The sequence below is a fragment of the Paenibacillus phocaeensis genome, from assembly GCF_900021165.1.
Classification (GTDB): Bacteria; Bacillota; Bacilli; order Paenibacillales; family Paenibacillaceae; genus Fontibacillus; species Fontibacillus phocaensis.
Map to the genome: position 1 here is coordinate 230,687 of NZ_FCOQ01000018.1, position 57,671 is coordinate 288,357.

Below are 57,671 nucleotides of genomic sequence, written 5' to 3' on the forward strand. Positions count from 1 at the left end.
CGTCAAGCGATGGAGGAATAATCGATGACTCTTCAGCAAGGTAGCCGGGAGCGGCACGCGTTGGCCTTGGCCAAAGCCGAAGCGGCGATCGCCGCGATCCGGGAGGAAGCGGCGCGGGAACCTTCGCGGCACAAATATCATTTTATGGCGCCCGCTCGCTGGGTGAACGATCCGAACGGTCTGATCCAGTTTAAAGGGGAGTATCATCTGTTTTACCAATATTACCCTTACGGAGATCGCTGGGGCGCGATGCACTGGGGGCATGCCCAATCGAAGGACCTGGTGCATTGGGAGCATCTGCCGATCGCGCTGGCGCCAAGCGAACCTTACGATCTGGATGAGAGAGGCGGTTGCTTCTCCGGGTCGGCCGTGGACGATAACGGAGTGCTGTCGCTGTTATACACCGGTACGGTCATCCGGGATGGACAAGCGATCCAAACCCAGTGTCTGGCCACCAGTTCGGACGGCATTCATTTCGAGAAATACGAGGGTAATCCCGTGATTGCCCTCCCTCCCGAGGAGGGTTCGGCCGACTTCCGCGATCCGAAAGTGTGGAAGCACGACGACACTTGGTATATGGTCGTTGGCACGGGCAAGGACGGGCGGGGCAAGGCGCTGTTGTATCGTTCGCCCGATCTGCGGAAGTGGGATTACGTCGGCGTCCTGGCCGAAAGCGACGGCAGCCTCGGCACCATGTGGGAATGCCCGGACTTCTTTCCGCTTGGCGATAAGCATGTGCTGCTATTTTCGCCGATGGGCATGGGGAATACGAAAACCGTCTATCTGGTCGGGGATATGGATTACGAACGCGGTATCTTCACCTGGGACGTGCAGGGCGAGGTTGATTTCGGCTTCGACTATTACGCGCCGCAATCATTGCTGGACGATCAGGGCAGAAGGATCATCATCGCCTGGCTCAACTCCTGGGACTGGATGCCCTGGTTCAAGGATTTTGCGCCGCCTTCGCAACAGAAATGGTGCGGGTCCATGTCGATTCCGCGCACGGTGGAGTTGGACGCAGACGGGAAGCTGAAATTCCTGCCGGTGGCCGAGCTTGCATCGCTGCGGGAAGAAGGCCAGGTCAGCGGCGAACAGCGGATCGCGGCGGACACGGAGAAGGTCTTGGCCAGACCGGAGGGCAACGCCTGGGAGATGATTGCCGAATTTGATCTGGCGAGCTGCGAGGCTGAGGAGTTCGGGCTCAAACTGCGGGTATCCGCGGACGGGACGAAGGAAACGGTGCTCTCCTACACGCCGGCGACGGGAATGCTGCGGTTCGATCGCAGCCGCTCCGACGGCTGGAGCGAAGGCAGTTGCGAATGCCAACTGGAGGCGTTCGGCCAAACCACGCTGAAGCTGCGAATTCTGATGGATACCAGCGTAGTGGAAATTTTCGCCGATAACGGCCGGACGGTCATGACCTACAACCTGTTTCCGCATGCGGACAGCGTTGGTACGCGGTTGTTCAGTCGAGGCGGGTCGGTAAACTTGGTCTCGCTTCAATGCTGGACACTCCGCCCCGTATGGTGAAGAGAGAGGGAGGCGCAAGCGGATGTTTGACGCGGTGACGATGGGCGAGCTGCTCATCGATTTTACGCCGGCCGGGAGCTCCGAGCAGGGGCAGGCGTTGTTCGAATGCAATCCCGGCGGGGCGCCGGCCAATGTGGCCGTCCTGCTGGCGAAGCTCGGCATGAAGACGGCGTTCCTCGGCAAAGTGGGAACGGACCGCTTCGGCGAATTGCTGCGGGATACGCTGCAGCACTATGGCGTGGATACGGCGGGACTCCGGTTCTCCAAGGAAATTCATACGACCCTGGCGTTTGTCCACCTGGCCGAGAACGGGGAACGTTCCTTCAGCTTTTGTCGCAATCCGGGGGCGGACCTGACCTTGGGCGAGGATGAAGTCCATTACGGCCTCATCGAGCAGTCCCGGGTGTTTCATTTCGGTTCGCTGTCCATGACGGCCGAGCCGGCGAGAACCGCCACCCGCAAAGCTCTGAAGCACGCCAAGAGCAATGGGCTGCTGATCACGTTCGATCCCAACCTTCGCGAATCGCTGTGGACTTCCTTGGCCGCCGCCAAGGAGGCGATCGAAGAAGGGCTGGCCTATACGGATATTCTGAAGGTTTCCCAGGAGGAGTTGACTTTTCTTACGGGACAAGAGGATCCCACCGAAGGCACTCTGCAATTGATGCGGGCGTACAACATCCCCCTGATCTTCGTAACGCGAGGCGAATACGGGTGCTTCTACCGCTATTTGCATGCGGTGGGCACCGCGCCGGCCTACCCTGTAAACATGGTGGATTCGACAGGGGCGGGGGATGCTTTTTTCGGGGCGGCCATCGGCAAAATCCTCGAGATCCCCGGCGGGTTTTACCGGATGACCGTCGATGACGTGGCTGAATGCGCCCGGTTCGCCAACGCGGCGGGAGCCTTGACTACAACGAAAAAAGGCGGGATTCCGGCGCTGCCGGATAAAACGGCGATCGATCGCTTTTTCCGGGAATTAAAATAACTTCCGATGAGGACAATGCAATAAACCTGTCGAGTTTGGCGCTTGACCGGTAGAATCCGCAGCAAAGTGGGGATGAGCGCTTATCCCGGAAGAGCAACGGGAACGTTTCATCCTCTAACGCTGGCCACAGAGCTTATATTAGCCAAAATCATCGTTTTTCGATTTTAACGCTTGCCACAGAGCTTATTTCTATTTTTTTGCTACCAAACCATGGTTTTTTGCTGCAATAGAGTGTCTCAGCGTCGTTAGAATTTCGATAACGTCAAATTTGCCATCATAGCGTTTCTCATCAGCGTTAGAGGTCATTCCCGTATCGACGGCAAGAAAAGAGGCCGGAGCGTCATATGCTCCGGCCTTGTTGTTGGAATTTACGGCACGACGTTCCTATTCGGTTAAGGGTTAGGATTTCGCCGTATATTTTCGGATCGCCGGCAAAATTTCCGTGCCGATCAGTTCGATATTCCGCTGCAGCCGGTCAAACGGCATGCCGCCGAAATCGATTTGGGCGATATATCGCTGATGCCGGAACATTTCATGCTGGTATAAAATCTTTTCGATAATTTGCTGCGGGCTGCCGACATTTATGATATGGTGCGGATCTCCGCCCTGCATAAAAAGCGGCTTGTAAAAACCTTGACCGTTTGTTTTTTTCATGCCCTCGTTAATGTAAGGATACAGTTCCTCCAGCGCTTGCTGCGAGGTTTCGGCAGCATTGAAAAAACCAGCGGTCGCGATAGGCAGCTCGGCCGGATTATGGCCCGCCTCGCTTGCGGCCTGCCGATAGGCGTCAACCGTCGGTTTGAAGGCCGAGGCCGGACCGCCTAAATGCGCCATGAACATGGGAACGCCGGCGGATCCGGCTTTGATCGCGCTGGCCGGCCCTCCGCCGACCGCCCGCCAAATCGGCATGGAGCCGGTTTGCGGCCGGGGAAGGACCTTGGCATGATGCAGCGGGGCGCGGTATTCGCCTTCCCAGTTGACGACTTCCTGCCTGTTGATTTGCTGCAAAAGCTCAAATTTCTCTTCGAATAACTCCTCGTAATCGCGAACATCGTAACCGAGCAAACGGAACAGACCGACCCGGGAGGCGCGGCCCGCCACGATTTCCGCCCGGCCGTTCGAAATCAAATCGATCGTCGCAAAATCCTCGTACACGCGCACCGGGTCCGATGTACTGATAATCGTCGAGGAGCTGCCCAGCTTGATGTTGCTCGTGGCTTGGGCGATCGCAGCCAGCACCACGGTATGCGCTTGCGTTGCAAAATAGTCCTGATGGCTTTCCCCGACACTAAAAAAATCAAGGCCCGCCTGTTCGGCGAGCTTGGCGTATTCGATGATTTGCCGGACCCGCTCCTGCGCCGAAATCTGCTGCCCCGTATGGGGATCGGGCAAATGGTCGCCCAACGTGTATATCCCAAACTCCAATCCTTTGCCAGGATCGATGCGGTATTTTTCCATAGGTTCCTTCACCTCTGTTGTTTGATGGTGATTCGTATTCTCGTCTTTATTATATTACAGTTACACACTTTTAGTAAGTGTGATTCCTTATGAGAGGTGATGCCAATGCTGTCAAGCGGGTTACCCGGATTTCTTTACGTGCCTCCGATGAGAATGAAAAGCACGTGCTGACTTGCGATATCCATTCCTTGACTTTTACGACGGATCATCCCGATCTGCATCTGTGTATTTACACCCCGGTGCCGGAATAACGACATACGGGGAGGGCCTCTAGGGTGTGCTGCCCTAGCTCAGCCCTGAGCGTTAGTTCGCCCCGAGCCTGTTAATGCCGTTACTAGCATAAGCGTACTGTGGCTGCTCCCGGAGCCGTGTTTTAGAATAAGATTGTACTTAAGCGATGAAGCGATCCATATTCAAATCTGTGGAAAAGAGGGGACGATCATGGGAAATATGATCACGAAAAGGAAACTCGGGAGTCTCGGGCTTGAAGTGTCGGCCCTTGGCCTTGGCACGATGATGATGCCGGACAACGAAGAATCGGTGCACACGATTCAAGGCGCGCTGGATCTGGGCGTGACGATGTTCGATACGGCGGACATTTACGGCGGGCAACTTACGGAAAGAAATTTCGGCGGCAATGAGCGGCTGGTCGGTCGGGCTTTAAAAGGACGCCGGGACCAAGCCGTGATTGCGACGAAATTCGGCATCGTCTCGCTGGACTTGAAAGCGCATGGACATCCCGCTTACGTCAAAAAATCGGTGGATGCCAGCCTTCTGGCGCTTGGCACCGATTATATCGACCTGTATTATCAGCACCGCATCGATCCGAATACGCCGATTGAGGAGACGGTCGGCGCCATGGCCGAGCTTGTTCAAGCCGGGAAAATACGCTACATCGGCCTGTCGGAAGCGACGCCCGAGCAGATTCGCCGCGCCCATGCGGTACACCCGCTCACTGCGGTGGAAACGGAATATTCGCTGTGGAGCCGCGAAGTGGAGGACGAGGTGCTGCCCGTTTTGCGCGAACTCGGCATCGGGTTTGTTCCGTACAGCCCGCTTGGCCGCGGCTTCCTGACCGGGCAAATCCGCAGTTTCGACGATCTCCCGGAAAACGATTATCGCCGTTTTTACCCCCGTTTTCAGGGCGAAAATTTCGCCAAAAATCTGGAGCTCGTCACTCTGATCGAAACGTTCGCCGCACGCAAAGGCTGCAAACCGTCTCAACTGGCGTTAGCTTGGCTGCTTGCCCAGGGCGAGCAAATCGTTCCGATTCCCGGGACGAAACATCTTGACCGCGTGCGGGAAAATCTCGGCGCACTGGAAGTGACGCTTTCCGCGGAGGAACTGGCGGAGATCGAACGCATATCGCCGAAAGGGGCCGCAGCGGGAGCGCGCTACCCATCCTTCGCGCAGGCTTGACGCCGCCGGGATTTGCGATGAACTGAACCCGGAAGGACGACCGGTAGGATCCACAGCAAAGTGGGGATGGGTGCTTATCCCGGAAGAGCAACGGGAACGTTTCATCCTCTAACGCTGGCCACAGAGCTTATATTAGCCGAAATCATCGTTTTTCGATTTTAACGCTTGCCACAGAGCTTATTTCTACTTTTTTGCTACCAAACCACGGTTTTTTGCTGCAATAGAGTGTCTCAGCGTCGTTAGAATTTCGATAACGTCAAATTCGCCATCATAGCGTTTCTCATCAGCGTTAGAGGTCATTCTCGTATCAACGGCAAGAAAAGAGGCCGGAGCGTCATATGCTCCGGCCTTGTCGTTGGAATTTATGCTAACCGATAAAGGCGAACTCCGTGCGGCGGTACGGTGGAACGAAGCCCGCCTTCCGTGGTAAGTTCGGCGGGGGTTCCGCTCCATAACTCGGTGCCTTCGGACACGCCCGGAAGTCCGAGTTGCTCCAGGCAGAGATCCAGGGGCAGGGGGTGCTCGCCGAGGTTGAATAGTGCAGCATAACGTGAACCTTCCGGATGTTCGGCCGTCCACACGATGAGATCCCCTTGCCGAATAACTTCCCTCGCTCCGCAGCTCTCCCTGTGCATGCGCAGCACCTCCTGGTTGGTCAGCAGCGAGAGGGTCCATTCGTCGCAATCCCGCAGTTCCCCGCCAAAGATAAGCGGGGAGCGGAAGATGCTCCAGAGCGACATCATCGTCAATTGTTCCTCTCGCGTGAACCGGGTCCAGCGATCCGCCCCGCCGCCATCCACTGAGCGTATCCCAATGTGACCCAGCGGCAGCATGTCGCAGTCCGGCCACGAACCGGCTTGCGGTATGCCCTGCCAGGTGCGGCAGCGATCGAACATGTCCCGCAGAAGCGGCCACTGGTCCCAGAAATCGTCCGTCATCCGCCACATGTTGGCATGCTCGGCGAAGAAAGCCGAGGATTCCACTGGAGCGGGTCCGGGAGATAAGCTTAGGACCATAGGCCGCCCGCAGCGTTGAATGGCAGTGGAGATCATCGCGATTTCCGGGTGGTGGGTGCCGTATAGCTTGGAAGCCGCGATATCGTCCACTTTTACCAGGTCAACCCCCCACGAGGCATACAAGGCAAAGAGCGAATCATAATAGGCTTGCGCCCCCTCTTTTGAAGCATCCACGCCGTACATATCTGTATTCCAGGGGCAAATCGAGTTCGTATGCGCAATGTCACGCGCTGTCGCGGTTGTGCCCTTAATCGGCGTTGCGGCATGAACGGCCTGCCGCGGGATTCCGCGCATGATATGAATGCCAAATTGCAAGCCGAGGCGATGTACATCGTCCGCCAAGGGCTTGAATCCTTGCCCGCCAGCCGCGGAGGGGAAGCGATTCACCGCCGGCATAAGCCGGGAGTAGCCGTCCATCTCGAGCGGAACAAACGGCCGATATTGCGAGGAATGGGCCCCCGGTTCATACCATTGAATATCGACGGTGATATAACTCCAGCCAAAAGCTTTGAGATGCTTCGCCATGTACTCTGCGTTGCCCCGAACCTCTTCTTCCGTGACGGCGGCACCGTAGCAGTCCCAGCTGTTCCAGCCCAGCGGCGGAGTAGGTGCAACAAGCTGATGGTTCATGTCATTAGCTCCTTTACGAATGATTAATATAACGGTTCATGTTCATCATAATGATAAGGCCCGGCTATTTCCAGTGAAATTGGACCCGATCGTCGGAATCATCATTGGCATCATTTGTGAGTTGTAAAAAGACACCGAATCGATCTTTTTGCAATGAAACAGGTTCGACGATGTCACATGGGCATTCAGCTGAATCTGTTCAAGTCCTCCCAATGCGTGTGTGAAAAAAAAGAGCGCCAACCGACTTCAACAACCGGTTGGCGCTCTCTTGTTGCTACTATTTGTACGGATCTATCGTCTGGATCGTGCCGTCCGGGTTGTAATGCAGCTCGGTGTATTTCACGCTGCGCTTGTGGTTTACGCCTCCGGATAACGAGCTGTCATGATAGAACAGGTACCATTTGTCCTGGAATTGCACGATGGAATGGTGCGTGGTCCAGCCGATGACCGGCGTCAGGATCTTCCCTTTAAAGACATAAGGACCTTGCGGATTCTTACTGATTGCATAAACAAGCGTATGGGTGGTTCCCGTTGAGTAGGACAGGTAGTAATAACCCTTGTATTTATGCACCCAAGGTCCCTCGAAATACCGGCGGTCCTCGTCCCCGGCCAACAATGGATTTCCGTCTTCATCCACGATGGAGATCTCCTGCGGTGCCGATTTGAAGCTGAGCATGTCGTCGCTCAATTCGGCAAACTGCGGCCCAAGCGCCGGCGCATCCGGTGCCGGTCCTTCGGCATCGGGCTTAAAGGTACCGGTTTGCCATTTCTCCAACTGACCGCCCCAAAGTCCGCCGAAATACATATAAGCGCGGTTATCGTCATCGACGAGGACGGCCGGATCGATGCTGAAGCTGCCGGGAATGTAGCTTTCTTGCGGCGTGAACGGACCCGCAGGCGAAGAGCTGGTAGCTACGCCGATGCGGAAGATGCCCTCTTTGTCCCGTGCAGGGAAATAGAGGTAATACGTATTGTTCTTATATGCCGCGTCCGGGGCCCACAGCTGCTGGCTGGCCCACGGAATATCCCGCAAATGCAGAACTTCGCCATGGTCGACGCATGGGGAGTTGAAATCGTCCAGCGAGAGAACGTGGTAATCTTCCATCGCGTATTGGTCTCCGTTATCGTTATCGGGACCGTTGTGATCGAGGTCATGGGAAGGATAAATATAGATCTTGCCGTCGTACACATGAGCGGATGGGTCTGCCGTAAAAATATGCGTAACCAGCGGTTCATTCGGACGTACAGGTTTTTCCACAAGGATTCCCCTTTACCTAGTTAGTTTGTTTACTGAACTTACTAACTTTAATTATACAGAAGCTTAGGCAACTATCAAGCACTTCCCTCTATTTTCTTCGAAATCGTTGGATTTTATGGGAAAACGGACGGGTTTGCCGGAACATATTTCGGCTGTTTGAGGAATAGGATCACTGTATCATTATAATATGGAAAAAATTAACATAAGCATGTCCAGAAGGAGGAGTGATTGTTAATGACGGATCATTTGGATCCATCCGCTTCCAGACAACCGGAAAATCAAGCCGCCGGGGCGTTAACCGTGCCGGAACCGATTCGCGACGACGGCAGCGGGGCAACCGATACGGGGCCAAGAGACGTAATGCGGGATCGCGAGAATCCCGATATGCTGGTTCCCCCGGTCACCGATAACGGGTTGATTCCGAATCTGAAGTTTTCTTTTTCGGATACGCATATGCAGTTGAATCACGGAGGATGGTCGCGGGAAGTTACGATTCGGGAGCTGCCGATCGCGACAACGCTGGCGGGAGTGAACATGCGTTTGACACCGGGGGGAGTGCGGGAGCTGCATTGGCATCAGCAGGCGGAGTGGTCGTTCATGATCTCGGGCAAAGCCCGGATCACCGCGGTGGATCAGGACGGACGTAATTTTATCGCCGATGTGGGCGTGGGGGATTTGTGGTACTTTCCGCCGGGGATCCCTCATTCGATTCAAGGGCTGGAAGAAGGTTGTGAATTTCTGCTTGTGTTCGATGACGGACATTTCTCCGACCTGAACACTTTGTCGATTTCAGACTGGTTCGCCCATACGCCCAAAGAGGTGTTGTCGGCGAATTTTGGCGTACCGCGCAAAGCGTTTGACCATATTCCCGGGAAACAGGTGTACATCTACCAGGATCGCGTCCCGGGGCCCATCGCCAGCCAGAGGGTGACTTCGCCGTACGGAGAAATTCCCCTCAGCTTCAAGCATAGCCTGCTGGCCCAGAAGCCGATCAAAACGCCGGGCGGGACGGTGCGGATCGCCGACTCCACCAATTTCCCCATCGCCAAGACCATTGCGGCCGCCCTTGTGGAAATCAAGCCCGGCGCTATGCGGGAATTGCATTGGCACCCGAACAACGATGAATGGCAATATTACTTGTCAGGGAAAGGGCGCATGACGGTGTTCGCCGGAGGCGGCGTCGCCCGCACCTTTAACGTCAGGGCAGGGGATGTAGGTTATGTCCCGTTTGCTTACGGCCACTATATTCAGAATACCGGCAACCGCAGCATCTGGTTCCTGGAAATGTTCCGCAGCGACCGGTTCGCGGATGTGTCGCTGAATCAGTGGATGGCGCTGACGCCGCGCGAGCTGGTGCAGGACAATCTGCATGTCGGCCCCCTGTTAATGGATGCGCTGCGGAAGCAGAAGTGGCCGGTGGTGGAATACGACCGCCCTCATCAACCACGCACCTAGCTGAGGACTTCCTCGACATCATCCATCTGAATCACCAGGCGCTGGATGTCGTCCGCATCGCCGCAGCGGGCGGCGATTTGCGGAAGACGAATGCCGAGAACCCGCCGGGATTGCACCGGCACCGGATATGACGGATCCAGCTCCAAGCCGCCGGATGGGGGAAGCGGTTCTTTGGGGCGCACCAGGTCTTCCAGCAGGACGGATACGCCGGGCAGATCCCCGAAGTCTTCAGCTGTGAAGGGTTCAAACGGGCCGGACACCGGAAGGTATAAAGTCTTCGACCAATCCAGCTCCCCGGCCCGGGTATCGACAATCAACTGCAGCGGACGGGTGGAATCCGTGTAAAAATCGCAATAAGCCGCAATTCGCATCGTCATCGCCCTCCCTGTCCGCCGATTTGTCGTTCCAGCTGGGACAACATCCGGCGGGTCTCTGGTGACCAGCTCCGTTCCGCTTCGCGCTGGCGGCGAGCCGTTTCCTGGGCTGCTGCGATCAAGCTGCCCTGCAGCACGCGCCGCTGAATTTGATCCAGCCGCTGCTCGGCCAGCTCTGGAGGGACGCGGAATTGCTCGGCGATATAAGCCACCGCCTCGCTGCGATGATCCGGCACCGGCAGCTTGGCGAACATATAAAAGGGGATGGCGGCGTAGAGCACGAACTGCTCGGCTTCGGTCTCCTGGGCATGCAGGAACAGTTCCGTCATTCGGCGCTGATCCCCGGCATGGCGCAACACGTGGCATAACTCATGATAGAAAACGACCCGGGCTTGGACCTCTTCCATATGCTTATTCAGAAAGATCACGTTCTCCTCATTATCCGAAAAGGAGGGGAAATCTCCGTAAATCAACCCGATGCCAAAAGCCATGGCGATTCGCTCAATGTCCAGATCGGAAGGTGCGGAGATCCCGTGGTCGAGATATTTGCTATTCATCCACTGTTCCAGATGGGTCTCATGATAATAGGCGTACAACATCCAATTCACCCCAAATCAGAATGTATGTTCGGTTTATGGTCCGAAATAAGGGCCCTTCGAATCAGGGCCATATTGCACGTATAGATTAGGTTGGTTCATGACGAGCATGACGAGCTACTTCGTTTCGTCCCCGTTCAGCAGCTTCTTCTTTTGCTCCCGATACGCTCTCAAAGCGGCTTCCATCATGGCGATCTCATCGGCCGTATACGCTTCGGGACCGCCGAAAAAAGACAAGCTCATGCCTTTCTCCGCAGCGGGAGACGGGTCGAGCGTCCGGCCCAGCAAGTAATCCGCACTGGTATCCAGAGCATCGACGATATTGCGCAGTACCTCCGGATCCGGCTTCCGGTCGTTCGTCTCATAACGTGACAATTGCACGACCGAAATGTCCGCTTGGGAGGCTAAGTCCTTTTGCGTGAGCTGACGTAGTTCACGAAGATATTTGATCCGATCGCCTAGCGTTTGCATGACTACTCCTCTTCCTTGCCTTTTCATTTAATATAGCACAAGTTGCCAAATCGGTAAAGTGGAGATGAAACAATGGGAAGATTTCGTTGTTACCATAGTGGTAATAATTCGGCTTGACATTACCGAAATGGCAACATATAATCAGGTTACGGTTACCAAATTGGTAAAAAAGAGGAGGTGCAAGCGGCGCAAGGGAAGTTGGACCCGGATTCACGCTTGGACAAGCAAGGTGGTTAATCGAAGAACTTGTTTTGAATTTGCCAAATCGGCAATGAAATAGAGGAGGGACATGATATGGGGAGAAGACGCATTCATGTGTATCATGCTTTATTCGACACGATGCCGGTGGACGAAGCAGCCACTCGAGCTGCAGTAGAGAAGCGGTTGGAGGAAGTCAGGCGGTACCGGCAGATCGGATGGATTCGCAAGGAAGCGTTCATCACATCAGGATATGAGCCGAGGTTCCACGGCGCTACCCACGCGGTAAGCCAACCGACGGAACGGCTGGCGATCGGGAACGTGGATAAGGAAGCGGAATTGCTTCGCAAATCGGAGCTGCTGGACCTCGCGATGGAGAGACTGTCGGAGGAGCAGCGGGAGGTGATCCGGCGAAGCTATTTGGATCAGAAAGCCGAATACGATTTCGTCAGCTGCGGCGAAATGGGCATCAGCGACCGGACGTACCGCCGCATCAAAGCCAGCGCGATCCGCCTTCTGGCGGCGGCGATGAGGCTGGAGGTTTACGAGGTCAAGGAGGAGAACCGGGAGACGAAACAGGGAGTCGGCTGAGAGCCGGCTTTTTTTGCAGCTACAGTGAGCGAATGCTGTCCGATAGCTGTCCGGTGAGTGTCCGTCACCTGTCCGTTCGTTTGGTTTCCTGCATGTTACATTGGTAGTGTGGAAAAGGAAAAGTTAATGATCCCGAGTCAAACCGATGAGAACCGCTGAGATCTTCAGCGGTTTTTGCTTTGGGAAGGAGGAGTGACGATGCGAAGCAAGAACAAAACGCCGCCCTATCCAACCGAACCCCAGTGGGTGCAGCCGACGCGTTGCCAGGGCTGTATCTGGGGGCGGCTGGAGGGAACGAAGCAGTTCTGCAGTCTGCCGCGCTGTATGCATGGCGATTTCATGCTGGAGAGGAGGTGATTGCGATTGCAGAGGAGGAGATGACCGGGGCATCGGAACCGGCGCCGATCACCGGCGACCCGTGGATGACGGGATTGGCCGAATGGTCGTTGGCGGCGCTAGGCCCGGAGTGGAGAGCCTACTGCGGGATGTGGCCGCCGGATGCGGCCGCGCCAGCCGTGATGTGGCGGATGATCGGCATGGACGTGCGGGCGCTGGGCCCGTCGTCTTATGAGGTGCAGAAGCGGATGACGGCTTTTATTCTGGCGGAAGACGCGGACCGCGAGCATGCGGCGATGCTGCGGCTGCTGGAAGCGCTCGGCACGGCGGTGAAAATTCCGCTGGACGCCGCGGCCAAGCGATATCTGCGCGTTGCCAATCCGAAGATGAGCCTGCCGCCGGAAGGGGCGGCGGGGAGCGAGACGGTGCAGGGGCCGCTGACCGTCACATTGATCCGGCGGACGTCGAAGCCGGCGGTGGACGCGCCGCTGATGCAGTCGGTTTTTTATCAAGCGAAAATGAAATGAACGTTTCCCCCGGTCATGGGGGGCAGAGCGGAAAGGGATGCAAATCGGCGAGGCGAAACGGCTTGCCGAACCATTTTGGAGGAAGAAGGTGCTGCTATTTATGGCAGGAGGAACATGGAGTGTAACGGATCAGCCGGTATTGCCCGGACTGTATATGAATTTCGTCAGTGCGGCGGGGAATGCGATTCAAGCGGGGGCGCGGGGCGTCGTTGTCGCCCCGGTGAAGGCCCATTGGGGGCCGGTGGGACAATTCGTGGAAGTGGGAAGCGAGGCGGCAATCCGGGAGTTGTTCCGGGAAGACGAATCGGAGGGTGCGACGGCGTTTAGTACGCTGTACCTTGCTTTGTTGGGAGGTCCCAAGAAACTGCTGGCCTACCGGTTGGCCGGGGCTTCCGCTGCGGAGGCGTCGGTAATGCTTCAGGATGCGTCGAACGCCGCAGCGTTACAGGTGAAAGCGAAATATCCCGGCAAACGCGGGAATGACTTCATCGTCTCGATTGGGGCCAGCCTGTCGCTTCCCGGCAGCAAGGAGCTGAAGCTCTATGAAGGGACAACGCTGCTGCGTACGTTCCCGTTGGGCGACGGTTCGACTGTGCAAGCGGCCGAAGCCGTCAACGGCGATCCGGCGAATGCCTGGATCGTTGCCGAAGCGCTGGAGGACGGCGTGTTGGCAGACGTCTCCGGGGCGGCCTTGACCGGCGGGGACAGCGGAATCGCGGGGATCACAAACGCCGAATACGCTTCGGCTCTGTCCGCGTTCGAGACGCAGGACTTCCATGTGCTCACGTTGGACGGTGTGTCGGACGCGGCTTTGCGGACCAGCGTCGTCGCTTGGGTGAAGCGCGTCCGCGGCGAAGGCAAAGGCGTCATCGCCGTGCTGGGCGGATCTGCTGCCGACGATACGGCGGCCGACGCCGTTGCTAAAACGGTGGCGCGCAGCGCCGCCATCGATCACGAAGGCGTCGTGAACGTCGGCACCGGCGCGGTGCTGAACGGCCGGGCGTATTCGTCCGCGCAGGTGGCCGCCTGGGCCGCGGGCTTGATCGCCGGCCAGCCGCTGAAGGCGTCGACGACGTACGCCGCCGCGCCGTTCGACGATGTGACGCGACGCTGGACCCGCTCCGAGCAGGAGCAGGCGGTGCAAGGCGGGGTGTTCCTGCTCGTGCACGACGGCCGCCGGGTGAAGGCGCTGCGCGGCGTGAACAGCCTCATTTCGCCTCGCGTGGGGCAGAACAAAGGCTGGAAGAAGATCCGCAAGATTCGCGTCATGGATCAAATCAACGCGGACCTGCAGCGGACCGCCGAGGATGCCTATATCGGCAAGGTGAACAACACCGAGGAGGGCCGCCTGGCGCTGATCGGCGCCGGAAAGCAATATCTGCAAGCGTTGGCCGCCGAGAATGTGATCGAAGCGACCGGGTTTGATGTGACGCTGGATCCGCGATTTTATGGCAGCGCACCGCAATTCACGCCGGAGGATGATCAGGTGTTCTTGGCTTGGACGGCGGACGATACCGATGTGATGGAGCAAATTTTCGGCACATTTTACGTGCAATAATGGGAATTCAAGTTTGAGGAGGAGGAGTTAACCGATGGCACAATTTCTAGATCCCAGCCGCGTGATGATGGGGACGTTTGGCCAGATTTTTATCGAAGGGGTATGGCAGTCGAACCTGAACCACCTGGAGGCGAGCGTTGAGGCAGAGAAGAAGGAGTTGAACCTCGTAGGCACCGATTATACGGTGTACAAGCTGGGGCGCAAAAAAGGCACCGGCACGATGAGCGGCTATAAGGTCACGTCCGACATGATCGCGCGCGGCTTTCAGAAATTTTCGATCATTCATAAGCTGGACGATCCGGAAGCGTACGGGTTCGAACGTATCCAGTTGAACAACTGTATGGTCGACAAAATCGTGCTGGCGAACTGGACCGCCGGCGAAGAGGTGACAGAGGAAACGCCGTTTACGTTCGAGTCGTACGAGTTGCTGGATCCGATCGTGGCTTCTTGATATAGGGGGCCCGTTTGGCGGGGAACGTGAACGTGGCTAACTTTGGGGATGATGTCCTGTCCCGTGGCCCGACCTAGTTACTAATAGCGGACATTTTGGGCGTTATTTCAGTTTTTTTCTGCATGGTGAATGAAATAGCGGACATTTATGGCTCTATTGTCTGCATAACTGCGGTAAAACGCCTGGACAGCGCTTATTTCGTTCAATTAAGGCCATGAAAGGGTCTTATTTTGCTCAGATGCCGGATTTGGGGTGGAATAACGCCCTTTTGTACCGCTAATGTTCGAACTAAACAGATGTAAGGAGGAGGAAGCGAATATGAGTGAGTATTCATCGATCGATCCGGTGCGCGAGCAGGAAATTTTGGATAGTCTGTTCGAAACTGTGGCGAATTTGCCGGAGGAAGCGGTGTTTATCGGACGCTTGGGATTGCGCGTGACGCTGCGCGGCCTGACGTCCAGTAAAGTGGATGCGATCCGCGAACGTTGCACGGTGCGCAAGACGAGTAAAGGTCAGGTAAGCGAAAAGATCGACAGCGAGCTGTTTAACGCGGCGTTGATTAAGGAAGCGACTTCGATGCTGGAAGTGGTGAAAAAAGCGGAAGGCAGCGATCGCGGCGCGGAAACGCAAAGCGTGAAGCTCAGCGGCTGGGGCGACGAGCGCCTGACCAGCCGGCTGAAGTTGTCCGGCGGAGAAGAAGCGGTCCGCCGCTTGCTATTGGCCGGGGAGCTTGACGCCGTCGGCGATAAGGTGCTGGAGATTTCCGGGTTCGGGGTCGACATCGAAGACGTAAAAAACTAATCAGCTCCGGCGGCATGACGACGCTGCTGTTCCATATGTGGACGCGGCATCATCTGCGCCCCGGGGAATATTGGTCGCTCCCGAAGGGAGAGCGCTATCTGCTGCGGGCTTTTTCGGAAAGGGAGCTGGAGATGTTGTTGTGAGACGCTGGAGTGCCGAGAGATTAAATGGACAAGTGAGTTCGTAGATTTTGCGGGTTTGCGGGAATGGGCTCGATGAACTCTCTATGAACTCTCTATCCCGTCAATGTGTAGTAGGATCAACCGAGCGGCACGATGTCATCGAAATAATGGCCTAGATGCAGTTATTTCCGCGCATTTCCGTCCAAACGGCTAAATAGCTGCGTAGATGCAGTTATTTTCTGAGAATTTAGAGAATTCGGCTGTTTTACTGGGAATAACTGCATGCTCGCAACTATTTTCGGAAAAACCCGATAAATGGGAGAATTAACTGCACTCTGGCTCTTATTTCGGATTTCAGGTGTACTGAGGTTCGGATGCCGAGGGCATTCCAGCAGCAAGTTCCATGTGAGTTCGACAGGACCTCTGCTGACCTAAAACATGGAGAAAGGAGGTAAGCTATAGCTATGGCTGTCAATGAAAAGTCCAAGCCTGATATAGAGATCGACGACGGCAATATCGACAAGACCGAAAAAAAGCTCCGCAGCCTGGACAAGCTGTTGCAGCAAACCCAGCGCCGGGCCAGTCTGCTGGGGAAAACCCGGATCAAACCCATCCTTGCGTTGGACGATCGTTTCATGTCCACCGTCCGAAAGGCAGAGGCAACGTTGGAACGCCTGCACCGAACGACAGCGCAACCTATGGTGCAATTGAGCGATCGCGTCTCGCCTTTGGCATTGAAGCTCCGAACTTCCCTTGGCGAGCTGACGGCTACCCCATGGCAGGTTACTGCTGCGGGGGTTGATTGGGAGGCGGTGGTGGGCGACTCTTTTGCCGGATGGGTAAGCTCTAAGGGGAAAAGCACGCTGGGGCGGATATCCTCGGCGATTGGAGAAGCGCTGGTGTTTACGGGAAAGACTGTAAGTTCTCTATTCGAAACCGGAAGCCAGGGAGCATCGAAGAAGGATAATACCTTGTCAGCGCTGCCCCAGAACAAAGGACCTCTGGAGAGAACGACCGAATCTTTATTGGGCTTCACGAAGGATGTTCGAAAGGATGTATCGAAGGATTACGCCAAAGAGGGCACGAAAGAACTGATTGATAAATACATCTTCAAAAAAGATGAAAAAGACAAGAAGTGCAAATGCGAAGTTACCTGTAATTGCAACTGCGGTTCAGGCGGTGGCGGTTATATTGGCGGAACCGGAGCCAGAGGGAAGCGAACCGGCCGTGCTACAAGGGGACGGAGGCCCAAGAATACGGGTCTCCCGCGAGTGAAATTGCCTAAACCAAGTTCTGGCCGCGGTATCGTTGGCTCTCTGGGGAAAATTGGGGCTGGGATGCTCCTAAGCACAGCGGGAGATTTGTTGGGCGGCAGTGGCCTTCCGGATTTATTGACCCAGGGTGCAGGCTCGGTAGATAAGCTTGGAGCGAAGTTACTAGGCAAAGCCGGGGGGCTGATCGGGAAGATCGGCAAGGGCATCAAGCTTCCGGGGCCGTTAGGTTTACTGTCGAACGCAACTGCAATCGCAACGGCACAGAACAATAAAGAACGTGTAAAGGCAACCACCTCCGCCGTGGTATCTTCGATCGGCGGTATCGTGGGCGGGGCTGTCGGCTCGATTATTCCCGGAGCGGGGACAGCGATCGGGGCGACATTGGGTGCGATGGGCGGTGACTTCGTTGGAGATAAATTGGGTGGGTTTGTGTATAACCTTTTTTCTAAGAAAAAGAAAGCCGCCGACAAGAAGGCAACTCCGAAGGCGTCCCCCTTACCGGTGGGGAGGAGCATGGGCTTATCTTCGGTTCCGCAGCTCGCTCCGAGTTTGTCTGGTATAAATCCGTATGGGGGGAACTCAAACCGTCCGAAGGACAGAGCAAATCCAACCTCTGCAGCGCCTCAGATTAATGTTTCCTTATCCCGGGGGGCGCTTAGCCTCACCGTGAACAAAGACGAGATCAATTACGACGAACTCGCAAAGGCGGCCGGCTGGAAAATCGCCAACGAGGTGCGGTTTGCCATGCAAAATCTGAAGTAGGGGAGGGGAGTGAGTGAGCATGGAAATTCATTTCATCGATGGGGCGGGTCAAGACTTTGTGTTTCCCGTCAACCCGGAGGAGATTACGATCTCGCGGAGCAAAGGCGTGGAGACCGTGAATATCGTATCGCTGGGGGAATACGACTTTCCGGCTGGAGAGAAGGTGAAGGAGATCGCCTTCTCTTCTTTTTTTCCGGCGGCATATGATCCGGGGTATTGCAACTATCAAGATCTCCCCGATCCGCAGGAGGCGATGAACCGATTAACCGCGATGATGAACAGCGGGTCGCCGGTCCGAATGATTATCACGGGTACGGCTGTAAACGTGCTGGTGACAATCGCCGCGCACAACAGCACCTTTCGGGGCGGGGAGCCGGGGGACGTGTACTTCGACCTCACCGCCCGGACTTGGCGGGAGATGAAGATTCACACTCAGGCCGCTGCCGGCGGGACGGCTTCCAACGCCAAATCCGCCCGGCCGGACACGAAGCAACCGGCGAAAACCTACACTGTCAAAGCCGGTGACACGTTGTCCAAAATCGCCAAACTGGAGCTTGGCGACAGCTCGAAGTGGCAGCAGATTTACAGCGCCAACCAAAAAACGATCGGCAAGGATCCGAACCGCATCAGGCCCGGTCAAAAGCTGGTGATGCCGAAGTGAGTTACGAGGTGGTGCTGCAAAACCAATATTACTTGCGGGAAGTTGTGGAGAGTATCTCGCTCAAGGATTCGCTCGAACAGATTTCTTATCAAGGTACGATTGGGCTGAGCATTCCGGCTTCTTTTCCGGGGATCGAACCGGGGCAGGAGATTCGGATCAGCGGCGTCCCGTTTAAGGGGGACAGGAGTAGTGCCGGGGGGCAGGCGGGCGGCGGTGGGATGGTCCCGTTGCTGCATCCGGGCGTGGTGTGGGATTGCTCCAGTACGCTGAAACAGACGAAGCACATGACGGTGACGGTGTATGACCGGACGATTTATTTAGCGAAATCGGAGGATGAGTATCTGTTTCCGGCAGGGGGAACGGCTGCTCAGCGCTTGAAGAAATACGCGGCGGACTGGGGCATTCCGCTCGATGCGGTGCCGGACACGAAAACGAAACTGAAAAAAGCCGTCTATCGCCCGCAAACGCTCTACAACATGATCTTGTCCGACCTCAAGGAGACGGTGAAGGCCGGCGGGGAGATGTACGTTCCGCGGATGACGCCTGCCGGGTTAACTTTGTTCAAGATCGGCAGCAATACTGGGGTCTGGAAGCTGGAGCAATTGGAGGAAGCCACGCAAAACCGCACGTTGGAGGGGGCGGTGACGCGGGTTAAAGTGATCGGGTCCGAGGACCGGGGGGATAGCGCGCCTTCCAAGGTGCTGGCCGTAGCAAGCGGGGAGACTGCCAAATACGGGGTGCTCCAACGGATTATGCAGGACGAGAACGTCAAAACCGCCGGCGCCGCTAAAAAATTTGCCGAGTCGATGCTGACCGGTCAAGCGCAGTCCTACACCGTAACTTGTATAGATCTGAATACGATCCGAGCCGGGGACAAGGTGAATTTTAACGGGCTGAACCTGATTGTGACCTCCGTTTCGCATGAGCTGGGGAACCCCGGGCATATGACGCTGGAGCTGGCAACGATGGACGACGTGAAGAGGAGGTATTATCTTGACCATTGATCCTTATGCGGCGTTGGCCGTATCGCTGCGAGAGAATGTCGCGAAAAGAGCAGCCGAAGCGTTAACCGGCGTGACGGCGGAGCTCGGGACCGTGACGGGTACGGGACTGAAGCTGGACGGCTTCAAGCACGAAATCCAGGAGTACTTGGTCGCGGAGTTTCCGGGGACGCTGAAGCTGCCGGAGTTGAAGCTGACCGGTGGCGTTCGCGGGTTGAGGGATAGCGAGGGCGGCAGCGTGGAGGGCCAAGGGGAGTTTGCGTTCAAGCCCTCGGAAACCGATGACACGGTGTTATCGCTCCGATACAAGCCTGGAGACCGCGTGCTGGCGCTGCCGCTGAACGGCGGGAATGATGCGGTTGTGCTGTGCAGGGTGGTGAGCGGGAATGGCTAATCTTTTTCCGGAGATGGTGGCGGATTCTTGGTCGGCTGTGTTGCCGGACGGGCAGGAGTCGCTTATGGATGCGGTCACGTTTGGTCGAAGCTGGCGGTTCGATTTTGGGGCTGGGGAGTTCGTGATGACGCCGACGGGGAAAATCGCTCTTGCCGACGAAATCGCCGCCTGGAAAGTGTGGTGTGAAAAAGCGATCCGTACCCCACGGTATCGGCACTTGATTTACTCCCGCGCGTACGGTCAGGAATTCGAGTCGTTGATCGGCCAAGGTTATAGCCGGGCCGTTCAGGAAAGCGAAATCCGACGGATCGCGACGGAGACGTTGATGGTGGACCCGCGGACGTTGAGCGTGGACGGGTTTGTTTTTGATTGGCGGGAGGATGGGTGCCGATTTACTTGCCGGGTCAAAAATGTAAGGGAGGACGAGTTACTGGTGGAAGGGAGCGTGACGTGATGGCGGAGTTGCCGCTTTATTTGCAGGATCAGACGGAAGCGCGGATTATGCAGCGAATGCTGGAGCGGGTGCCTTCGGATATCGATAAATCCGAGGGTTCTTTTATTTGGGACGCGGAGGCGCCGGCGGCCTTCATGCTGTCGGAGGCGGCGGCGTGGGCGCAGCAGTTGCTGGCGCGCGGGTTTGCGAGCACGACGTACGGGGAGTATCTCGATCTCCGGGCGGCGGAGCACGGGGTGACGCGGCGGTCGGCCGTGGCCGCAACCGGCGTGGTGCGGTTTACCGGAGAGCCGGCGCGGACGGTGCCTGCGGGGACGGTTGTGGCGACGCCGGCGGACGAATATTCGGCGGAGGCGTCGATGGAATACGAAACGACGGCAGCCGTGACGTTGGATGAGCGCGGCGAGGGGACGGCCCCGATCCGGGCGCTGGTTCAAGGCCGTGCGGGCGTTGTACCGGCGGGCGTCATTCAGGTGATGGCTACGCCGGTCGGCGGCGTGACGGCCGTCACGAACCCGGAGGCTACGCGGGGCGGTGCGGATATCGAGTCGGATGAGCTGCTGTTGGAGCGGTTTTTCTCGCAGGTGCGCAATCAGGGGACGAGCGGGAACAAAGCGCAATACCTGAAGTGGGCCGGGGAGGTGCCGGGCGTGGGCGGAGCCCAGGTGGAGCCGTTATGGCAGGGACCGGGGACGGTCGGCATCTATTTATTGGATGCCGACAAGCGGGCGGCTAGCGAAGAGATCGTTGCCGCGGCGCAGGCCTACATCGATCCGACCCGGGACGGGCAAGGCGAAGGCGCGGCGCCGGCGGGGCCGATCGTCACGGTGATGGCCGCCGAGGAGGTGCCGATCGATCTTCGCGTGAAGCTGACGCTCGCCAGCGGCGTAACGATGGCTGAGGTGAAGAAGAAGATTGAGGAGGGCGTGCGTGCGTATTTGAAGCAGCTGGCTTTTGCCGACCCGTTAGTGCGGTTTACGCGGATTGCCGCGATTCTGCTCGACATTCCGCCGATCATTGACTATGCCGAGCTGACGGTGAATGGCAACGCCGACACCAACCTGGAGATCTACCCGGGCCAGGTTGCCGTGCTGGGGACGGTGGATGTGGATGAGTGAAGCGGTGTTGAGGCGGGCGAGTGAACCTTTGCGGGTTAGCCCGAAGGAGTCCTTGCTGACCAGTCCTCGGGGGTTCGAAATGTTCTCGTATCTCCCGGGTTATTACGAGACCTCCCGAGTCATGCAGGCGGATATGAACGCCAAAGGCGCAGAGATGGACCTGCTGTTCGAGGCGCTGGACGAGACGCTGCAGCAGTTCTTTGTACGCACGGCCACTTGGGGCCTCGATCGTTGGGAGAGCGAGCTTGGCATCGCGACCGACCCCAGTAAGCCGCTCGACCAGCGCCGCGCCGTCGTCGAATCGAAGCTGCGCGGCAGCGGGAAGTTTTCGGGGCGATTGGTGAAGAGTGTGGCGGAGGCGTATGAACGGGGGAGAGTGGAGGTTTCTTTTCAGCCGGGGGAGTGGGGCTTTACGGTCAAGTTTGTGGATACGGTGGGGATCCCGCCGAATCTGGATGATCTGAAAGCGGCTATCGAGGAGATCAAGCCGGCGCATTTGAAGGTAGAGTTTGAGTTTAATTACATGTTGATTAGTGATGTTCACGGAATTTTAACGCTCCATGAACTGGAAGAAATCCCATTAAACCATTTTGCAGGAGGTGATCCGGTTGGCAACTAACACACCGAATCTCAATTTGCTCAAAAAAGACCCTGTAGCCGACGGAAACGAAACATTTAATATTCAGACGATGTTGAATGAGAACTGGGATAAGATTGATGCGGCGGTGGGGGAGGTCAGGGAAGAGTTGCAGGATATCGATATCCCTCCGGCTTCACTAACCGGGCCTGGCATCGTGCAGCTCTCGAACTCCACTAGCGGAAATCGGGAGGACGTCGCTGCAACGGAGAACGCGGTCAAAGCGACCTTTGACACTGCAACAGCGGCACAAACCACGGCAAATGCTGCAAATCTGGCCGCTGCGGCAGCGCAGACTAAGGCAGACCAGGCTTTTCAGCTTGGCAATGAGCGGAAACAGGACGTAGTGGACGCCCTCATTGCCTTGGGAGTATCAGCGTCCATGACAGACAGTTGGGACATACTTACTAGTAAGATGTCTACCGTAATTAAAGCAACTGGGAATGCAGGGACCGAGGATGTGTTAGTAGGCAAGACGTTTAGTAGTGCCAGCGCTAGTAGTTTGATGGGCACGATGCCAAACCAAGGGGCGAAAACATACACAATTAACACACAAGGCGGCCAGTATACCATCCCTGCTGGCTACCATAATGGCGGCGGCAAGATTACTGCTTCCTTTGCTAATCTGGTGACCGAGAATATTAAAAGTGGGGTTAATGTAGGGGGGGTTATCGGGTCTTTGGCGCTGGGTGGCTACGGTGAATTGAATACCAGTTATTCTGGACAAGCACCAAACTCAAGTATATATATTAATGTTTTTGATTTTCCCCCAGGAATTAAGTACTTTTCTATATCCCCTGAAGGACTTAGTTACTTAAATTATGCGTATAAGTATGGTACTCCAAGAATGGCTTTATTTCTGGCCCCAGAACCCGATTTATCTAAGAGTATTTTTACGTTTTTGAGTATCAGTAGTACTCCCGATGCTTCTTTTACTGTTTGTGGCTTGTTCGTAAATCTTATACAAGGTATAGCATATATTTCTGGATACGAAAATTATTCTAACAACATTGTTTATAGACCTATAAGAAAAAATAGTAACTATGACTCATCAAAACCCCAGAAACTAATGGTCTACTTAAGTCAGGATGATGGTGGGAATCCTTATACTGTCAACATAAAAGGCAAGCTACTTTATTGTTAGAATAAGAGCGTGTTAAGATCATTTGAATGCTTAGGTCACAAGACAGTGCAGTAGGAATTCGCGAGTCTCATAAGCGCTTTGCCTGCTTTTTCTCAAGCCTTCGGCTCCCCGAGTGCTTTTAATTACGGTTAAAGTCAGTTGAGTGAGTAAAAATGCATGCGAAGCATAAAACATCCGCTACGCGGGTGGAGAGATTTCCCCCGAAAGAAGGTGTAATCATGGACATTACGATAATCACTGCGGTGACCTCCGTGCTGGCGGCGGTGAGCGGGATTGCGTTAGGGTGGGCGGGGCGCGCGAAGGCGGCGAAGCAGGAGGCTGAGGAGTCGGCCGAAGCGGAGGCTGTACAGCGCGCGGATGTAGAATACATCAAGCGGGGCGTAGACGACATGAAAGTCGAGCAGAAGCTGCAGGGCCAGCGGTTTGAAGCCTTCTCCGAGCGGTTGACGCGCGTTGAGGAATCGGCCAAGCAAGCCCATAAGCGCATCGACCGACTGGAGGAGTCATAGTGATTCTGCGCAATTGAGGGATATGGCGCACCTTGACGCTAACCTGGGCGGGTTATTTTCGTTTTTACGCATCACCTCCCATCCGGAGGCGATACTGTCCCACCCAAGTTCAGTTGCACATGTTAAATTATACCCTGAGTCTGCGATTCTAGCAGGCTCTTTTCTTTTAGCAGCGAGATCCGGCTGACGTGTGCCCCGGAATCGACCAAACAAGCGCACAAGCAGATTGACCAGCCAACAGAATAGTATAAACGGAAGGGGTGAAGCGCATATGAATACTCGAAAGTACCCAATTGAAAGGCGATATGTCGCGATAAGGCCGAATGTAAGGCCGGGGACGAAGTTGTCGACCGGGACACCAGAGTTTTTTGTAGCCCATGACTCGGGAAATCCGGGCGCAACGGCGGATAATCACTATGCCTATTTCAACTCGCAAACGAATCGTTCCGCCTCGGCCCATGTGTTTATCGACGATACGAAAATCCTTGAGATTATACCGACCGGCACGGGTCCCGATCCGGCGGAAAAAGCCTGGCACGTGCTGTACGGGGTCACGACCGACAATGAGTTGTTTGGCTATGATGCCAACGATGCTGCGATCGGGGTGGAATTTTGCTACGGCGGGCGCATAAACTTTACGGAAGCGTACAAGCGGTATGTCTGGTATTTGGCTTATTGTTGCAGCAAATGGAATAAGAATCCTTATGTCTATATCCCGACCCATCGGCAATTGGATCCGGCCCGCAGACAGGATCCCGATAAAGCGCTGGCCACGGGCGGGAAATCATTGAATCAATTGCTGGACGATATCTCGGCTGAACTCAACGTAATGCGCACGCCGGGTCCAACGACGAATGCCAATACGTCCTTTACACCGCTGCCTGCTACCATCGCGCAATCGCTGATCGACAACTATGTATCTCCCGCCTGGTATGCCTCAAAGGCCAAAGGAGATCAGGTGGGGATGACGCATTTTCACAATCTGGCAAACAATCTTCGAGTGGCATCGGGGATTCCGCTGGCCTCTTCAACCGCCCCCGGTCCGTTGATTTCGCTGCCCAAAAGCAATGCGCAGGAAATCATCTTCCGCTGGCTTTCGCCGGCTTGGTTTAAGGCGCGGGATGAGGGGGACAAGGCGCGGGCGCAGCATTTTAACAATCTGGCGAATTATCTGAGGCGCTCAGCGGGTATCCCCGAGCAGTAAGTAAATAAGGAGGGGAGTCGAAGTCATGCAAAACGAAATTTTAACAAATGTATTAGCTTTTGCTTCCGTTTTGTCCGTATTCGTATTAGCTCTGGTTCAACTTGTCAAAACAACCATCAACCTGCCGAAAAACCTGATCCCCTTCATTGGGGTCGTCATCGGCGTATTAGTCGGGGCTGCGGCTTATCCTTTTACGGAAATGGAGTTAGTGCTGCGGCTGTGGGCGGGAGGTTTGGCCGGCTTGTCGGCCACCGGACTATTCGAGCTCGGGAACATTCGTCAGGGAATGACGAAAGACAAGTGAGGAAGCCGGCTGATTTATTTTCCAGTTGAATCAAGAACGTCGGTTTGCATATAATACAAACAAACGTTCTTATTTGGAGATGATCCTGGTGGAAAAATACATCGGCCAGACCGTAGAAATCATCTACGTTGACCGTGCGGGCAAAATTACGCAGCGGCGGATTGAAGTTCATGATGTGCGAGGCGGTTTGGTGCGGGCGACCTGCTTGGCTTCCCGTGCGCCACGGGCTTTTCGGATCGAGAATATTTTGGCTTGGGTTCCTGTGGCAAAAGGGCGGCATCATGCCTCCTGAACCTCCCTAGCCTCCCATTGTATGGGGCCGTTTCGCTTTTTGCGAGCGGCCCTTTTTTTGCAAGAGCTTATTTTCAGCAAGTTCCATCCCTTTCGCCCAAAACTTCGACCATCAGACAGGCTCCAAGCCGAAAGCCGCAGCGAAAAGAAGAGGTTAACTCCGTCCCATGGATCTGTGCGTAGATGTCCAATAGCGCTTCCAGCTCTTCAAACTCCTCTTCGGAATGCCGCTCCTTCCAAGTCATCATAGTATGCTCTACAACTCGGAAGTAATTTAGAGATGATTCACGAACGTTGGGGATGTACATTGTCAATCCGTTTTCCTTTGTGATAGAATGAAAGCAAATCATTCTGCATAAAATAAAGAGTGAAGATGCGCGAACATCTTCACTCTGACAACAGCCGCTTTGAAGAGCGGTCGGCTGTAGTTGGTTAAAGGAATAGACCCCTTACCTACCACGTGGGCGGTCTATTTCTTTTTGTTTTGGTCTGACGTAGCTACTATCGTAATGACCAAACCGATGAGTGCTATTCATAGCTAACCACCGACTCATCAAACTCCACGGTCACCGCCCCTTTTTTTGCCGGGTATCGGTCTGCACATCAACTCTTCCGTTATGATCTGTTAGTTTTCCTTCTCCTATGAAAGACTGCCCGTCTTCAATTTGATAGAAAAAATAGCTTTCTTTGAACCGCTCCCGAACGGGGCGTATCCAATCGGAAGTTAATGTGCTCGCTTATTAAAGGGGGGCCAATGCGATTTGGATCTCCTTTGTCTTTTGCACTTCGGCAGAAAACCACTTCGCCAAAGCCGAAAAGTCAGTAGAGCCTGTATCCGCAACCCATATGCTGAAGTGGTTATCGTCTGTCCATTCATAATCTGTTATAGGCCAAGTTGGTACTTCCGCATACGCCTTCGTAGCTGAGGCGGGGGAGAGGGGGATGACCTCCATTTTCTCCAAATCCGTTGCCACGATGATGTGCCTTACCACTTGGTTACCTTCATTGTATCCATAGCGGACTAGTAATTTGTTTCGGTCGGGTGAAAGCTTGTAATCCCCAAAAATGCCGTCGGGCAAACCGATGCTAGCAACCTCCGCACCGCTGACTTTCACCAAAAGAGTGGAGCATTGTTTGTTGCCGCAATTGTATTTCAACAATAGGTAGGAATCCGTCTTTGACAACGGCAACAGTTCGTATTGTGTTCTTTCAACTTCCGTTGCGATGTCATCTTGCGTGTCGAGATATGCCTTGTATAGGGGGAGGTCCGAAATGTGAAGTTCTAGAGCTTCTCCGCTTTCCCGTTTGATGTTCAGAACATCCTCCGCCTGATTTGCCCCGACAGAAGGGTTTGAGAACGGCAAATGTGGCTGAAGCAGGAGAAGTAGAACTACTGCCGCTCCCAACAAAGCAAAGTAAGCAATCCGTTTGTTTTTCATATATGAGGGGCTCCTTTTACGGGGTCAAGAGATTGAGGATCTTGGGTACGTTCGTTGACTTCATCTCGCTTGGTTTAACTCCCATGATATCACTTTCGCCTAAGCCCGACTACATGATATGAACGTCTGAAGAGCCGTTGAAATTAAGGCGATCGAGTTCGACATTTTCTGCCATGGAAAGTCTTGACTATCTAGTCCATTTGGCTTATTCTAAATCTAGATTGATAGATTTGTTGACAGATTTGTGACAATTGAAAATATGATAGGTTGATAAAGGCAAATCCATCGAAAGGTGGAGACGCAAAGCTACAGGGGTTAAGGCGACGAAGTTCGCTATGCCAGCCAGTTACCGATCTAAGAGGCCAACAGATTTGATGTTGCATGAGGACCTTCTTACTTCGGTAAGAAGGTTCTTTTTCATATTGATAAAGGCAAATCCATCGAAAGATGGGGACGCAAAGCTACAGGGGCTACCGCGGGTTACGCCGTTACGCCAGCCAGTTGCCGATATGGAAGCCAAACGCAAATACAGGGTATTTCGTTTCTTCCTGATTCGGTCATTACGCATCGTTTCTGATGCGATTCGGGAGGAAACCGAGATGAAACGGTTTATTTTTTTGGCGATCGCAATAATCTTTTCTATGAATCTAGCGACAATTCCGGCGTATGCGCAAGAGGATAATCATAATCTGGTCAGCCAGCTTGTCGTGTTGCCGCAAGATCACTACAACGAAGCCGAAGCCGATAAAATGTTGGGCCGTCTCTCGGCAATCCCCGCGAATTTGCTTAAAGGTTTAAAGGAACATGGTGTTAAAATCAAACTGGCCAACGGCAAAATTACGGATGAACCGGAGTTTGCCCAATACAAGGGGGTTACCCCCCGAGGCTGGGAAAATACCGGATTGACCTGGGACAATGTACCGGGCGTCAGCATGGACATCGTGATCGTGCGGATCGGCTACAGCAATAAGGGCAAAGGCCATAACGGGCAAAACCTGGAGCTTCATGAAACGTTCCATGCGATCGATCGGCTTGTTTTAAACAACATAAGTTCGTCCCAAGAATTTGTTGATTTATGGAAAAGTGAAGCGAACAATGATTATGAAGGCGACGGTTATGTTTCGGCTTACGCCGAAGAATATTTCGCGGAAACCGCTACGTTGTATTTTTATAGCGATAAAACCCGGGAACGTCTTAAACAGGACATGCCTTTAACTTTCGAGTTTCTGGACAAGCTGTTCGCAAATGCCGGATAAGCAGCATATTAAAAACTCCCTTCCGGCCGCTTGACCGAAAGGGAGTTTTTCTGTTGGTTAAGGATAGACGCGGTTCGGTTTCACTTCATTCCAAACCTCGACGTCGGAATCCTCTCTGGAGTAATCATGATGATTGGTGGCTTCCAGGATTTCGTAGTAGTACCACATGCCTTTGGCATTGTCCGGCCACATCTTGGCGTCTTCATGAAGTCCGGCCTCATCGACCTTTCTGTTCAGCACGCTGTTGATGAACTTGGCGGCTTCAGCCCGGGTAATGTACTGATCCGGTTTGAAGGTACCATCCGTGTAGCCGTTGATCCAGCCTTTGTTGGCTGCGGAGGCGATATATTTTTCCGCCCAGTGGCCTTTGATGTCCGTGAACATGTCGTTCGGACGTTCGTCCAGCTTGTCGAAGCGGGAAGCGATCGCCGCAAACTCGGCTCTGGTAATAAATTGCCCCGGTTTAAAGGTTCCGTTCGGATAACCCGTAACGATCCCGGCATTCTCCATCGTCGAAATAAATGGGTTGGACCAACGTTTTGCTTCCACGTCGGAGAGATCGGTGCCGGTCTTCAGGTATGCGGAACGGCTCTCATCGTCCAGCAACCGGTAGAAAATCGTTGCAACTTCTTCACGGGTAATGTTATTGAGCGGTTTCACCGAGCCGTCTGGATACCCGTGAATATATTGGAAGTGGTTTTCCGTGTCAAGTGTCGGCGGAACGGCCGGCAACGGCGGCAACGGAGTTACCTCCGGTGTGCTCGGCGGGGTTGGATTTCCCGAATCCCCTGAATTTCCGGAGTTCCCCGAATCTCCGGAATTGTCCGATCCCCCCGGATTGGACGAATTTCTGGTGTAGTAGAAAATGAACTCTTGGCCTTCCTTATCGTTGAACGTATAGGTATCGGTCGATTTTACCGGAGTGTAGCCGGAGACCGATAAGGCCGCAAGAGTTTTCGTCTCACCCGGTTTGCCGGTTACGACGGTTGGGCTTGCCAACTGCCGATTTGTTCCGTTTTCCAAATACTTGACGGTCAGTTGACGATCTGCAGGCGCGTTTTTCGTATAGTAGAACACATGGGCCTGATTCGGATCGTCGATGAACTCATGCGTGTATTTCACTGTTTCCGGTGTATACCCCAATACCTCTTTTGCAGTGAGTTCGATCTTGTCGCCAATACGGCCTTTGATCATTTCCGGTGCAGCCAGTTCGGCCCCGGTTTCCCGATCCAGATAGGAGACGGTGAGTTGTGCCAGGTCAGTCGGTTCACCTTTCGTGTAGTAAATGGTGAATTCCTGTACCGAATCCAACGTAATCTCGAAACCATACTCGAGTTGTTCCGGGTAATATACGGCATCGGTCACGGAAATAGGTTCCGGATACAACACCAATGTCCGCCCGGCATAACCTAGCTCGGTAGTAGGAGCGATAAGTTCCTCGTTCGACTCAAGGTCTACGTGGTGAATGGTGACAGAACGCTCCAAGTTGGATTTGTCTTGGGTGTACTCGAACACGAATTGCTGTACCTGATCTTCCGTGAATGTATACGGAACTTCATAGGTGTGCGGTTGGTATACCACTCCTGTGACGGAATCCTTGTAATCCGTGGCTGTAAGGGTGATTACTTCGCCGACTTTGCCTGTGTGCGGTTGCGAAGGTTTCAGGTCTTTTTGCGTATCTTTATCTACGTATCTGACGGTTACGGTTCTGTTGTCGTCAGGTTCGGTGCTGTTGGCGGTGTAGTAGAAGATGTACTCATTGTCCTCAGCTTTAACGGTGTACTGGGCTGTTGCGTTTTCCGGAGTGTAGTCCGTAACGTCAACGGCTTCGAGGTTCAGCGTCTCGCCGATCTTGCCGGTAAACGTTTTGGGCTTAGCGAGTTCTTCTTCTGTCCCTTTCTCCAGGAACTTCACAGTAACGGTGCGTTCGTTGGAAGTGTAGTAGAAAGTGTACTCGTTGTTGCCGTCAGCTTTGACAGTGTACTGGGCTGTTGCGTTTACCGGAGTGTAGTCCGTAACGTCAACGGCTTCGAGATCTAACGTATCTCCGATCATACCCTTAATCGGTTGAGGCGAAGCGAGCTCCTTCTCTGTATCTTTCTCCAGGAACTTCACAGTAACGGTGCGTTCGTTGGAAGTGTAATAGAAGATGTACTCATTGTCCTCAGCTTTGACGGTGTACTGGGCTGTTGCGTTTACCGGAGTGTAATCCGTAACGTCAACGGCTTCAAGCTTCAATGTCTCGCCAATCTTGCCGGAAACCGTAACTGGCTCCGCGAGTTTTTTCTTCGTATCTTTCTCCAGGAACTTCACAGTAACGGTGCGTTCATTGGAAGTGTAATAGAAGATGTACTCATTGTCCTCAGCTTTGACAGTGTACTGGGCTGTTGTGTTTTCCGGAGTGTAGTCCGTAACGTCAACGGCTTCGAGGTTCAGCGTCTCGCCAATCTTGCCGGAAACCGTAACTGGCTCCGCGAGTTTTTTCTTCGTATCTTTCTCCAGGAACTTCACAGTAACGGTGCGTTCGTTGGAAGTGTAATAGAAGATGTACTCATTGTCCTCAGCTTTGACGGTGTACTGGGCTGTTGCGTTTACCGGAGTGTAGTCCGTAACGTCAACGGCTTCAAGCTTCAGTGTCTCGCCAATCTTGCCGGAAACCGTAACTGGCTCCGCGAGCTTTTTCTTCGTATCATTCTCCAGGAACTTCACAGTAACGGTGCGTTCGTTGGAAGTGTAATAGAAGATGTACTCATTGTCCTCAGCTTTGACGGTGTACTGGGCTGTTGCGTTTACCGGAGTGTAGTCCGTAACGTCAACGGCTTCAAGCTTCAGTGTCTCGCCAATCCTGCCGGAAACCGTAACTGGCTCCGCGAGTTTTTTCTTCGTATCTTTCTCCAGGAACTTCACAGTCACAACACGTTCGTTGGAAGTGTAATAGAAGATGTACTCATTGTCCTCAGCTTTGACAGTGTACTGGGCTGTTGCGTTTTCCGGAGTGTAGTCCGTAACGTTAACGGCTTCAAGGTTCAGCGTCTCGCCGATCTTGCCGGAAACCGTAACTGGCTCCGCGAGTTTTTTCTTCGTATCTTTCTCCAGGAACTTCACAGTAACGGTGCGTTCGTTGGAAGTGTAATAGAAGATGTACTCATTGTCCTCAGCTTTGACGGTGTACTGGGCTGTTGCGTTTACCGGAGTGTAGTCCGTAACGTCAACGGCTTCAAGCTTCAGTGTCTCGCCAATCTTGCCGGAAACCGTAACTGGCTCCGCGAGCTTTTTCTTCGTATCTTTCTCCAGGAACTTCACAGTCACAACACGTTCGTTGGAAGTGTAATAGAAGATATACTCGTTGCCCTCAGGTTTGACGGTGTACTGGGCCGTTGCGTTTTCCGGAGTGTAGTCCGTAACGTCAACGGCTTCAAGCTTCAGTGTCTCGCCAATCTTGCCGGATACTGTAACTGGCTCCGCGAGTTCTTCTTCTGTCCCTTTCTCCAGGAACTTCACAGTAACGGTGCGTTCGTTGGAAGTGTAGTAGAAGATGTACTCATTGCCCTCAGGTTTGACGGTATACTGTGCCGTTGCGTTTACCGGAGTGTAGTCCGTAACGTCAACGGCTTCGAGGTTTAGCGTTTCGCCAATCTTTCCAGTAAACGTTTTGGGCTTAGCGAGTTCTTCTTCTGTCCCTTTCTCCAGGAACTTCACAGTAACGGTGCGATCAACTACTTCCTCGTACCCAAACCAAATAACCGGTGTTGGGTTGGTTGCGGTCAATCTAACCTTTGTGGGGTTTTCGCCCACTTTAAGCTGGTAACTGGCAACTTCTTTGGCCGGAACGGAATATTCCTTCGAGCCTATAGGCAGAGCCTCATTGCCGGTTTGATCCTTGTAATACTCGCTATAAAGCACTTCCGCGAATTCCGGACCCTCCACTTCAATGCCTTCAGCATTGACTGGATGGCCGTCCGCATTGACCTTATAGCCCTTCATGAGGATGGAACCGTTGCCGATACTCACTTTCGGCACCTCAAAATCCTTCGAAGTATTTCGGTTGTTCACGTCCTTGTATTCCAAGGTCGTTTTTCCATTCGTAGGGTAGAGGGTATTAGAAACCGGGTTCTTCGATGGGTCCATGACCACTTTGTAAGTAAAGACGGCAGGTTCACCTTCAGCGATATTGCCGATGTTCCAGATGTATTTCTCAGTGACCGGATCCCAATCAACTTTGCCTTGCGATACGGTGTAATCTTGAACGCTGATCTGTTTGCCCTGCATTTTCAGATTGAACATATCTCCCATTGGATCAATGACTTTGGCATCTTGTGCCGCAAACGAGATTTTTCCGGCCATTTCGCGGAAAATTTTGTTCAAATCGTCATTACTCGCGGAATAGTAGCCTTCGCTCTTAATGTTTTTCAACACTTTTTCCGCGTTGCTGTTCTTTTCAACGTCCAATCCTACCGAGAAAAGCTTGTGTCCTGCCTCTTTGGCCAATTTTGCTTCTGAAAAAGTGCCGATACCGTTGTCCTTGACTTCGTATTGGTAATGTCCGGAAAACCAAGAATCCCGGATCCACTCACCAAATCCGTAGTCGACTTTATAACTGCTTCCGCTTCCGACAATGTTGTCATAATCGAATGCGGTTATCGCAAATGGGTAGCTGCTATCATAGCCATTGTTCGACCAGGAATAGTTCGTAGCCGCGATCCCTTTGTAACTGTATGTCGGCTCTCCATCGCTTAATAAGACGATAATTTTATTTTTGGCCTGACTCTGATTACTGCTTAAAAGTTCATGCGCCTGTTTGATCCCGGCCTGTATGTTCGTACCGCCATCAGCTTTGATCCCATTTATGGCAGCTTTCAAAGCAGCCTTCTGGTTCGGTCCCTTAAAGCTGGAAACAAGCTCCGACGTTCGGTTAAAAGCGACTACGGCAATCTGGGTGTCCGCTCCATTCAAAAGCAGGTTGTCCACAAACTTATTCGCCGCTTCTTTCGCTTTGTCCATTTTCTTTTGCTTGTTTACTTTGTCGTTCATACTCCCGGACTTATCGATAACCAATACCACGTCTGAGCTCGTCTTGAGGTTTTTCCCCTCAACTTTGAGCGTGATTTCCCATTCGCCCGGGTTTCCTGTAGGCTTGGCGGTTTTGCTAAGCTGGGTCGCTCCGGGATTGGGCCAGACGGGATCGCCTGAGCTCGTTGCGCCAAAGACGGACATAGGACTAATAAAAAGTGATAATAAGCATAACCAAGATACTGCGATTTTTAACCCGTGTTTCATTGGTTCCTCCTCAGATTTTCATAGACTTCCTCCCTTTCAGGCACTAAATTTCTACCCTCCTTACGTTGGGTTATCTATTTCTCACGGAAATTCCGTTGAGAACGCCAGAAAAACAAAAAACCGGCTGCATCAACAACAAAATTCATTGTTATGCAGCCGGACGGTCGTTAACCCTAGTACGGATTGTTAGACTCCAAGGCTTTGCGGCCTAATCTTTCGATTAGTGTGCCCAATTTGCGATTGTTAGTCATAATTTTCCACAGTCTTTCGACAAAAACAATATATTTCATAAAAAATGTCTTGTCAACTACTAAAGTGTGAAAAAAATCATAGTTGAGACAGGGGCGACATTCGAAAAGTCCGCCGAACTAGGCAAATAAACAACATTTTCGGATATTATCGTAAATTCATGGGATATTTCCTGAACTCCCGGAAGGCTAAGATTACATTAAGCGTACGATGACCCATGCGCTGTTGTTTCGATAGAAATCAGGCGATCGGGAGGGAGTGGCTTTATGGCAAAAGTGGTATATGTCCCGCTGGATGAAAGGCCGTGTAATGCGTTGTTTCCCAGACAACTGGCACGGATGACAGATGTAACGCTTGTCGTTCCGGACCGTTCGCTGCTCGGGGACAAGAAACGCCCGGCGGATACGAATGGGATCCGGGAATGGATGATCGAGGCCGCGGAAGGGGCCGATTATTTGCTGGTGTCGATTGATCTGCTCGTTTACGGAGGGATCGTGCCGTCCCGGCTGCATCATTTATCTCTGGAGGAGTGCTTGCAGCGGCTGGAGGTATTAGGGCAGATCAAGCGCCGGTATCCCGGCATCCAAATTCATGCTTTTAATCTAATTATGCGGGTACCGAATAACAATAAGGACGAAGAAGAGCCGGATTATTACAAATTTTATGGCGGGCAAATCTTCAAATACAGCTATCTGACGGACAAGGCGGAGCAAGGGGCGTTGACCCCGGCGGAACAACAAGAGTTGGATGACGTTACGCGGCTGGTCCCGCAAGCTTATTTAAGCGATTTTCTGGAGCGTCGTGCCGTCAACCAGCAGGTGAATCAGCATACATTGACCTTGGTCCATGAAGGCATCATCGATCATCTGGTCATTCCGCTCGACGATAATTCGCAATATGGCTTCTCCCGGGCGGAGCAGCAAATGCTGGTTGCCCGCGTGGAAGCGCTGAACGTGCTGGATCAGGTTCTGATCTATCCGGGAGCCGATGAGATCGGCTGCACGATGTTTGCCCGCATTTTCGGGGAATTGAAGCAGTACAAGCCGGAGATTTTTGTGCGTTATTCTTCAACCGAAGGCCCGCGGATCAAACCGAAATACGAGGATCGCAGCCTGAACGAAAGCATCAAATCGCATATTACCGCGGTTGGAGCGGTCCTTGCTGACCATTCCTTCGAGACGGATCTGGTGCTCCTCGTCCACTCGCCGGCGGTTGACCAAGCGGGGATGGCCGAGCAAATCCCGTTTAAAGAACGGCATCGCTCCTATTTCTCGGAAATTCATTACCGGGAGTTCGCCGAAGCGATCGGGGCCTACTTGCGGAAAGGAAAACAGGTGGCATTGGGCGACGTGGCGACCTGTAATGGCGGCGATCCGGTGCTGATGAACCTGCTGCGGCAGCAAGGGCGGCTGGACCAATTGACGGCGTATGCCGGCTGGAATACTTCCGGGAACACGCTGGGGACGGTGGTAGCTCACCTGGTCATCGCTTCGTATTACGCAGATCGCTGGGCGCAAGGAGAGTTGGCGCAGGCCTGTGAGGCGAGCCGCGTCTTCTATTATCACCGCTTGGCGGAGGATTTCCTGTATCAATCGCTGGTGCGCCAGGATATGCTGGCGAACGATCTTCCCAGGCTGAATGCGAGTTATTATACGCTCGAGCATTGTCTGGAGCAGGTTGAGGCAACGCTCACGGAAAAAATGAACCAGGCGGCAGCGCATTATTTTGCGGATATGAAGGATGGAAGCATTCGTCTGACCGGGCTGCATTTCCCGTGGAGGCGTATGTTTGAGGTCGGTTTTGATCTGGCGATCGAGGGATTTGTCCCCCAACGCAAATAAACATTATAACGTTATATTCTCAAAAGGGCATTTCCGTGTTATGCTAAACCCAACCGTAAGCATGACAACGATCTATAAAAAGAGGCGAATAAAGTGAAGGAAAGAATAGTTCTCCGCCATCTGAAGAGAGTGAACGGAGAAGAGATCGACATCGTAATTGAAGACGGAATGATTGCCGAAATCACGGGAGCCGGCGAGGCTCGTGGAGAACGGGAACAGGACGGCTCCTCCCTCTACGTGTCCAGCGGCTGGATCGATATGCATGTCCATGCGTTTCCGGAATTTGACCCGTACGGCGACGAAATCGACGAAATCGGCGTGAAGCAGGGCGTCACCACGATCGTGGACGCCGGGAGCTGCGGCGCGGACCGGATCGGCGATTTGGTGGCGAGCGGCAAACGGGCTGCGACCAACCTGCTGGCATTTTTGAACATCTCGCGGATCGGACTGCAACGCATCGACGAACTGTCCCAATTGGCCTGGATCGACCGCAATCGGGTAATAGAAGCGTTGGCGGATTACGGCGACTCCATCGTCGGCCTGAAAGCGCGGATCAGCCAAAGCGTGGTTCGGGAGAACGGCATAACGCCGCTGCGCATCGCGCGGGAATTGTCCCTCGAGACCGGACTTCCGCTGATGGTGCATATCGGTTCGGCGCCGCCTGATATCCGGGAGGTGATCCCTCTGCTGCAGCGAAGAGATATCATTACGCATTATCTCAACGGCAAAGCGAACAATCTGTTTGAACCATCGGGCGAGCCGCTCCCGGTCTTGACCGAAGCCATCCGCCGAGGCGTGCATCTCGACGTCGGCCACGGCACGGCGAGCTTCTCCTTCCGGGTGGCGGAGGCCGCCAAGCGGCACGGCATCAATCCGGATACGATCAGCACCGACATCTACCGGGGCAACCGGCTGAACGGCCCGGTATACAGCATGGCGAACGTGCTGAGCAAATTCCTCTACCTTGGTTATCCGCTGGAAGAGGTCATTGCGGCGGTAACCACTCGCGCCGCGCAGTGGCTGGGCAGAGAAGAGCTCGGCCGCATTCGGGTCGGGGACCCGGCTAATTTAACGTTGTTTGCCGTCAAGGAAGAACCTGCTGCATTGACCGATTCGGAAGGAGAACGGCGCGTCTCGAATCGCCGCATCGAAGCACAAGGAGTGATCGTTCATGGAAAATTCATTGAATGCGAAGTACGGGCTTAAGCGCGTGATCAACGCCAGCGGACGCATGAGCATTCTCGGCGTATCTGCGCCAAGCGATACCGTAATGGAGGCGATGAAGCGGGGCGGTCAAAGCTACGTTGAAATCGCCGATCTCGTCGATAAGGCGGGGGACTATGTTGCTAAGCACGTTGGTTCTGAGGCGGCGGTAATTGTGAACTCGGCATCAAGCGGCATCGCCTTGTCGGTAGCCGCAATCGTGACTCAAGGCGACCGGCGCAAGAGCTTGCGTCTGCACCAGGAGGAGATTCTCCGCAACGAAATCATCATCTTGAAAGGACATAACGTGCAATATGGCGCTCCAGTGGAAACGATGGTTTACCTCGGCGGCGGCAAACTGGTGGAAGTGGGTTATGCCAACGAAGGCCGGGCGGAACATATCGAAGATGCGATCGGTGAGAGAACGGCGGCGATCCTATACGTCAAATCGCATCATGCGGTGCAGAAGAACATGATTTCCGTCGAAGAGGCCTGGGAGGTAGCGACACGAAATCACGTGCCGATGATCGTGGATGCGGCGGCGGAAGAGGACCTGCAGAAATACGTGAAATTCTCCGACTTGGCCATTTATAGCGGCTCCAAGGCGATTGAGGGGCCCACTTCCGGGATCGTTGCCGGGAAACGCGCCTGCATCGAATGGGTGAAGGTGCAACTGCACGGCATCGGACGGAGCATGAAGGTGGGCAAGGAAACATCCTTCGGCCTGCTGCAGGCTCTGGACGAGTATGCCGCCAAGCCTGACAACAGCGAGCGGGAGAAGGTCGCCTTGCAGACGCTGCTGCCGCTCAGCGATCTCCCGGGGATCCGGGTGTCGATCGTACAGGACGAAGCCGGCCGGGCAATTTACCGGGCCCGGGTTCAGGTCGACCCGCAGCAAGCCGGAATCACCGCGAAAGAGATGGTGCATGCGCTGCAAACCGGCGATATTGCCATTTATACCCGGGATTACGGGGTTAGACAAGGGTATTTCGATATCGATCCGCGCCCGCTGATGGGGGACGATATCCAAGTGATTGCTGCAAAAATAAGGGAATTGGCAGGAGGACGTTAAGATGTCGCAGATCGCAAAACGATTTTATAAGAAACGGGTAGCCCTCAATGTATTGGCCAAAGACATTCCAAATGCCAAGGAAGTGTTCGAAGCGGCGGAGGGCTACGTACTTGTCGGAGTGCTTTCCAAGGACTATCCTACGGTGGAGGAAGCCGTGACGGCGATGAAGGCGTACGGCCGGGAGATTGACGACGCGGTGTCGATCGGTCTTGGCGCCGGTGATAACCGGCAGGCGGCGGTCGTTGCGGAAATCGCCAAGCATTACCCCGGAAGTCACATCAATCAGGTGTTCCCGGCCGTTGGGGCGACCCGGGCAAATCTAGGCGAGCAAGACAGCTGGATTAATAGCTTGGTATCCCCGACAGGGCAAGCGGGTTACGTGAACATCTCCACCGGCCCGGCCAGCGCCGCCCAGGAGAAACCGGCGATCGTGCCGGTCGAAGCGGCGATTGCGCTGGTCCGCGATATGGGCGGCAACGCGCTCAAATACTTCCCGATGCAGGGATTGAGCCGTGAAGATGAGCTTCGCGCCGTTGCGGCTGCCTGCGCCAAGGAGAATTTTGCGCTGGAGCCCACCGGCGGGATCGATCTGGACAATTTCGAGGCGATCCTGCGCATCGCTTTGGAAGCCGGCGTTCCGCAGGTGATCCCGCATGTGTATACTTCGATCATCGACAAGGCGACGGGCAACACCCGGACCGAAGACGTTCTGCTGCTGACTAAAATCATGAAGAAGCTGGCGGATGTTTATGCCTAAACGCGTAGCAGCCTTCGGCGAAGTGATGATGCGTCTGCAGGTGCCCGGTTACGAGACGTTGGCGCAGGGCGATACGTTGAAATATTCCTTCTCAGGCACCGGCGTGAATGTCGTGTCGGCCTTATCGCGCTACGGGCATGCGGGTGCGCTGGTCACGCGGCTGCCGGGCAATCCGCTGGGCGACGCCGCGGCCGCTTATCTGCGCAAGCTTGGCATTGACACCGCCCTTGTCGTAAGGGGAGGCAAGTACGTTGGCATGTACTTCCTGGAGAACGGCTTTGGCGTACGGCCGAGCCGTGTCACATACTCGAACCGGATGGACAGCAGCTTTAACACCGCGCCTGAAGGGACGTACGACTTCGCGGAAATCGCTGCCAGCATCGATGTGGTTCATTTCTGCGGGATTACGCTGGCGATGAATGACGGCGTACGGGCGCATATGCTAGCTTTGGCCGAAGCGGTGAAACGGCAGGGAGGCAAGGTGGTCTTCGACTGCAACTACCGGCCGTCTCTTTGGGGAGAAGGCGGATATGCCCAAGCCAAACCGCATTATGAGGCGATGTTGCGGCTGGCGGACATCGTGATGATGAACGAACAGGATGCGATGCTTACCCTCGGTATGACCTCGGCCCGGCGGAAACGGGAGGAACAGCTGATGGAGTTGATCCCGGCCGTGGCGAAAAGCTACGGGATTTCCGCGGTTGCCGGAACGCACCGCCAGATCCACGGCGACAATACTCATTCGCTGCGCGGGTTTCTGTACAAGGGAGACCGATTTGTTTTCTCCGATCGGTTGACGTTTTCCGTCTATGATAGAATAGGGGCAGGGGACGCTTATGCGAGCGGAATCATCCACGGCGAGCTGGAGAGCTTCGCCCCGGAGCGAACCATCCGCTTCGCGGCGGCAGCGGGGATGCTGGCGCATACCGTGCCGGGCGACACCCCGATGGCGACGGAGGCGGAGATCCTCCGGGCGATGGAGCAATCCGCCACAGGCGATGTGGAAAGGTAGGAGCAAAGCCATGAGTTTGTCCCGTAAAGATAGACCGTTATATTTGCAAATCAAAAACATTCTGAAGGACCGCATATTATACGGCGTATACCCGCTCGGGTCGAATATCCCGTCCGAGCCCCAGCTGGAGCAGGAGTTCGCCGTCAGCAAGATCACCGTTCGCGGCGCGATTCAGGAACTCGTGCAAGAAGGATACCTGGAGAAAGGCAGCGGGAAAGGCACCAAGGTAATCCGCAATAAAGCGGCCGCAAAGTGGTCGAAGTGGAAACACTTCACGGAGATTCTGGTGGAGGAAAACCACCAAATTCGCAAGGAGTGGCTGCGCGCCGCAACGGTGCGGAACGAAGCGGGCTCCGAGCTCCACGGGATGTTCGGGGAGCGTTGTCTGAAGCTGGAACGCGCGTATTATCTCGACGGCCAGCCTTATATTTTTTACGAGCATTATGTGGCCGCAACCCGTAATGAGCCGGATCCGGAGCTCGAGGATTTCCGCGATCATTCGCTGTATGACGTGCTGGAGGAGCGCGGCATTTCGCTGGACAAGCTGAGAGATGAATTCGCCGTAGCTTTGCCGCCGGACGAAGCGAGAAGGTTTCTGCGTTTGGCCGACGGCGTGCCTGTGCTGAAGCGGTCGCGGTATTCACGGGACATCCAGGGAAGATTGGCCGAGTACAGCGTCGGCTATTACAATACGGAGCAGCAAAGCTACATTGTCGACTATGATTCGTAACGCGGCGTTTCTCCGGCAGGACGAAGCGAAAAAGCTGTTTGCAGGCCGTCCCGACAGGCGGGTTCTCCCCTGTTTCGGGACGGTTTTTTGCTGTCCGGACACTTTACAAAATTATCCCGTTTGATCAGACCATAGGGCCGCGCGCAGAAATGGACAAGCTCGGAGGAAGAAGCTTTTTGGCAGATCCTGTTTCTGTATTCCTGGCCTAGCCAGCTCCTGCTCTTGCTCCCTTAATGAAAGGGATAATCGTGCAAAGGAGACGACAGAGACACACAACAAGACCTGAATTTATTCAGATGTTTTCGATAGTTTATGGGATATTTCCGTCGGAGGGCCAGGGCTATAATAACAATAAAGAGCCAAGATCCATATCTATAGGGTTTCATGAGGAGGAGCACAGATGAAGATTACGAGGCATCCGGAAAATCCGATCGTGGTACCGGGAGGTTTTGAATGGAGAAAAGTAACCGTATTCAATCCGGCGGTCATTATCGATAACGGCAAATTTTATATGATTGAACGGACGGCAGGCTCCCTGACGCCGTGCAAAAACTTTCTGGGCTTGCTGGAAAGCGAAGACGGCGTGCATTTCACCCATGTGAAGGACGAGCCGATCGTCACGCCGGACCAGCTCGGCTTCCCATACGGCAGCGTGCAGGACCCGCGGATCGTAAAAATCGACGATACGTTCTATCTGAACTACGCGCTGCGCCCTTGTGCGATGAGCTATTATCCAACGGGCCGGGGGGTTCCGGAACGTTCGATCCCCGAGTACCCGGACGGGTGGGGCGAGCAGGAAGGCCACTGGCTGACGCGTTCGTCGATCCTCGCCTCCAAGAACCTGATCGATTGGGAGTTCGTGGCCGACACGACGCCGCTGGACATCAATGACCGCGACAACATCCTGTTTCCGGAGAAGATTAACGGCAAATTCGTGTTGCTCCGGCGGCCGGAGGAATTCATAGGCGAAGCGTACGGTACGGAAAAAGCGGCGATGTGGATCACCTATTCGGACGATCTTGTCCACTGGGAGGAACCGAAGCTGCTGGCGAAGGCGGAAAACATGACGTGGGAGTCGCGCAAAATCGGCGGATCGACGCCGCCGGTGCGGACGGATCGCGGATGGCTCGTGTTGTATCACGGCGTGGACGACGAGGTGGTCTATCGCGTTGGGGCTATGCTGCTGGATCTGGACCATCCGGAGAAGGTCATCGCCCGCACGAAAAATTTCATCATGGAGCCGGAAACGTACTACGAGAAATTCGGCTACCAGATTCCGAACGTCATTTTCCCGACAGGGAACGTGGTCAAAGACGGGCTGCTTTATATCTATTACGGGGTAACCGATACGGCAATCGCGCTGGCGACGGTGCCGCTGGAGGAACTCGTCGATTATATTCTGAATGAACCGCAGGCCTGAGTGCCAGCTCTTGAATGACCGCGTAAAGCGGTCATTCAAGGAATCTATTTTGCAAACGCTTACCCAAAATAAGAAGAACTCGCCGTCATGCAAAACCCAGGCTTTATGTTATGATATATGACATGATTTTCAGAAAAACATCAAGGTTTCACCAAACTCAGCTAAATATTTCGGATATAATTGATGTTTTGTAGGATATAGTCGAAAGGATGCAGCTTTTATAATTAGGTAATATAACGGGAGGGGAAATAAAAGCGATCATCTCCTGTTATGTTTCGGATAACGGATTCCAAAAAACAAGAGAAGAGGGTTGATTATGGGCAAAAAACACAAAGGCAAAAAAGCGGTGCTGCTCGGTTTAGTTGCAGTGATGGCACTATTCACGGCAGCTTGCGGCAATGAAAATGCGGCGGGCGGCAACAATGCTGGCGGCGCAACCGAAGAAGAAACGATTACCTTAAACATGATGCATCCCTGGACTTCCCCGAACGTGGATAACGAAGTCTACAAAGCGCGGATCGCGGAATTCGAGAAGGACCACCCGAACATCGTCATCAAGCAGGACGGCGTCCCATCTGCACAGTACAAGACCAAGCTGCGCACACTAGCCGCCGCCAACAACCTGTCTGATATCAACGTCGTGTGGCCCGGCGCGGATTTGGCACCGCTCGTGGAAGGAAATCTGCTTCAGCCTATCAACGATATGATGGATAATTGGGGTTCGATTTTGCCGGAAGCCGCTTTGTCCGGATTTAACGTGGATGGACAGCAATATGCGGTCCCAACCAAGCAAAATTTCGTAGACATCATCTATTACAACAAAGAGATGTTCGCTCAAGTGGGTTACGATCAATTCCCGGATACCTATGACAAGTTCATCGATGCGGTGAAAAAGCTGAAGGCTGCGGGGATCACTCCTATTTCCCTCGGCAACAAGGAACAATGGCCGCTGCAATCCTCCTATATTTCCGTCATCGGTGATCGGTTTACCGGAAGCGATTTCCTTCCGGCTGTACTCGAAGGGAAAGCGAAGTTTACCGATCCGGAGTTCGTAAAAGCACTTTCGGTCATTGATGAACTGACCAAACTGGGCGCTTTTAATACGGACGCCAACAACATGGATTCCGTTCAAGGACAGGACTACTTAATCCAAGGCAAAGCGGCCATGCACATTTCCTCCGCCACGGTCGACGGAAGAGTCCGGATTAACAACGAACAGGGAGACAAGTTCGGTATCGCCCTGTTCCCAAGTGTAGATGGCGGCAAAGGCGATCCGAAGAAGAGCGCGGGTATCGTACAATACGGCATCGCGATCAAGAGCGGTCTCGACGAGAAGAAGAAAGCGGCTGCTGAAGAGTTCATGAAATATTTCGTAAGCGAAGATCTGTATAAGGAATTGATCCGTAACGGCGTCGTCGTACCGGCTAAGGTAGAAATCCCCGAAGATGCAAGTCCTTATCTGAAGGAAATGTTGGCTTTGACCGGTAACGGGACGGCTCCGGTATTCGACAGCGTGATCCCTACCCAAGTGGTGGACGTCCTGCAAAATGGATTGCAAGCCCTGACGGTAGGCCGCGGCACGCCGGAAGAATTGGCCAAAGAAGTTCAAGAGGCCATGGATAACTATAATTAACAAACAGCACTGAAGCTTAGGTCTTTCCAATTCGATGTGTGGAAGAAAACCCGATCCCCGGGTTTTCTTCATTCATCGGGCTTGAACCTAGATTAGACATAAAGGAGGGAATCTCTGATGCAAACGTTACGAGGCACGAAGCTGGCGATATTTCTCGGTTTATTTCCGGCGCTGGTCATTTATCTGGGCATTGCGATCGTTCCGATCGGCTTGTCGCTTTACTATTCGGTGATGGATTGGAACGGCATTGGTTCGATGAAGTTTGTTGGTCTCAGCAATTTCTTGCGCATCCTGGGTGACGACATCTTTTGGCTATCCGTCAAAAATAACGTCATTATTATGGTCACCGGTCTGATTGGCCAAATTCCGCTTGGTTTATTGCTCGCGCTACTGTTGAACCGAGGACTGAAGGGTTCCGGATTTTTTCGGACGGTTGGCTTTATGCCCGTCGTGATCTCGTCCGTCATGGTGTCCCTGATTTGGGGCATGGTTTACAACACCGAATACGGGATGTTAAACAACCTGCTGGGCCTCCTGGGTCTCGACGGCTGGAAGCAGAACTGGCTGGGGAGCGACCGTTGGTCCATGCTGTCGATCAGTATCGCGTACATCTGGCAAAACTGCGGGTTGTATATGGTTATATTCCTGGCCGCATTGCAGAACATTCCGGATGAGGTCAACGAGGCTGCCGCGCTGGACGGGGCAACCGGGCTCAAACGGGCCTTTCGCATTACGATACCGATGATTCGGAGTACGTTGATGGTGACGATCGTTTACAGCATCAGTAACTCCTTCCGCGTCTTCGACCTGATTCAGATTTTGACGGGCGGCGGCCCGGCTCACCAAACCGAGGTCATGACGATCCATATGTACAATAGCGCCTTTATGAATATGCGATACGGATACGGCAGCGCCGTGGCAATCTTGATATTGCTGTTTAGTCTGATCGTTATCTCGCTGGTGAACCGCATGGGCCGCGAAAAAGATGCTTAAGGAAGGAGGGAACGGTCATGAATAAGAAGTCTGTTGGCTTTCGTATATTTGCGTACACTTTTCTAAGCTTATTCGCTATGATGAATATAGTCCCGCTGTTCTGGATGGTCGTAAACTCTTTTAAAAATGAACAGGAATACGCGGCCAATCCGTTTTCGCTTCCGGAAGCCTTGCATTTCTCCAATTACGCGGAGGCGTGGAAAGTCGCGAATATGAATGTGTATTTTCTGAATAGTCTTTTCGTCACATTTGCTTCCTTGCTCGTAACCGTATTTTTGGGAGCGTTGGCTTCTTATTTCTTATCGAGGTTTCAATTTAAGCTGCGCGGATTCACCTACGGCTTATTTCTGCTTGGCATGTTAGTCCCGATTCATGCAACGTTGATTCCCATCTTTCTGATCATGCAGAAGCTGCATTTGCTGGATACGCACTTATCGTTGATCTTGCCGTATACGGCTTTTCATTTGTCCTTGACGATCATTATTCTGGAGGGCTTCATGCGCGGATTTCCCAAAGATTTGGAGGAATCGGGCGTGATGGACGGCGCGGGGATTTTCCGGATTTTCTGGTCGATCATTCTTCCGATCACAAGACCGGCGATGGCCACCGTCGTCATCCTCAACTTCATATATAACTGGAATGAATATTTGTTTGCCCTGGTATTAATCAGCTCGTCTGCGCTCAAGACGCTGCCGCTTGGTTTGGCCAACTTCGTCGGGATTGAAACGGCGAGCTTGACTCTGCAAATGGCTGCGCTGACGATGGCGCTCATTCCTATTATTATCTTCTATTTGTTGCTGCAAAAACAACTGGTAACCGGCATGACAGCCGGAGCTGTGAAAGGTTAAGGTATACATTTACACCACGACCAGGCGGAGGCGAACGCGATGACAAGGTACAACAGGATTTACGGCAACTTTGGCTTAAAGCGGAAGGCGCTCGTCATCTTTCTGATCTTCGTCATCCTGCCGACGTTTGGCGTTGGCGTGGTCGTGCAAATCCAATTTAATGAGGTGCTGCGGGATCAGTTCATCAATTCCACCAAGCGGAATCTCGATAACGTTGCGGGACAACTTGGTGAACAGACCAAGATGGTCGAAGATATCGCCAATTATTTAATCCTGAGCCCGGATATGCGGAATTTTCTACGCACTTCGCCCCCGCTCAGCAGCGAACAGCAAGCCTCTTATAAGCGGAATATCGAGGATTTTTTAACATTTCAGTTGATGTCAAAAGGATACATTCGATCGATCGAAATTAAAGGGTTCAACGGCAGCTTTATCGAAATGGGGGAACCCTTCAGCGGCGACGAGTTAGAGTGGGAGCAGGCGGCCAAAGCGCGCAAAGGCGGGATGGTGTGGACCGAAAGTTATGCGCTGCATAGCGATTGGAATGGCGAAGTCCGGGTTCTTTCGATGTTCCGCGTGCTTAACTCCTACAGCCAGATCACCAAACCGTTGGGAAGGCTGATTATCCGAGTAGATGAAGCGAGTATCGTCGGCCTGCTGGAGAAAGGGATTTTCAAGGATGAATCCGGGAGTGTGTTCATTATCGGTCCGGAGGGTCAAATGATCCTGGGATCGAAGAATCCATTGCCGGATTTGCTCCAATTGGAAGCACCGTTCCTGGACAAGCTGTCGTCCGGGCGGGGAGATCTCACGTACGAGGTGAACGGGCAGCGGTATTTAACTTTATATAAACAGATGGAAAGTACGGATTGGAAGATCGTTGCCATGATTCCCGAGGCGAAGGTATCCGAGGAATTCCGCGGGATCAAGATGACGATGCTGGTTATCCTAACGGCGATTCTACTTCTGGGGCTAACTGCATTGATCGGATTCCATTATACGATCATCCGTCCGATTCTGCGGCTGAAGAAGGAAACCAGCAAAGTCACCTACGGGGATTTCAACGCCCGGGTCCCGGTCAATTCCAATGATGAGATTTCCGAATTGAACCGCAAGTTTAATGAGATGGTGGAGACGATCCAGCAGTTGATCGAGCATAAATACAAGCTGGAAATAAGGGAGCGGGAATCCGAGCTGAAGCTTCTGCAAAACCAGATGGACCCGCATTTTCTGTACAATACGCTTGACATGATTCGCTGGACAGCCCGATTGGAGCATGCGTCCAAGTCGAGTCAGTTGATCGAAATGCTGTCGAAATTTTTCCGCTCCAGCATGAATAATGGCAGCTATCAAACCACGCTGCGCAAGGAACTGGAATTTGCCCAGTCCTATCTGTATCTGCAGCAACGTCGGCTTGGGGAGAAGAGGTTGAAATATTCGCTCCATACCGAGGCGGGGATCGAGGAGGCCGTGACGTTAAAAGCCTCGATTCAACCGTTGGTGGAGAATTTCCTCAAGCATGGGCTGGACCGAGGAAAACCCTACGGGGAAGTGAACGTTCGTTGTTACGCCCAAGAAGGCGAGATATGGGTAGACGTCATCGATAACGGGAAAGGAATGGCTCCTGCCAAGGCGAACGCCGTTCGGAGTTCCTTGGAGCAGACCGGAACCGGCGAAGCCAGGCAGGGAGCCATGCATAACATTCACGAGAGAATATCGATCTTTTTCGGACAGGATTTCGGCTTGGAGCTTATCGATACTTCGGCCGCAGGCACTTGGGTACGGCTCCGTTTCCCTTATACCGAAGCCCGCGACCTTGGAGGTGAACGTCATGGATCCTGATTTTCAAACGAACAGGGAGCCCGCTAGCGCGGGCAATGAGGTGAAAATGCTGATTGTGGACGATGAAGCCGTCATTTGTGAAGGGCTGCGTTACACGATCGACTGGACGAAGCTGGGCGTGCAAGTGGTAGGCGAGGCGTATGACGGGAGAGAGGCGCTTCGGCTGATCGAGGAGCACGGGGTCCAACTGGTGCTCTCCGATATCCGCATGGACGGCATGGATGGGTTGGAGCTGGCCAAGCAATTGCAGCAACGGCATCCCGACGTGAAGGTCGTTATGATCAGCGGGTATGAGGATTTCGAATATGCCCGTCAGGCTATCCGGCTTGGCGTGGGGGACTACTTGCTGAAGCCGGTCGATATTGAGGAACTTAGCGCCGTTGTGAAGAATATCGTTGCCGACATTCGAACCATCGACAAGGAACAGACCTCGCGGGAATGGGAGCTGTGGCTCTCGGGCATGGCCCGTCACAGCACGGCATTCGGCACAGATCCGCCATCCTCGCTGAATGGCGTTCAATTCCGCATCATAGCGACCCAACTGGCCGAATTCCGCGAGCGTTATGCGAATATGGAGGCAGACCGTTATAAATCGATTCAAGCGTCTTGGCTGCTCGGATTGCATCGCAGTCTGGAGGGCAGCCACATTCGGGCGGTATCCGTATTTGACCATGAAAATCGGTTAATCACCTTGCTGGCCTCGGAGACAAGCGCCAATGCGGACGTATGGGATGATTGGCTGGCCAGGGTGATCGATTGTCTCACCCCTGAGGCGGGAGGCGTGATTTATGGCGGTGTCTCCGCTGTGTTCGAGGACTTGGGAGAAACCGCCGACCGTTGTTCCGAAGCGATGCGGCTATTGTCGTATCATGTGCTGGATGGACGGAGGTTCCTGACGGCCGATTATGGTGAAGCGGCGCTGGCTGGACGGACATTGTCGGGATTTGATATCACCGAAACCGTGCAGGTGCTCATCTCCGCCTTGTTCAAGCAGGATCGGGAGGCAGTTCGCCGGTCGGTGGAAGAGCTGTTTCACTTTTTTCGTGAATCTCGTTACTTGTTGCCGGAAGTTTGGAATCTGTACGAGGAATTGTTTGCCTTGCTCCGTCAACGCTTGCGCAAGAGCGGGATGACCGGGTTAGACCATGCCCGTCAGGGCCAGCCCGACCCGAATGTGTATAATTCCTACGCCGGACTGGAGTCGGTCGTTCTGGAGGATATGGAGGAGCTTCAGCGGCTCATTGACCAGAACGGAATCGACAAGTCTTATTGGATCATCGAAAAAGCGAAACGATTTATCATCGATCGTTACCGTACAGACCTGAAAGCTTCCGAAGTCGCGGCTTGGTTGAAGATCACCCCAAGCTATTTTAGTTACATTTTTAAACAAAGCACCGGAAAAGGCTTCACGGAATACATGAACGAAATGCGGATTGAACAGGCCAAGAATCTGCTTGCCACGACACAGGACAAGGTATTTGAGATCGCGGACAAGGTTGGTTATAAGGAATATAAATATTTCGTGTCTGTGTTCAAAACCTATACGGGTTTGACGCCGAAGGAATACCGGGGGCTGCGCGTCTGCAAGGAGGCTTCCGGGGACGGCGGTGAAAAGACGTCCGACATAGAGTCGACAGCCAAAGACTAGGAGACGGGCCAGTGGCGGTTGGGCTACAGGAAGATAGATAGGCAGGAGGGTACCGATGGAAACTTACAAGCGGCCGTCCGCTCCGTTGGAAGAGCGGGTGACGGATTTACTGGACCGGATGACGCTCCGGGAGAAGGTTGGTCAACTCAATCAGCGGATGTACGGCTGGGACGCCTACGTCCGCCAAGACAATAAGTTCGAGCTAACGGAGGCGTTTAAGGAGGAGGTTGCAAAAGGCGGGGGAATGGGAGCCTTGTACGGCTTGTTCCGAAGCGATCCTTGGTCAGGGGTGAATTACGGGAACGGAATCGCTGCGGCGGATAGCGCGAAGGTAGCGAACATGGTGCAGCGGTATGTGCTGGAGCATACCCGCCTCGGCATTCCCGTCCTGTTGACGGAAGAATGCCCGCATGGCCATCAAGCGCTGGACGGCACCCTGCTGCCGGTCAATCTCGGCATCGGAGCGACCTGGAACCCGCCGCTGGCCTCTCGGGCGTACGGGCATGTGGCGGCGGAGATCCGCAGCCGCGGGGCGCACGTTGGGCTGGTCTCGGCACTTGATATTTTGCAGGAACCGCGCTGGGGGCGTTCCGAGGAATGCTATGGCGAGGATCCTTATTTGGCCTCGCGCTTCACGGAAGCGGTCGTGCGCGGCATGCAGGGGGACGATCCGCAGAAGCTGGACTCGCCGGACCACGTTGCGGCGGTCCTGAAGCATCTATGCGCGCAGGGAGCGGCGCAGGGCGGGCGCAATGCCGGTCCGGCGGCCATCGGGCCGCGGGAGCTGCGGGAGATTCATCTCCCCGCTGCCCGGGCGGGAGCGCTTGCCGGAGCCGCGGGGTTCATGGCGGCTTATAACGAAATCGACGGCGTGCCATGCCATGCCAACCGTGATTTGCTCACCGGGATCTTGCGCGGGGAATGGGGCTTCGAAGGTTTGGTGATGGCGGACGGCTGCGCGGTCGACCGGCTGCTGGCGCTAACTGGCAGCCACGAGTCCGCAGCAGCCCTTGCTTTGTCTTCAGGCGTGGATCTTAGCCTGTGGGATACGGCTTTCTCCACGCTGGAGGAGGCCGTTCGCCAGGGATGGGTGCAGGAGGCGGATATCGACCGGGCGGCAGCCCGTGTGCTGCGGTTGAAATTCCGGTTAGGGCTGTTCGACCGTCCTTATGTTCCGGAGCTGCGAGCCATTTCCGTCGTGGGCAGCCCGGAATTTCGGAACGTGAACCTGCAGATCGCCCGGGAATCGGCCGTGTTGCTGAAGAACGAAGGCCACTTGCTCCCGATCCCGGGCCGTCCGCAGCGGATTGCGGTCATCGGTCCCAACGCCGACCGCTTGTATAACCAACTGGGCGACTATACGAGCGTCCAGCGCGAGGGGACCGGAACGACGGTGCTGCAGGGCATCCAATCTTGCGCCCCGGAAGGCGCCGAGATTGTGTACGCCTTGGGCTGCGGCATTCGGGATCGGTCCAAGGCGGGGTTCGCCGCGGCGGTTGAAGCCGCACAGAGTGCGGACGTTGCGGTACTGGTGCTCGGCGGGAGCAGCGCCCGGGAATTCGGAGGCGATTTCGAAGAAAACGGCGCGGCGATCGTTCAAGAGGGCAGCCCGTCCGAGATGGACTGCGGCGAAGGCGTCGACCTGGCCGACCTGTCGCTCGGCGGGGTGCAGCGGGAGTTGGTTGAAGCGGTCGCGGCCACCGGCACACCTGTCGTCGCCGTCATCGTCCAAGGCCGACCGCATGCGCTCGGCGAGATCGTTGATAAGTGCGGTGCCGTCCTCTGCGCGTGGTACCCCGGAACGGAGGGCGGACGGGCGATCGCCGAGCTCCTGTTCGGCAAGGTGAATCCTAGCGGCAAGCTGCCGGTGACGCTGCCGCGCTCTTCGGCTCAGCTTCCTGTCTATTACAACCAAAAGGACCCGGGCCGGGTCAGAAATTACGTTGATATGCCGTCTGCGCCGCTATTTCCGTTCGGCTACGGACTGAGCTATACGGAGTTTGCATATGCCAATCTGTCTTTGTCCCGAGATGCCGTCTCGGCGACGGAGCTCGAGAGCGGGGAGCGGGTGACCGTTCGCGTCGAGGTGGAAAATACGGGAGATTGGAGCGGAGCAGAAACGGTTCAACTGTACATCCGGGCTCGTGAATCGGGCATCACCCGGCGGATCGCGGAGCTGAAAGGCTTAAGCAAGATCGAGCTGAACCCGGGAGAGCGCCGTATCGTCGAGTTCGTGCTGGGCCGGGAGGAGCTCGGGATCTGGAACCGGGAGCTTCGATTTGCGGCGGTTCCATGCAAAGTTACCGTTCAAGTTGGGGGCAACAGCCGGGACACGCTTGCTGCCGAGTTGGTCGTGACAGCATAACCATAGGATGATCTAGTATAGGATTTACTCGCTCGCTGAATACAGCGCAAAGATCCGGGGGCAGTTGCCGCCGGGCTTGCGCTGTTTTGTTTTTTTAGGGAGGAGGGAGCAAAGGGCAAACGGCGTGCTTGGGCGGCAAGTCAGTCGGCGCATGTTGCCGGGCGGCGCTTTGCATGATTATCCCGTTTGATCAGACAGGAATTCATGCGAGGGAGGTTTGCCGAAATCCGTAAGCCTTCATTATCTCGCCCCTTAACAAAAGGGATAATGGTGAAAAGCGGCGGGCAGAGGCCAAGGGGGAGGTTACGGGGCGGAGGGCAGCCTCGCGAGGGAGCCACGCAACCTTTATTTCGTTTCCCGGAAAGCGCTGGGCGATTGGCCGGTTACCTTCTTGAACAGCATCGAGAAATATTTGTCGTTCCCGTAACCTACCCGGGCGGCAACTTCATGAACCGGCGCGTTGGTTTCGCGGAGCAGGCGCTTGGCCTCTTCGATTCGGCGGGTGATCAGGTAGTTGACGGGCGAATCGCCCAGCTCTTTTTTGAACAGATGGGACAAATAGTGCTGACTGACATAGAGAGTATCGGCGATCTCTTTAAGCGTAATGCTGCGGGTGTAATTTTTATCGATAAACTGCTTGGTGCGGACGGTAATCTCATTCTTGTCCTTCAGCGGATCGAAAGGATGCTTCACGTCGACGATCCGGTACAGGAGCGTAATCAGCGACATGAGCAGGTTGTTGCTGAGCGTCTCGTAGCCGAGCACCTGGGAATCGCATTCCTGGAGCATTTCCGACAGATAGCTCTCCACTTTGTAGGCGTATTTCTCGCAAGGGATCACCGGGTCTACGGAGGCGGGCAGCAGTTGGCCAATCGGTACCCCTTCGATATGGACGTTGCTCACGCCGCAGTAGATCAATTTGAACGGTTCCGGACTCACTGAACGTTCCTCGTGCGGAACGCCTGCGTTATAGACGGCAACATCGCCGGGATGCACTTCATAGGTTGTGCCGCCGATGCGGAATTTCCCGCAGCCCTCAACAATATAGATAATCTCGCAGTAGTCGTGGATCTGCGGCGGAGCGTAGAAGCGGCGTTCGTCCACGACTTGGCCGGCATACAGCAGCTCGGGTGTCTTTTTGAAACGGAAGCGGTCGCTTTTGCGATGAGGAATTTCGATTTTCGGCACGATAAGTTCCTCCCGAACATTGGATATTCCCATTATAGCGGAAGCAGAGTGGGAGCGGAGGAAATTGCAGGAATATTCCGCGGAGAAGAGGCGGTTCACTATTTTGCGATGTTGATGCAGCAAGAGGGCAATATAGTAGGTTCCCGATCGTACCGGCCAACTTTAGAATGGGACTATAATTCATTGTCCAAGGAGGCAGGTTGGGTATGGTTGAAAACGATTACAGATGGCGGGACGGATTCCCGAAAATCGGCATTCGTCCGACGATCGACGGCAGAAGACGAGGTGTACGTGAGTCCCTGGAGGAGCAGACGATGAATCTGGCCAAGGCGGTTGCCCGGCTGCTAGAAGCAGAGCTCCGCTATCCGAACGGGCAGCCGGTAAAGTGTGTCATCGCTGATACGTGCATCGGCGGCGTAGCGGAAGCTGCGGCGGCAGCGAAGAAATTTAAGGCGGCCGAGGTGGGCGTATCGATCACCGTGACGCCGTGCTGGTGTTACGGCACGGAAACGATGGATACCGATCCGCAGATTCCGAAGGCGGTATGGGGCTTCAACGGAACCGGCCGTCCGGGTGCGGTATACTTGGCCGCCGTCTTATCCGCCCATGCGCAGAAAGGGCTGCCGGCGTTTGGCATCTACGGCGAGGACGTGCAGGACGAAGGGGACGACCGGATCCCGGCCGATGTGCAGGAGAAGCTGCTGCGCTTTGCCCGCGGTGGGCTGGCGGCGGCATTGATGCGCGACCGGGCGTATCTGTCGATGGGTTCGGTGTCGATGGGGATCGCCGGTTCGATGGTGAACGATGCTTTTTTCCAGGAGTATCTGGGAATGCGCAATGAGTACATCGACATGACGGAATTTACGCGGCGGATGGAGGAAGGGATTTACGATCCCGAAGAATACGAAGCGGCATTGGCCTGGGTGAAGGGGAATTGCCAGGAGGGCCCGGACAATAACCCGGCTCATCTGCAGACGACGCGCGAGCGGAAGGACCAAGAATGGGAGACGGTCGTGAAAATGACGCTGATCACACGCGACCTCATGATCGGCAATCCGCGCCTCGCCGAACTGGGTTACGAAGAGGAGGCGCAGGGGCATCACGCGATCGCCTCCGGCTTCCAGGGGCAACGTCAGTGGACGGACCACTTTCCGAACGGCGATTTCATGGAGACGCTGCTCAATTCGTCGTTCGACTGGAACGGCAAGCGTGCGCCTTACCTGGTAGCGACGGAGAACGACAGCTTGAACGGCGTCGGCATGCTGTTCGGGTACTTGCTTACGAATACGGCGCAGATTTTTGCCGACGTGCGTACGTACTGGAGCCCGGCATCCGTGGAGCGGGTAACCGGCTATAAGCTGGAGGGCCGTGCAGCGGGCGGCATCCTGCACCTGATTAACTCCGGTTCGGCGGCGCTCGACGGGACCGGCGAGCAAACGAAGGACGGCGCTCCCGTCATCAAGCCGTTCTGGGAGATCAGCGAGGAGGAGATCGAGCGTATGCTGCAGGCGACGCAATTCCGGCCGGCTTCGCTGGAGTATTTCCGTGGCGGCGGATTCTCCACTGACTATTTGACCCGCGGCGGCATGCCGATGACGATGACCCGGCTGAACCTGGTCAAAGGGCTTGGTCCGGTGCTGCAAATTGCCGAAGGATATTCGGTGGACCTGCCGGAGCAGGTGCATGACACGCTTGACAAGCGGACCGACCCGACGTGGCCGTCGACCTGGTTTGCGCCAAACCTGACCGGCAGCGGCGCGTTCGCCAGCGTATATGACGTGATGGACCACTGGGGCGCAAATCACGGCGTGATTAGCTACGGCCATATCGGCGCGGACTTGATCACGCTGGCCTCGATCCTGCGCATACCGGTCAGCATGCACAATGTAGCGAAGGAGAAGGTATTCCGCCCGCGGGCTTGGGGCCTGTTCGGTACCGAGAATGCGGAGAGCGCCGATTTCCGGGCCTGCGCCGCTTTTGGGCCGCTGTACAAATAGCCAGGAATCAAGCCATGGACATAAAGGAGAAGAACAAAATGCAAAATGTGGAAACGCGCCAAGAGTTGTGCAAATACGCGCGCAAGATCGTGGACAGCGGCCTGGTCGTGGGGCCGGGCGGCAACATCAGCGCCCGAGCCGGCGACAAAATGTACTTGTCGCCGAGCGGCTTCGCGCTTGAGGAAATTGAGTCGGAGCAGTGGATCGAAGTGGATATTCCGACAGGGGAGGTGACTGATATCGGCCTGCGCCCGTCTTCCGAAGTGTTGATGCATCTCTACGGCTACCGCCAAAAGCCCGATATGGGAGCCATGGTGCATACGCACCCGTCGCATTGCATCGCTTTTACGCTGATCGAGCGAGACTTGCCGATCATGTTCCCGGACCAGGCCGCCTTGGTCGGACGGACAGCGTTTATCCCTTATTTGATTCCGACGACGGACCTGCTGGCAAATGCGGTGGCCGAGAAGGTGAACGAGGCGAGCTCGATTCTGCTGGGGAATCATGGGCTGGTGACAACGGGGCGCAATTTGCGGGAGGCTTACTACCGGACCCAGGTCGTGGAGGAGAGCGCAAAGATCTACTTATCCGCCAAGGCGGCGGGAACGCCTGTCCCGTTAACGGATCAGGAAGTCGCGGACATCGCTGCGCTGGAAAGCGAAGACTACCGAATTACGCTGCTGCAAAAAATGAAGTGAACGGACGGTGAAACTCATGTCATCGGAACAGCAACCTCTCCCTTGTGCCCTCGCGTTTGACTTGGGCGCGAGCAGCGGCCGGGCATTTATCGGTGAGATCGTCCCCGAATGTCCGGAAGAAGGCAGCTCCAGCGGAAGCTCCGCCGTTGCCGGCGTCCGGAAACTGAAGATCACCGAGATTCACCGATTCCCGAACGTTCCGGTTCAAATCGGCGGGCACCTGCACTGGGATACGCCAATGCTGCTGCGCGAGATCAAGGCTGGCATCCGCATCGCGTTCCAGGCCGGTTATCGGCCGGAGAGCTGCGCCATCGACACCTGGGGCGTCGATTTTGGCTTGTTGGATCGAAACGGCGAACTGCTCGGCATTCCCTACCATTATCGGGATCGTCAAACCGAAGGGGCGGTCGAGGAGGTATCCGCCCAGGTTGGCGCTGAGCGATTATTCCGCGAAAGCGGGCTGCAGTTTATGCCGTTTAACACGTTGTATCAACTGCATGCCATGAATAAAGCCGGGTCCCCCAAGCTCAACCTGGCCGAAACGCTGTTGTTGACGCCGGATTTGCTCAGCTATTTTCTGACTGGCAAACGTGTTTGTGAATTTACCATGGCGACAACAACGGGGTTGTTTGACCCGGGACGAGGCGGATGGAACATCCCTTTGATGGAGCAGTTGGGCATCCCGGGCGCGATATTCCCCGATCCTGTACTCCCGGGCACCGTAATCGGTGCATTGACAGCAGAGGTCTGTGCGGAGCTTGGCGTGCCGCCGATCCAGGTGATCGCCGTCGCTTCGCACGACACGGAATCCGCCGCTGCGGCCGTGCCGGCGGACTCGCCGGCGTTCGCTTACCTCGTCAGCGGCACCTGGTCGCTGCTGGGAACGCAAATGGCGATGCCGCTGTTGACGCCGGCGGTGCTGGAACGCCAGTTCTCCAATGAAGGCGGTGTCGACGGCACATACCATTTGCTCAAAAACATCATGGGCCTGTGGATTCTCCAGGAATGTAAGCGCAAATGGGAACAGGACGGCGAAGCCTATTCGTTCGCGGAGCTGGTGCATTTGGCCGGACAGGCGGAGCCGCTGTGCACCTTGATCGACCCGGATGATCTGCGTTTCATGAATCCGCTCGATATGCCGGAGGAGATCCGCGCTTACTGCAGGGAAACGGGTCAGCCGGTGCCGAACTCGCCCGGCGCCTTTGCCCGCTGCATCCTTGAAAGCCTGGCGCTGCGCTACCGTCAGGTGCTGGAGCAGGCCGAGGAGCTGACCGGCTCACGATTTGCCGGGCTGCATATGGTCGGCGGCGGCATTCAGAACGAGCTGCTCTGCCGGTTTACAGCAGAGGCGATCGGCCGCCCGGTCTGGGCGGGACCGGTGGAAGCCAGCGCGATCGGCAACCTGCTGGTACAGCTGCGGGCCGGCGGTTGGCTTGAAGACCTGCACGAAGGCCTTGCATTGGTGAAGGCTTCGTTCCCGCTCCAGGTTTATGAACCGGGGCCCGAAGAGCGCCAAGCAGCATGGGCTGCCGCCTATGAAAGATTCGAACGACTCGGGAGGTCATGAAATGTTAAAAGGCATATCCAGCCTCCTTTCGCCGGAGCTGCTAAAGATTCTGATGGAAATGGGGCATTCGGACGAGATCGTGCTTGCCGACGGTAATTTTCCGGCCGCAAGCCATGCGCAGCGGCTGGTTCGCGGTGACGGCCATGGCATCCCCGAGATGCTGGAAGCGATATTGCCGCTGTTTCCGCTTGACGTCTACGTGGATTGCCCGGTCGCGTTAATGGCGGTTACGCCCGGCGATCCGGTCGAGACGCCGATCTGGGACGAGTATCGCCGGATTGTCAGCCGCTATCACCCCGCAGAACAACTGTTTGAGGAGGTCGAACGGTTCGCTTTTTACGAACGGGCCAAACAGGCGTATGCGATCGTCTCTACCGGGGAAAGGGCGCTGTACGCCAATGTGATCCTGAAAAAAGGCGTGGTTACGCCCTGAGCAAGAGGATACCTCCAATAGAATATCGCAGATAGCAGGGGGGCTTGCCGGAGGGCACGCCCCCTTTTTAGCGCCGGGATAAAGCATTTACTATAATAGAGACCTAGCAGCCTCTAGCAGTAAAAGTAATTTCTTGAGGTTGCGATGCTGCTGCGGGGCGGGACATTATCCGTTGTGGTGTCCTCTTTTGACGATTATCCCGTTTGGTCAGGTAATGAGGTTAATGAGGTTAAAGAGGTAATGAGACAACAGACAAGCTCAGAGAGAGAAATAGGTAGAGCGGAACTAGGTAGATTATAGATAGATTGTAGATGGATTTTGCCAGATTAGAGGTAGACTTAAATAACTTGTCTTGTAGATCGATAGATAATAAATTTTATTAATTTGGACAAAAGGATGATACTGGGTACATGCGAACGTGGGCGCCGAGGGTCGCTATTCGACAAAGGACGCCCGGATTGGTTGAGGCTACTAAAGTTTCCCTGAACGTTCTGTATGCCTCATTTTTCACTTAAAACTACTTAAACTGAAATGCGCACGCCCTGCTGACCTGGACCGCATTACTACTAAGCCGCAGCTTTAAGGTGCGGGTGCCTTCTATGTGTGATCAGTTCGCGGTAAGAAATTGACGGAATCTCCATGCAGATGTGAAGCAACTTTAGTGTCATCTGCTT

52 protein-coding genes and 3 riboswitches (2 of these 55 running past the window's edge) are annotated in these 57,671 nt (G+C 54.6%); of the genes, 41 read left to right on the forward strand and 11 right to left on the reverse strand.

All coding sequences use genetic code 11. From position 1 onward, the window contains the following. The 3 genes in view from BN3795_RS11160 to BN3795_RS11170 are tightly spaced (at most 22 nt apart) and all read left to right on the forward strand, a layout consistent with a single transcriptional unit that may run on beyond the window. Positions 1-21, forward strand: partial view of a glycoside hydrolase family 172 protein gene (locus BN3795_RS11160; protein WP_232729907.1) — the end only. It extends 1,332 nt beyond the left edge of the window; the window shows 21 of its 1,353 coding nt (coding positions 1,333-1,353); the start codon falls outside the window, past its left edge; it ends in the stop codon at positions 19-21. A gap of 3 nt (positions 22-24) precedes the next feature. Continuing rightward, positions 25-1,530: a glycoside hydrolase family 32 protein gene (locus BN3795_RS11165; protein ID WP_068784754.1), complete on the forward strand. Its 1,506-nt coding sequence runs from the start codon at positions 25-27 to the stop codon at positions 1,528-1,530. A 22-nt stretch (positions 1,531-1,552) separates the two neighbouring features. Next, entirely contained in the window at positions 1,553-2,515 is a 963-nt protein-coding gene (locus BN3795_RS11170) for a carbohydrate kinase family protein (protein WP_068784755.1), read from the forward strand. A 399-nt stretch (positions 2,516-2,914) separates the two neighbouring features. Here the strand turns inward: BN3795_RS11170 and BN3795_RS11175 are convergent, their stop codons facing one another. Further along, entirely contained in the window at positions 2,915-3,973 is a 1,059-nt protein-coding gene (locus BN3795_RS11175) for an LLM class flavin-dependent oxidoreductase (RefSeq protein WP_068784756.1), read from the reverse strand. Positions 3,974-4,426: 453 nt separating this feature from the next. On the opposite strand from BN3795_RS11175, the gene BN3795_RS11180 reads away from it, so the two are divergent. Continuing rightward, entirely contained in the window at positions 4,427-5,392 is a 966-nt protein-coding gene (locus BN3795_RS11180; RefSeq protein WP_110945176.1) for an aldo/keto reductase, read from the forward strand. Positions 5,393-5,754: 362 nt separating this feature from the next. On the opposite strand, the gene BN3795_RS11185 is transcribed toward BN3795_RS11180, so the two are convergent. Together BN3795_RS11185 and BN3795_RS11190 are read right to left on the reverse strand one after the other, a co-directional pair. After that, positions 5,755-7,038, reverse strand: a complete 1,284-nt coding sequence (locus BN3795_RS11185) for a glycoside hydrolase family 27 protein (protein WP_068784757.1) — start codon at positions 7,036-7,038, stop codon at positions 5,755-5,757. A gap of 277 nt (positions 7,039-7,315) precedes the next feature. Continuing rightward, positions 7,316-8,296, reverse strand: coding sequence for a glycoside hydrolase family 43 protein (locus BN3795_RS11190; protein WP_068784758.1), 981 nt, complete (start codon positions 8,294-8,296; stop codon positions 7,316-7,318). Positions 8,297-8,530: 234 nt separating this feature from the next. On the opposite strand from BN3795_RS11190, the gene BN3795_RS11195 reads away from it, so the two are divergent. Further along, positions 8,531-9,751 (forward strand): oxalate decarboxylase family bicupin, encoded by a 1,221-nt coding sequence (locus tag BN3795_RS11195; RefSeq protein ID WP_232729908.1) that lies wholly within the window; start codon positions 8,531-8,533, stop codon positions 9,749-9,751. On the opposite strand, the gene BN3795_RS11200 is transcribed toward BN3795_RS11195, so the two are convergent. The 3 genes from BN3795_RS11200 to BN3795_RS11210 all read right to left on the reverse strand — a co-directional run bounded on the left by BN3795_RS11200 (position 9,748) and on the right by BN3795_RS11210 (position 11,192). Continuing rightward, on the reverse strand, positions 9,748-10,122 hold the full coding sequence (locus BN3795_RS11200; RefSeq protein WP_068784759.1) for a hypothetical protein: 375 nt from the start codon (positions 10,120-10,122) through the stop codon (positions 9,748-9,750). The two genes, BN3795_RS11195 and BN3795_RS11200, sit on opposite strands and share 4 nt — an antisense overlap. Before the next feature lie 2 nt (positions 10,123-10,124). Further along, positions 10,125-10,724 carry an ImmA/IrrE family metallo-endopeptidase gene (locus BN3795_RS11205; RefSeq protein WP_068784760.1) on the reverse strand — a complete coding sequence of 200 codons (600 nt, stop codon included), beginning with the start codon at positions 10,722-10,724 and terminating at the stop codon, positions 10,125-10,127. Between the two features lie 114 nt (positions 10,725-10,838). Then, positions 10,839-11,192, reverse strand: coding sequence for a helix-turn-helix domain-containing protein (locus BN3795_RS11210; RefSeq protein WP_068784761.1), 354 nt, complete (start codon positions 11,190-11,192; stop codon positions 10,839-10,841). 294 nt (positions 11,193-11,486) lie between these two features. Between BN3795_RS11210 and BN3795_RS11215 the strand changes: the two genes are divergently transcribed. The 18 genes from BN3795_RS11215 to BN3795_RS11295 all read left to right on the forward strand — a co-directional run bounded on the left by BN3795_RS11215 (position 11,487) and on the right by BN3795_RS11295 (position 25,530). Continuing rightward, entirely contained in the window at positions 11,487-11,981 is a 495-nt protein-coding gene (locus tag BN3795_RS11215) for an ArpU family phage packaging/lysis transcriptional regulator (protein ID WP_068784762.1), read from the forward strand. Between the two features lie 198 nt (positions 11,982-12,179). Continuing rightward, positions 12,180-12,338, forward strand: a complete 159-nt coding sequence (locus tag BN3795_RS25870; protein ID WP_232729909.1) for a hypothetical protein — start codon at positions 12,180-12,182, stop codon at positions 12,336-12,338. After that, positions 12,335-12,844: a hypothetical protein gene (locus BN3795_RS11220; RefSeq protein ID WP_232729910.1), complete on the forward strand. Its 510-nt coding sequence runs from the start codon at positions 12,335-12,337 to the stop codon at positions 12,842-12,844. Before BN3795_RS25870 ends, BN3795_RS11220 begins: the two co-directional genes overlap by 4 nt. A gap of 100 nt (positions 12,845-12,944) precedes the next feature. Continuing rightward, a complete protein-coding gene (locus BN3795_RS11225; RefSeq protein WP_068785359.1) occupies positions 12,945-14,402 on the forward strand; it encodes a phage tail sheath family protein in 1,458 nt (485 codons plus the stop codon). A gap of 34 nt (positions 14,403-14,436) precedes the next feature. Then, complete coding sequence (locus BN3795_RS11230; protein ID WP_068784764.1) at positions 14,437-14,853, forward strand: phage tail tube protein; 417 nt, start codon at positions 14,437-14,439, stop codon at positions 14,851-14,853. 318 nt (positions 14,854-15,171) lie between these two features. Then, a complete protein-coding gene (locus BN3795_RS11235) occupies positions 15,172-15,654 on the forward strand; it encodes a phage tail assembly chaperone (RefSeq protein ID WP_068784765.1) in 483 nt (160 codons plus the stop codon). 586 nt (positions 15,655-16,240) lie between these two features. Then, complete coding sequence (locus tag BN3795_RS11240) at positions 16,241-17,812, forward strand: hypothetical protein (RefSeq protein ID WP_068784766.1); 1,572 nt, start codon at positions 16,241-16,243, stop codon at positions 17,810-17,812. A gap of 19 nt (positions 17,813-17,831) precedes the next feature. Continuing rightward, positions 17,832-18,473, forward strand: coding sequence for a LysM peptidoglycan-binding domain-containing protein (locus BN3795_RS11245; protein ID WP_068785360.1), 642 nt, complete (start codon positions 17,832-17,834; stop codon positions 18,471-18,473). Further along, positions 18,470-19,477, forward strand: a complete 1,008-nt coding sequence (locus tag BN3795_RS11250; protein WP_068784767.1) for an XkdQ/YqbQ family protein — start codon at positions 18,470-18,472, stop codon at positions 19,475-19,477. Before BN3795_RS11245 ends, BN3795_RS11250 begins: the two co-directional genes overlap by 4 nt. 13 nt (positions 19,478-19,490) lie before the next feature. After that, a complete protein-coding gene (locus tag BN3795_RS11255) occupies positions 19,491-19,868 on the forward strand; it encodes a hypothetical protein (protein ID WP_408635032.1) in 378 nt (125 codons plus the stop codon). Continuing rightward, a complete protein-coding gene (locus tag BN3795_RS11260) occupies positions 19,861-20,322 on the forward strand; it encodes a DUF2634 domain-containing protein (RefSeq protein ID WP_068784769.1) in 462 nt (153 codons plus the stop codon). The genes BN3795_RS11255 and BN3795_RS11260 overlap by 8 nt, the downstream gene beginning before the upstream one ends. Continuing rightward, positions 20,322-21,440: a baseplate J/gp47 family protein gene (locus BN3795_RS11265; protein WP_068784770.1), complete on the forward strand. Its 1,119-nt coding sequence runs from the start codon at positions 20,322-20,324 to the stop codon at positions 21,438-21,440. The genes BN3795_RS11260 and BN3795_RS11265 overlap by 1 nt, the downstream gene beginning before the upstream one ends. A 79-nt stretch (positions 21,441-21,519) precedes the next feature. After that, entirely contained in the window at positions 21,520-22,059 is a 540-nt protein-coding gene (locus BN3795_RS11270) for a YmfQ family protein (protein WP_068785361.1), read from the forward strand. Continuing rightward, positions 22,049-23,221, forward strand: a complete 1,173-nt coding sequence (locus tag BN3795_RS11275; RefSeq protein ID WP_068784771.1) for a phage tail protein — start codon at positions 22,049-22,051, stop codon at positions 23,219-23,221. Before BN3795_RS11270 ends, BN3795_RS11275 begins: the two co-directional genes overlap by 11 nt. Positions 23,222-23,439: 218 nt before the next feature. Next, positions 23,440-23,730: a hypothetical protein gene (locus BN3795_RS11280; protein WP_068784772.1), complete on the forward strand. Its 291-nt coding sequence runs from the start codon at positions 23,440-23,442 to the stop codon at positions 23,728-23,730. A gap of 271 nt (positions 23,731-24,001) precedes the next feature. Then, positions 24,002-24,934 (forward strand): peptidoglycan recognition protein family protein, encoded by a 933-nt coding sequence (locus BN3795_RS11285; protein WP_068784773.1) that lies wholly within the window; start codon positions 24,002-24,004, stop codon positions 24,932-24,934. A 25-nt stretch (positions 24,935-24,959) separates the two neighbouring features. Beyond that, positions 24,960-25,238 carry a holin gene (locus BN3795_RS11290; RefSeq protein ID WP_068784774.1) on the forward strand — a complete coding sequence of 93 codons (279 nt, stop codon included), beginning with the start codon at positions 24,960-24,962 and terminating at the stop codon, positions 25,236-25,238. Positions 25,239-25,323: 85 nt separating this feature from the next. Further along, complete coding sequence (locus BN3795_RS11295; RefSeq protein ID WP_068785362.1) at positions 25,324-25,530, forward strand: hypothetical protein; 207 nt, start codon at positions 25,324-25,326, stop codon at positions 25,528-25,530. 73 nt (positions 25,531-25,603) lie between these two features. Here BN3795_RS11295 and BN3795_RS26140 read toward each other — a convergent pair whose 3' ends face one another. Both BN3795_RS26140 and BN3795_RS11300 read right to left on the reverse strand, forming a co-directional pair. Continuing rightward, positions 25,604-25,879: a DUF6809 family protein gene (locus BN3795_RS26140; RefSeq protein WP_332835599.1), complete on the reverse strand. Its 276-nt coding sequence runs from the start codon at positions 25,877-25,879 to the stop codon at positions 25,604-25,606. A 390-nt stretch (positions 25,880-26,269) separates the two neighbouring features. Next, positions 26,270-26,968 (reverse strand): hypothetical protein, encoded by a 699-nt coding sequence (locus BN3795_RS11300; protein WP_068784775.1) that lies wholly within the window; start codon positions 26,966-26,968, stop codon positions 26,270-26,272. Positions 26,969-27,233: 265 nt separating this feature from the next. Then, positions 27,234-27,322, forward strand: a riboswitch (cyclic di-GMP riboswitch). A 66-nt stretch (positions 27,323-27,388) separates the two neighbouring features. Continuing rightward, a riboswitch (cyclic di-GMP riboswitch) is annotated at positions 27,389-27,477 on the forward strand. Positions 27,478-27,567: 90 nt separating this feature from the next. Here BN3795_RS11300 and BN3795_RS11305 point away from each other — a divergent pair. Then, on the forward strand, positions 27,568-28,224 hold the full coding sequence (locus BN3795_RS11305; RefSeq protein WP_068785363.1) for an anthrax toxin lethal factor-related metalloendopeptidase: 657 nt from the start codon (positions 27,568-27,570) through the stop codon (positions 28,222-28,224). Positions 28,225-28,281: 57 nt separating this feature from the next. Here the strand turns inward: BN3795_RS11305 and BN3795_RS11310 are convergent, their stop codons facing one another. After that, positions 28,282-33,501 (reverse strand): MucBP domain-containing protein, encoded by a 5,220-nt coding sequence (locus tag BN3795_RS11310; protein ID WP_068784776.1) that lies wholly within the window; start codon positions 33,499-33,501, stop codon positions 28,282-28,284. A gap of 148 nt (positions 33,502-33,649) precedes the next feature. Then, positions 33,650-33,741: riboswitch (cyclic di-GMP riboswitch) on the reverse strand. 275 nt (positions 33,742-34,016) lie between these two features. Here BN3795_RS11310 and BN3795_RS11315 point away from each other — a divergent pair. The 13 genes from BN3795_RS11315 to BN3795_RS11375 all read left to right on the forward strand — a co-directional run bounded on the left by BN3795_RS11315 (position 34,017) and on the right by BN3795_RS11375 (position 51,114). Continuing rightward, on the forward strand, positions 34,017-35,591 hold the full coding sequence (locus tag BN3795_RS11315) for a DUF4127 family protein (protein WP_068784777.1): 1,575 nt from the start codon (positions 34,017-34,019) through the stop codon (positions 35,589-35,591). 93 nt (positions 35,592-35,684) lie between these two features. Next, positions 35,685-36,797, forward strand: coding sequence for an amidohydrolase/deacetylase family metallohydrolase (locus BN3795_RS11320; protein ID WP_068784778.1), 1,113 nt, complete (start codon positions 35,685-35,687; stop codon positions 36,795-36,797). Further along, on the forward strand, positions 36,763-37,866 hold the full coding sequence (locus tag BN3795_RS11325; protein WP_068784779.1) for a DgaE family pyridoxal phosphate-dependent ammonia lyase: 1,104 nt from the start codon (positions 36,763-36,765) through the stop codon (positions 37,864-37,866). Before BN3795_RS11320 ends, BN3795_RS11325 begins: the two co-directional genes overlap by 35 nt. A gap of 1 nt (position 37,867) precedes the next feature. Further along, a complete protein-coding gene (dagF, locus tag BN3795_RS11330; protein WP_068784780.1) occupies positions 37,868-38,623 on the forward strand; it encodes a 2-dehydro-3-deoxy-phosphogluconate aldolase in 756 nt (251 codons plus the stop codon). Then, positions 38,616-39,635, forward strand: coding sequence for a sugar kinase (locus BN3795_RS11335; RefSeq protein ID WP_068785364.1), 1,020 nt, complete (start codon positions 38,616-38,618; stop codon positions 39,633-39,635). Before dagF ends, BN3795_RS11335 begins: the two co-directional genes overlap by 8 nt. A 10-nt stretch (positions 39,636-39,645) precedes the next feature. Continuing rightward, positions 39,646-40,365 (forward strand): GntR family transcriptional regulator, encoded by a 720-nt coding sequence (locus BN3795_RS11340; protein ID WP_068784781.1) that lies wholly within the window; start codon positions 39,646-39,648, stop codon positions 40,363-40,365. 400 nt (positions 40,366-40,765) lie between these two features. Next, positions 40,766-41,785: a glycoside hydrolase family 130 protein gene (locus BN3795_RS11345; RefSeq protein WP_068784782.1), complete on the forward strand. Its 1,020-nt coding sequence runs from the start codon at positions 40,766-40,768 to the stop codon at positions 41,783-41,785. 316 nt (positions 41,786-42,101) lie between these two features. Further along, a complete protein-coding gene (locus BN3795_RS11350; protein WP_068784783.1) occupies positions 42,102-43,418 on the forward strand; it encodes an extracellular solute-binding protein in 1,317 nt (438 codons plus the stop codon). 117 nt (positions 43,419-43,535) lie between these two features. Next, the gene (locus BN3795_RS11355) at positions 43,536-44,411 is read left to right on the forward strand and encodes a carbohydrate ABC transporter permease (RefSeq protein ID WP_068784784.1); all 876 of its coding nucleotides are present in this window, start codon (positions 43,536-43,538) and stop codon (positions 44,409-44,411) included. Positions 44,412-44,428: 17 nt separating this feature from the next. Beyond that, positions 44,429-45,259: a carbohydrate ABC transporter permease gene (locus BN3795_RS11360; RefSeq protein ID WP_068784785.1), complete on the forward strand. Its 831-nt coding sequence runs from the start codon at positions 44,429-44,431 to the stop codon at positions 45,257-45,259. Positions 45,260-45,298: 39 nt separating this feature from the next. Next, positions 45,299-47,101: a cache domain-containing sensor histidine kinase gene (locus BN3795_RS11365; RefSeq protein WP_068784786.1), complete on the forward strand. Its 1,803-nt coding sequence runs from the start codon at positions 45,299-45,301 to the stop codon at positions 47,099-47,101. Next, a complete protein-coding gene (locus tag BN3795_RS11370) occupies positions 47,091-48,749 on the forward strand; it encodes a response regulator transcription factor (RefSeq protein ID WP_110945139.1) in 1,659 nt (552 codons plus the stop codon). The genes BN3795_RS11365 and BN3795_RS11370 overlap by 11 nt, the downstream gene beginning before the upstream one ends. Before the next feature lie 55 nt (positions 48,750-48,804). Further along, a complete protein-coding gene (locus BN3795_RS11375) occupies positions 48,805-51,114 on the forward strand; it encodes a glycoside hydrolase family 3 C-terminal domain-containing protein (protein WP_068784787.1) in 2,310 nt (769 codons plus the stop codon). Between the two features lie 345 nt (positions 51,115-51,459). Here BN3795_RS11375 and BN3795_RS11380 read toward each other — a convergent pair whose 3' ends face one another. Further along, positions 51,460-52,302 (reverse strand): AraC family transcriptional regulator, encoded by an 843-nt coding sequence (locus tag BN3795_RS11380; protein WP_068784788.1) that lies wholly within the window; start codon positions 52,300-52,302, stop codon positions 51,460-51,462. A 206-nt stretch (positions 52,303-52,508) separates the two neighbouring features. Between BN3795_RS11380 and BN3795_RS11385 the strand changes: the two genes are divergently transcribed. The 4 genes from BN3795_RS11385 to fucU are packed head-to-tail and all read left to right on the forward strand — an operon-like array spanning position 52,509 to position 56,997. After that, positions 52,509-54,299 (forward strand): L-fucose isomerase, encoded by a 1,791-nt coding sequence (locus BN3795_RS11385; protein ID WP_068784789.1) that lies wholly within the window; start codon positions 52,509-52,511, stop codon positions 54,297-54,299. Between the two features lie 38 nt (positions 54,300-54,337). Beyond that, the gene (locus BN3795_RS11390; RefSeq protein WP_068784790.1) at positions 54,338-54,997 is read left to right on the forward strand and encodes a class II aldolase/adducin family protein; all 660 of its coding nucleotides are present in this window, start codon (positions 54,338-54,340) and stop codon (positions 54,995-54,997) included. Positions 54,998-55,013: 16 nt separating this feature from the next. Further along, a complete protein-coding gene (locus BN3795_RS11395; protein WP_068784791.1) occupies positions 55,014-56,564 on the forward strand; it encodes a rhamnulokinase in 1,551 nt (516 codons plus the stop codon). A gap of 1 nt (position 56,565) precedes the next feature. Continuing rightward, entirely contained in the window at positions 56,566-56,997 is a 432-nt protein-coding gene (fucU, locus tag BN3795_RS11400; protein ID WP_068784792.1) for an L-fucose mutarotase, read from the forward strand. 566 nt (positions 56,998-57,563) lie between these two features. On the opposite strand, the gene BN3795_RS11405 is transcribed toward fucU, so the two are convergent. Further along, on the reverse strand, positions 57,564-57,671 hold the 3' end of the coding sequence (locus BN3795_RS11405; RefSeq protein WP_110945179.1) for a transposase. It continues 792 nt past the right edge of the window; the window shows 108 of its 900 coding nt (coding positions 793-900); the start codon falls outside the window, past its right edge; it ends in the stop codon at positions 57,564-57,566.

Excerpts from the sequence above, each read along its gene's own strand:
- BN3795_RS11265 (WP_068784770.1), top strand. The coding sequence starts at position 20,322 with ATGGCGGAGTTGCCGCTTTATTTGCAGGATCAGACGGAAGCGCGGATT.
- BN3795_RS11325 (WP_068784779.1), top strand. The coding sequence starts at position 36,763 with ATGGAAAATTCATTGAATGCGAAGTACGGGCTTAAGCGCGTGATCAAC.
- BN3795_RS11345 (WP_068784782.1), top strand. The coding sequence starts at position 40,766 with ATGAAGATTACGAGGCATCCGGAAAATCCGATCGTGGTACCGGGAGGT.
- BN3795_RS11200 (WP_068784759.1), bottom strand. The coding sequence starts at position 10,122 with ATGCGAATTGCGGCTTATTGCGATTTTTACACGGATTCCACCCGTCCG.
- BN3795_RS11210 (WP_068784761.1), bottom strand. The coding sequence starts at position 11,192 with ATGCAAACGCTAGGCGATCGGATCAAATATCTTCGTGAACTACGTCAG.
- BN3795_RS11370 (WP_110945139.1), top strand. The coding sequence starts at position 47,091 with ATGGATCCTGATTTTCAAACGAACAGGGAGCCCGCTAGCGCGGGCAAT.
- BN3795_RS11375 (WP_068784787.1), top strand. The coding sequence starts at position 48,805 with ATGGAAACTTACAAGCGGCCGTCCGCTCCGTTGGAAGAGCGGGTGACG.
- BN3795_RS11230 (WP_068784764.1), top strand. The coding sequence starts at position 14,437 with ATGGCACAATTTCTAGATCCCAGCCGCGTGATGATGGGGACGTTTGGC.
- BN3795_RS11360 (WP_068784785.1), top strand. The coding sequence starts at position 44,429 with ATGAATAAGAAGTCTGTTGGCTTTCGTATATTTGCGTACACTTTTCTA.
- BN3795_RS11315 (WP_068784777.1), top strand. The coding sequence starts at position 34,017 with ATGGCAAAAGTGGTATATGTCCCGCTGGATGAAAGGCCGTGTAATGCG.
- BN3795_RS11310 (WP_068784776.1), bottom strand. The coding sequence starts at position 33,501 with ATGAAACACGGGTTAAAAATCGCAGTATCTTGGTTATGCTTATTATCA.
- BN3795_RS26140 (WP_332835599.1), bottom strand. The coding sequence starts at position 25,879 with ATGATTTGCTTTCATTCTATCACAAAGGAAAACGGATTGACAATGTAC.
- BN3795_RS11350 (WP_068784783.1), top strand. The coding sequence starts at position 42,102 with ATGGGCAAAAAACACAAAGGCAAAAAAGCGGTGCTGCTCGGTTTAGTT.
- BN3795_RS11235 (WP_068784765.1), top strand. The coding sequence starts at position 15,172 with ATGAGTGAGTATTCATCGATCGATCCGGTGCGCGAGCAGGAAATTTTG.
- BN3795_RS11260 (WP_068784769.1), top strand. The coding sequence starts at position 19,861 with ATGGCTAATCTTTTTCCGGAGATGGTGGCGGATTCTTGGTCGGCTGTG.
- BN3795_RS11395 (WP_068784791.1), top strand. The coding sequence starts at position 55,014 with ATGTCATCGGAACAGCAACCTCTCCCTTGTGCCCTCGCGTTTGACTTG.
- BN3795_RS11335 (WP_068785364.1), top strand. The coding sequence starts at position 38,616 with ATGCCTAAACGCGTAGCAGCCTTCGGCGAAGTGATGATGCGTCTGCAG.
- BN3795_RS11205 (WP_068784760.1), bottom strand. The coding sequence starts at position 10,724 with ATGTTGTACGCCTATTATCATGAGACCCATCTGGAACAGTGGATGAAT.
- BN3795_RS11285 (WP_068784773.1), top strand. The coding sequence starts at position 24,002 with ATGAATACTCGAAAGTACCCAATTGAAAGGCGATATGTCGCGATAAGG.
- BN3795_RS11170 (WP_068784755.1), top strand. The coding sequence starts at position 1,553 with ATGTTTGACGCGGTGACGATGGGCGAGCTGCTCATCGATTTTACGCCG.
- BN3795_RS11365 (WP_068784786.1), top strand. The coding sequence starts at position 45,299 with ATGACAAGGTACAACAGGATTTACGGCAACTTTGGCTTAAAGCGGAAG.
- BN3795_RS11215 (WP_068784762.1), top strand. The coding sequence starts at position 11,487 with ATGGGGAGAAGACGCATTCATGTGTATCATGCTTTATTCGACACGATG.
- dagF (WP_068784780.1), top strand. The coding sequence starts at position 37,868 with ATGTCGCAGATCGCAAAACGATTTTATAAGAAACGGGTAGCCCTCAAT.
- BN3795_RS11175 (WP_068784756.1), bottom strand. The coding sequence starts at position 3,973 with ATGGAAAAATACCGCATCGATCCTGGCAAAGGATTGGAGTTTGGGATA.
- BN3795_RS11290 (WP_068784774.1), top strand. The coding sequence starts at position 24,960 with ATGCAAAACGAAATTTTAACAAATGTATTAGCTTTTGCTTCCGTTTTG.
- BN3795_RS11270 (WP_068785361.1), top strand. The coding sequence starts at position 21,520 with ATGTTCTCGTATCTCCCGGGTTATTACGAGACCTCCCGAGTCATGCAG.
- BN3795_RS11165 (WP_068784754.1), top strand. The coding sequence starts at position 25 with ATGACTCTTCAGCAAGGTAGCCGGGAGCGGCACGCGTTGGCCTTGGCC.
- BN3795_RS11225 (WP_068785359.1), top strand. The coding sequence starts at position 12,945 with ATGGCAGGAGGAACATGGAGTGTAACGGATCAGCCGGTATTGCCCGGA.
- BN3795_RS11305 (WP_068785363.1), top strand. The coding sequence starts at position 27,568 with ATGAAACGGTTTATTTTTTTGGCGATCGCAATAATCTTTTCTATGAAT.
- BN3795_RS11245 (WP_068785360.1), top strand. The coding sequence starts at position 17,832 with ATGGAAATTCATTTCATCGATGGGGCGGGTCAAGACTTTGTGTTTCCC.
- BN3795_RS25870 (WP_232729909.1), top strand. The coding sequence starts at position 12,180 with ATGCGAAGCAAGAACAAAACGCCGCCCTATCCAACCGAACCCCAGTGG.
- BN3795_RS11340 (WP_068784781.1), top strand. The coding sequence starts at position 39,646 with ATGAGTTTGTCCCGTAAAGATAGACCGTTATATTTGCAAATCAAAAAC.
- BN3795_RS11240 (WP_068784766.1), top strand. The coding sequence starts at position 16,241 with ATGGCTGTCAATGAAAAGTCCAAGCCTGATATAGAGATCGACGACGGC.
- BN3795_RS11280 (WP_068784772.1), top strand. The coding sequence starts at position 23,440 with ATGGACATTACGATAATCACTGCGGTGACCTCCGTGCTGGCGGCGGTG.
- BN3795_RS11390 (WP_068784790.1), top strand. The coding sequence starts at position 54,338 with ATGCAAAATGTGGAAACGCGCCAAGAGTTGTGCAAATACGCGCGCAAG.
- BN3795_RS11195 (WP_232729908.1), top strand. The coding sequence starts at position 8,531 with ATGACGGATCATTTGGATCCATCCGCTTCCAGACAACCGGAAAATCAA.
- BN3795_RS11300 (WP_068784775.1), bottom strand. The coding sequence starts at position 26,968 with ATGAAAAACAAACGGATTGCTTACTTTGCTTTGTTGGGAGCGGCAGTA.
- fucU (WP_068784792.1), top strand. The coding sequence starts at position 56,566 with ATGTTAAAAGGCATATCCAGCCTCCTTTCGCCGGAGCTGCTAAAGATT.
- BN3795_RS11355 (WP_068784784.1), top strand. The coding sequence starts at position 43,536 with ATGCAAACGTTACGAGGCACGAAGCTGGCGATATTTCTCGGTTTATTT.
- BN3795_RS11385 (WP_068784789.1), top strand. The coding sequence starts at position 52,509 with ATGGTTGAAAACGATTACAGATGGCGGGACGGATTCCCGAAAATCGGC.
- BN3795_RS11185 (WP_068784757.1), bottom strand. The coding sequence starts at position 7,038 with ATGAACCATCAGCTTGTTGCACCTACTCCGCCGCTGGGCTGGAACAGC.